Below are 56,000 nucleotides of genomic sequence, written 5' to 3'. Positions count from 1 at the left end.
GGGTTGCTGATGCGGGCTTCAGCTTCCTCGACACGGTCGGCTCGGTCGACCGCAAGGTTGGCGTCGCCATCGAGCGCGGCCTCCACAACACCTTCGGCATCACGCTGCCTGGCGGCGTGATCCGGGGGCCGGACGGCAAGATGCGTATTGGCAGCGCCGCCGAGTTCGACGCAGCCCAAACCGCCCTATCCGCCAGCGTTCGCGGCAGCCTGAAGCAGGCTCTGCCCGAGCCGGTGCGCGGCGGGGCGAAGGTAACGCGCGACATCTCCGAGTTCGCGGCCAACTTCGTGCCGATCATGAAGGCCACCTCGGCCGTCAACAAGCTAGGCACGGTGGCCAAGTGGACCCGCCCCATGCTGGCGTCGGCCGTGGCCTCCTACCAGAAGCTCGACCCGCTCGAAGGCAACCTCGCCAACTTGGCGAAGCAAGCCGGCATCCATGAGAACGAGGTCGCTAAGTTCCTCCACGTCGATGACGTCGTGACGGCCCTGGCCGTCAACGAGACCGACAGCGAGGTGGTCGCCCGCTTCAAGAACGCGGGGGCGGACATCGTCACCGGCATCGCCATGGACGCCGCCTTCACGGGCGTGGTCAAGGCGGCCCGGCTGCTGAAGCAGGCCAAGGTCGAGAAGCTGGAGATGGTGGCCCGCGAGGCTGCCCCGACCCAGCCCGCCGACATCGACCCGGCGACCGTCGCCAAGGCTGTCGATGAACAAGCAGCCGCCGAGGCTGCGCCGACCCTAGCCGCCAAGGCCGACCCCGCGCCCTCCCTTGTTAAAGAGGAAGGTCCGGCGCTCGCCGCCGACGCCCCGCCCGGAGCGCAAGGCGAGCTGTTCGACAACGCCCGCTCGGCGGCCCCTGATGTGCTGGACGAGTTTGAACGCGTCCACCTCGACGTCGCCAACAAGGTCAAAGGCCTATCCGCCCCGGAGCTGAAGCAGCTCGCGGACGACCACGCGGCTGGCAAGGGCTTCACGATGCTGGAGCGGATGGGGGTCAACCCCGCCCGCCTGGACTTCGGCAAGTTCCTCGCCAAGCACGCCGACGAAGCCCAGGCCATGGACGCCCTACACGACTGGGTCGCCCGGATCGCCACGGCGGCCGAGCCCATGTCGCTGCACCTGGGGTCCGCTCCGCGCTCCACCAAGTCCACCCTGATGATGGCCAACATGCTGGGCACCGACACCCAGACCATCGTCAAGACCTTCGGCGAGAAGACCAAGAACCTCGACGTCTACGCCAACGCGGCCTCGGGCCTCATCGGCGGCGAAGCCCAGAAGCTCCTGGTCCTCGCGGAGAAGGCCTCCAAGTTCACCAAGGAGGCCGGCTCCCCTGAGTACATCGCCTTCCTGAAGCAGCTTGAAACCGTCTCGGTTCTCCAGGCCGCCTTCCGTGGCTCCGCGTCCAGCATGGGCCGGGGCCTGCGCTCCCTCCAGAATATCGTCGGGGCTCGCGAAGGTGGCGAGCGGCTGGCTCGGGCACGCAGCGTCTTGGGCAAGGACCCGGCGGACGTCACCCCCAAGGTGCCGAAGTCCTTCGAGGACAAGCTCACCGCGCTGGGTGAGGCCAAGACGCAGTTCCAACGGGACCGCCTCATCGCCTCGATCCTGAAGCACAAGGGCGACCTCGCGAAGGTCATCGGCGCGGCCGACAAGTTCTCGGGCGTCGCTGGCAAGCTCCGCGTCTTTCGCGAGACGGCCGCCTCGCTGTTCTCGCCGGGCACCGCCGCCTTCAACTTCATTGGCGGCGGCTTGATGATCGGCACGCGGGTGGCCACCGGCTACACCGCCAAGGCTGGCCTGATGTTCACCAAGAACCCCGAGTGGGTCGCGGCGGCTGCCAGCCATGACGCCTACGTTGGCACCCTGCTCCCCGCCATGTGGCACGGCGCTACGCGCTCCGTCCAAGTCTTGGCACGGGAGATGATCGGCGAGGCCAAGGCCGCCGCCGAGGGGGCCGGCTCCAGCGCCGCCCTCGGGAAACTCGACGCCGCCTCGGCATGGGTCGAGAGGCAGTTCGGCAAGGTCCCCCTGATGTCGGCCGAAAAGGTCGGCAGCGACGTGGGCAGCACCGCCGGCACTCGCTTTGAGCGTCCCGACGCCCGCAATGAGAAGCTCTGGCACATCGACGCCCAGACCATCGACGCCTGGAAGGACAGCCCGGAACACGGCATCCCGTTCTTCTCGGCCGGCTGGCGGACCCTCACCGGTCTGGCCTTCAACACCTTCGGGGCAACCACGCGCACCGCCCGCCACCTGGCCATCGGTCTGCCTGACGAACTCATCGGGCAGACCATGTTCGACGCCGCTCGCTATTCCGAGGCGGTGCGGACGGCCACCCTGTCCGGCATCGACCTGGGCATGGACGGCGCTGCGCTCAAGGAGTTCGCCGAGCGCCGGGCGCATGAACTGATCGACAACCCGTCGACCCAGTACCTCGACCAGCTCGAAGACCTCATCAGCGCCGGCAGCCAGGACAAGGACCGCATCCGGTTCCTTGCCCAGGAAGCCCTCGACCGTTCCAACGTCGAGACCATGGCCGAGAGCGAGGCCCGCCGGGTCCTGTTCCAGAATAGGCTTGAGGCCCCCGCTCTGCGCGGGCTGGCCAATGCCGTCCAGACCATTGACCCGGCCGGCATCATCGTCCCGTTCGTCCACACGCCCCTAGCGATCATCGAGTCCGCCGCCCGCGACTTCACGCCGGTCGGCCTGCTCTACCGCTCCATGCAGGAGAAGATCCAGGCCGGCGGCCCGGAGGCCACGGAGCTTATCGCTCGGTGGACCCTCGGCACCGCGCTGATCCTGGAAGGCTACGTCGGGGCCGCCAATGGCGATCTCGTCGGCTACGACGGTGGGCCGCAGGCCAGCTCGCGTCTGTCCCGTCCGCAATATGCGTACAAGGGCGTCGAGTACGGCCGGGCCGATCCTGTCGCCCTGCCTCTCGGCCTGGGCGCGGACATCTTCTACTGGCAGCACAAGCTGTCCGAGGAGGACAAGGAGCAGACCGGTAACGATCTCGTCCAGCTCCTCCAGGCTGGCGCGCTCGCCGTGTCGACCAGCGTCCTCTCCAAGTCCTGGCTGAAGTCCCTCCAGAACACTCTGGGCATGGCCGACGCCAAGACGGGCGAGTACAGCCGGGAGCAGTTCCTGGCCGGTCTCGCTCAACGCACCGTGCCGCTCGGGGGCTTCCAGAAGTACCTCGACCAAGCCAGCAACGACGCCATGCGCGCCACCACCACCCTCCGGGAGAAGTGGGAGGCCAGCGTCATCGGGCTGAGCGGCGGGCTCGAAGTCCGCCACGATGCCCTCCTGGGCCTGCCTGTGGAGTTCGACCGGACGCTCGGCGTGAAGCGGAGTGACGGCGACACCACGGCCCTGGTCAAGGAGATGACCCGGCTCAACTTCGACATGCCCCGCGACGTCAAGAAGCTGGGCGGTGTCGAGCTGAAGACTGCCCAGGTCGAACGGCTGAAGGTCATCATGGGCACCGAGGTCCGCCTCGGGGGCACCACGTTGGTCGAGAAGCTCTCTGCTCTCGTCGCGTCGCCTCGGTACGCCTACCTGACCGACTACCAGCGCGAGGCGCTAATCCGCGACACCAGGGCCGACTACCTCGACCTCGCCAAGCGCAAGCTGGCGGACGAGGACAAGACCCTGGCGGACGACATGGCCGCCCAGGACTTCCTCAAGCGTCTCCAGGACAACGGAGCGCCTCCCGAGACCATCCCCGCAGAGATGCGCCGGTTCCGGGAGCAGCTACTAGGCACCACCCCTTAGGAATGACTTGTACCTCACCCACGTAGCCTACACGGCGGCGTCGGGGCAGACTGACTTCGACGTCACGTTTCCCTACATCGACGCCGCCCACGTAGTGGTGACGGTCAACAACGTCCTCGCCCCCCACCAGTGGCTGACCGAGTCTCGTATTCGGCTGGCTTACCCAACGGGGGCGGGGTCGGCTGTTGTCCTCCGTCGCCAGACTCCCCTCGACCACGCCCTGGTCGACTTCCAGAACGGCGCGGTCCTCACCGAGGAAGACCTGAACAAGGCCGTCCGGCAGGTGCTGTACGCCCAGCAGGAAATCCTCGACCTCTACAAGGCCGCTCTCGGTCCAGCCCAGGTACGCCTCGGCGACAACCTCGGGATTGTCACGGACCCCGACAAGGTGATGGACGAGCTGGCGCAGATGGTCCTCGCGGACAAGCTGCTCGCCGACCTCAACCAGCGCATCGCCGACATCGACCTGAACGCCCAGACCGTCATCGAGACGGCCCTGCGCGGTCATGAGTTGAAGGAGGCGATGGAGGCCGTCACCTATCTCGACGGCGTTCCGGTCGGCACCTACGTCCTGACCAAGACCAACGAGCTGAAGACGGCGACCTCGGCCCTGGCCGAGACGTTCACGATCCTCGGGGCCAAGACCGCAGACGGCAAGGCGTTCAACCTGAACGGCCAGCGCGTCAAGGTGGATGGCTTCGCCGTCGCCGAGACCTTCAGCGACCTGTACGCCCAGGCCGGTCAGTCGGCCACAGCGATCACTGAGACCAAGCAGGCGCTGGCTACCCTGGACAGCTCCATGGCGACGACGACGGAGCAGCTCGCTGCGCAGATCGCCGGTAACTCCGCCGCGATCCAGTCGACCGCCACCGCTGCCGCCACGGCCACCGAGGCCGTCGCCCGGAAGTTCGATCTCCTGGCGACCACCACGCCGGACGGCAAGGGCGCGGTCCTCAACGACAACGTCGTGAAGATGACCAACGGCCTGACCCTGGCTCAGACCTTCTCCGGCGTCGTGGCCACCGCCAACGACAACGCCTCGAAGATCGCCACTCAGGCTGCGGTCATCGCCGAGAACAACGCCAAGATCACGGCGGAAGGGATGATTGCGACCAGCACCAATGCGGTGATCGTCCAGTCCGACCAGAAGTACGCCTCGATCACCGCTCTGAACTCGGTGGACACCAAGTACGGCGCGAAGGCGGGCCTCGCCCTGGCCGTCGCCGGCCCCACGGGCCAGCGCTACATCACCGGCTTCGTCCTGAACAACAACGGGATATCCGGGGACATGACCGTGGCGGCCGACAGGTTTGCCATCGTGGACCCCAACGTCGGGAACGCCATCGTCCCATTCGAGGTGTCCGGCGGCTGGGTCCGCGCCCCCAAGATCATCGCCGGGGACATCTTCGCCGACACGATCACCGTGAACCACCTCAAGGTCGGCTCGGTGGACTGGACGAAGATGCAGCCGCAGACCGTCACCCAGACTGTGGCGGTCTTCGCAGACTCGACCATCGGCGTCAGCAGCTCGACGAACGTCACCCTCCTGGGCGGCTCGGTCACCCCGCAGGGCGACGGGGTCGTCCTCGTGACGCTCTATGCCACCGCGATCTTCCCCTCGGTGCGGACCACGGCCTTCCTGGGTCTGTACCGCAACGGCGTCCGCATCGCCCGCACCCGCGCCAGCTTCGACGGTCAGGACAACGTCCCCATGACCATCGTCTTCGGCGACGTCACCCCGCCCATCGGCGTCTCTTGTTACTACGAGATCCGCAAGGAGAGCGGGAACGTCGGCTTTGAGGAGCGCGCCCTAGTCCTCACCAGCGCCAAAAGGTAGCTCCCACATCTCCACTCGTAAGACCTACGCGGTGTACGACGTCGCCACGGGCATGATCCTGCGACGCGTCGGCTGCGTCCCGGCCGACCTCCCCTTCCAGCTCATGGAGGGCGAGGCCGGCACCGAGGCCCCTGAGGACGTCTCCTGCCAGGCGCATCGCGTCCATGGCGGCCGGGTCGTCCCCCAGCCCTGCGTGCTGACGTGACGGACGTCGTCACCAACGCCCAGCTCGCGGCGCGGATCAGCACCAACATCGACATCCAGGAGCTGCGCGACCAGCAGTACCGGGACTGGGTCGGCGGGCCGCCCAACGGCGGCCCCAACAGCGACGGCAAGTGGCCCATCACCGACAAGTTCGGTGTTCTCCATTGGGTTGAGAGCCCGCTCCACGTCTCCTCGACGGTGACCGGTCCCTCTGCCGATGCGACTGCTGCCGCTGCCGCTGCCGCTGTTGCGGCCGGCGCTGCCGCCACTTCCGCGACCACCGCCGAGCAGAAGCGGATCGCCGCCGAAGCTGCCGTAACAGCCGCCCAAGCTGCCCGCGACACCGCCCTGGCCAACCAGCAAGCCGCCAATGCCAGCGCCAACGCCGCCGCCGAGTCTGCTACCGCCGCCGCCGGCTCGATCTCCACGGTGCTTGCCGCCAGGGACGCCGCTGCTGCCTCGAAGACCGCCGCTGAAACCGCCAAGACCGCCGCTGAAACCGCAGCGACGAACGCGGCCGGATCGGCGACCGCCGCGAACACCTCCAAGGTGAACGCCGGCACCTCCGAGGCCAACGCCCTGGCTTCGAAGAACGCCGCCGCCGCCTCGGCCACCGCCGCCGGCACCGCTGAGACGAACGCGCTCGCCCACAAGAACGCCGCCGCCGCCTCGGCGACCGCTGCCGGTACGTCCGCGACCAACGCGGCGACATCGGAGGCGAACGCCCTGGCGTCGAAGAACGCGGCGGCGACGTCCGCGACCAACGCCGGGACCTCCGAGACCAACGCCCTCGCCCACAAGAACGCGGCGGGCACCTCGGCGACCAACGCCGGCAACTCGGCCACCGCCGCTGCTGGTAGCGCGTCCGCCGCCCAGACTGCCCGCCTCGCTGCCGAGGCCGCCCGTGACGCCGCCCAGGCTGTCCTGGGCGTCGATCCTGAAACCCTGGCCTCCAAGGTCTACGCCAAGCGCGTGGCCAAGAAGGCCGCTCTCCTCTTCGGAAGTTAATGGCCACCAAGTCGGGCGCTCTCGCGCTCACCGCCAGCCTCGCCACCGTCGCCCAGTGCGGCGCGGGGGCCGAGGTCGTGGTCTTCGGTCTCGTGTTCGTCAACACGACCGCCGCCACGCGAACGATCACCCTGCGCGTCTATCAAGCCGCCGCCGGCACCCCGGTGGACGTCCCCTTCACCCTCGCCGCCGGCCTGGACAAGACGTGGGGCAAGCCTATCGCCCTCCAGCCGGGCGACTACATCAGCGCCCGAGGCGACGCGGCGGGTGTCACCGTCGTGTTCTCGCTGGACGAGGACACCGGGGCCAACCCCGTGCCCCAGAGCTTCGTGCCGCGTGGCGCGTACTCGGCCCCGGCCACCTACGTCATCAACGACGTCGTGACCGATGGTAGCGCCAGCTATATCTCCCTGGTGAACGCCAACCAGGGCAACACGCCGGCTTCGAGCCCCACCAAGTGGATGCTCCTGGCTGCGAAGGGCGACACCGGCGCGACCGGTAATCCCGGCACCAACGGGACGAACGGCACCACGCTGACCAAGGCCACGGCCACGGACATCTGGACCGGTACGGATGACGCCAAGTACGTCACCTCGAAGCTGCTCTATGACGGCCAGGCGCTCATCACCCTGACCGACGCCGCCACCGTCGCCATCAACCAGAACGCGGGCCTGAACTTCACGCTCACTCTGGCCGGCAACCGGACCCTCGGCGCCCCGAGCAATCTGACCCCCGGTTCCTCGGGCGTCATCCTCGTGAAGCAGGACGCCACCGGCTCCCGCACCCTAGCCTACAACACGGTTTGGAAGTTCGCGGGCGGCGCTCCCTCGCTGACCACGACGGCCAACGCTGTCGATATGATCGCCTACTTCGTGGAGAGCACGTCGCTGATCCGCGCGTCGCTCCAGAAGGGCTTCGCCTAGTGTTTCCCTTTACAACGCCGATGCTGGCCGGAGGCGGACGCCCCCCTGTCGTCCAAGACTACCCAGGGACCGGAACCTTCATCACGGTTTCTCCGGTGGTCGGGGCCTCAAGCTTACTCATCGAGATGCTGAACTCCGGCAGTGGCGGGATGGTCTACGACGAAGAGTCGATCCTCTCGGGTGACGCAGGGTCCTACTGTGACATCCTGATCACCAATGCTGCATACCTGACCAACCCTTGCCGGGTCTTTGCAGGCGCGCTCTCATACCAAACAAGCACGCAGCCTTCCCTCGTCCAGCGCATGGTCGGGGCAACCCCTCTTGACTACCTCCTTCGCGGCCCCGGCTCGCGCGGTGGGAGTGCCACGACCGACGTCCCCAGCACGACACCGCGTACCGTTCACGGTGGAGCTGGGTACTACGTGTACGCCCCCGCGACCATGAACGCGTCGGGCGGCTCGGCCGTATGGCCAGGGACCGGCCCGGGTGTCGCCGGGTCGGGCGGCTCCGCAGGCACGATGGCGGGGAAGAACTACGGAGGCGGCGGCGCTGCGACCGCCAACGGCGTGCAAGATGCTGGCCCCGGCGCACCTGGATATGTCCGCCTCACTTGGTATTTCTAAGGAACCCGTATGCCCTACGCCTTGATCAGTGGTGAGACCGCCACCGAACTCTACGGCCTGCCCTTTGAGGCCGGCGAGGTCCAGTATCCCGGCAACATCATCAACCTCTGGACGCCTGAACAACTCGCCGACATCGGCGTGCTGTCTATCGTCCTCGCCGAGCCCCCGCCGGCTGGCCAAGTAGTCACCGGCCGGACCCTCGAAGTCCGCTCTGGCGTCCCTCACGAGGTCACCACCTTTGGCCCCGCTCCTCCGCCTCCGGTCCCCGACAAGGTCAGCCGGATGCAGGCCAAGCAGGCGCTGCTGCACTTCGGCCTCCTCGACCAGTTCGACGATGCCATTGCGACCAGCGGCGACCGAAGCCTCCAGCTCTACTGGGCGGAGACCTCGGAGTTCCACCGGAACCATTCGAAGGTCTCTCAGCTCGGCGAAAGCCAGGGCCTAACCTCTGCCCAACTCGACGACCTCTTCCGGTTCGCCGCAACGGTCGTCTAGCTGTCCACTTTCACCACCCCGCTCGTCGTGGAAGTCCTCTCTGAGGACCGCGACGGGCGAGGGCTCGGGCGTCTGCTCCTGCCCTTCTCCTACGACGTCGGTCACCTAGGCAGCGGCGACACGGTGACCGTGCCGGCCCTCTACGTCACCGACTTCGGGTCGATCCCCTGGTTCGCCAGATGGCTGATCAACCCCTTCGACCGGGCCGCTAAGGCCTACGTCATCCACGACATTCTCTGCGACGACCGAACGCGCTCTAGGCGCGAGGCCGACCGCATCCTCCGTGAGGCACTTCAGGTTCTCCGCGTACCCTCATGGAAACGCTGGACTATCTGGTCCTCTGTCCGCGCCTACGCGCTTCTCACCGGCCTACGCTAGGCCCACTCTGAGATCCCCTTGAACGACCACGACACGCCCTCGACCGACCTCCTCCTGGGGCGGATCGACGGCAAGCTGACCGCCCTCATTGAAGCCTTCGGGCTGCACCGGGGCGAGACCGAACGCCGCTTCGAGAAGCACGAGACGGTCCACGATGACCATGACGCCCGCCTTGTCGTCCTTGAGAAGTTCAAGTGGCTGGCGGTGGGTATCGCCTCCATCGCCGCCGCCGTGGCCAGCGCCCTCCTCTCGGCCTTCCTCGGGAAGGTCTTCGAGTGACCGGCCGCGCTTCTGAGGCAGCGCTCGACGCGCTCCACGGGCTGCTGTCCGCGATCCTCCAGGAGGAGCTGGTCGCCGCCCGCAAGGCCGCCGCCGAGAGCGGCACCCCCATCAACCCTCAGCTCCTCGACAAGGTCATGAAGTTCCTCGCCCAGAACGGCGTGGACGCCCCGGCAGCCGCGCCCCGTGTGGACTCCCTGGCCCGTGAGCTGGCCGACCTCGACCTCGACGCCGAAGCCCTCGGCGCTCCGCACTAGGACACCATGGACCACCAACTACCCCGCCTGCCGCGTCAAGCGGTGGGCTCGGCCGAAGCCGCCTTCCTCATCGACCCTGAGACCGGCGCTCCGGTCGTCTACTCGACCGTCGTGGCCGGCACCCCTGGAGGTGCAGTCGCCGACATCCTCTTCGACGTCGACCTCTCGGCCGCACAGAGCGCCGTGGTCCAACTGTTCGGCACCTTCGCCGGCACCACACAATTTGAGCAGACCCTGGACGGCGTGAGCTGGTTCAGCGTGATCGGCCTGGCGGTGGGCTCCAAGGCTGCTGGCGTCGTTGCATCGACCGGCGTCGGTGCGTGGTGCTTCCCCGCCATCGGCAAGCGTATGCGCGCCCGCGTCTCGGCCTTCACCTCAGGCTCGATCCAGTCGAACGTCTGCCTGTCGAACGTCCCCGCCGCTGCTCTGGAGAACGGCTCGACGCTGTCGGCCAACATCACGGTGGACGCCCAGGCTAACGCTGGCGGCCTCTCGGTCGCCAAGGTCCGCACCCTGGCCACCACGAACCTGACCCTGGTCGGTACCGGCGCTCGGCGCTGCTACGGTTGGCGTCTGTTCAACAACGCCGCCGCGCCGCGCTACCTGAAGTTCTACAACAAGGCGACCGCGCCCGTCGCGTCGGACGTCCCGATCTTCACCCTGGTCCTCGCACCCGGTGTCGTGTCGGACTTCGAGTCCACCCACGGCATCAGCCTCTCCGCTGGCCTGGGCTACGCCATCACTGGCGGCCTCGCTGACAACGACACCACGGCTACGGCGGTGGATGACGTGGTCGGCATGATCATCTGGAAATAACCAACTCAGAGCGGGCTTCGCTACCACCCTAGCGGAGCCCCTCGCTTCGCCCGTCCTGACCCCCTCCAGGAGTCTCCACGGGCCACCTCAAGGCACACCTGACCCTCTCTTCGCCATCCTCGCGAGAGCTACTGCAGGGTGACTTCCTCAAGTTCTGCTGGTTCGTCTGGACGCGGGTTCTCTCGCTCCCCGTCCCCACCCGCGTTCAACTTGACGTCGCCCGCTTCCTCGCGACCGGCCCCCGACGCCGCTTCATCCAAGCGTTCCGGGGTGTCGGCAAGTCCTTCCTGACATGCGCCTACGTCGTCTGGCGACTGTGGAAGGACCCCAACCTCAAGGTCGTCATCGTCTCGGCCAACGAGACCCTCGCCACCGAGTGCGCGACCCTCATCAAGCAGATCATCGACCACCCCGCCGGAGACGGCCTGTGGGATGAGCTGCGCTCCAAGCCCGGCCAGCGGACCTCGACCCTGGCCTTCGACGTCGGCGCTGCCGTGCCCGACAAGTCGCCCTCCGTGAAGGTGGTCGGCATCTTCGGCCAGCTCACCGGCTCTCGTGGTGACCTCGTGATCTCCGACGACGTCGAGGTCCCGAAGAACGCCGAGACCGAGGGGATGCGGGAGAAGCTCGAAGCCCGCACCAAGGAATACGCGGCTATCCTGAAGCCCGGCGGCGACATCATCTGGCTGGGCACGCCCCAGACCCAGGAGTCGATCTACCGCAAGCTGGCCGAGAAGGGTTACGCTGTCCGCATCTGGACGGCCCGGTACCCGACCCAGGCCCGCCTGTCGTTCTACCGCGAGCATCTCGCCCCGCTGCTCCTGGCCGACATGGAGCGCGACCCGTCGCTCTGCGTCCCTCGTGGGACCACCCTCGGCGGCGCGTCGACCGACACGGCCCGCTTCTCGGATCTCGATCTCCTAGAGCGCGAGACCGAATACGGCCCGGCCGGCTTCCTGCTCCAGTTCCAGCTCGACACCTCGCTGTCGGACGGGGACAAGTACCCGCTCAAGACGCGGGACCTCATCGTCACCTCGGTCAACCCGAGGATCGCCCCGGTTCGCCTGGCGTGGGCTTCGAGCCCCGACCTGATCCTGAAGGACTACGCCAACGTCGGGTTCGACGGGGACCGGTTCTTCCGGCCCATGTACGCCAGCCCGGACTTCGCCGACTTCACCGGCAGCGTCATGCACATCGACCCCTCGGGCCGAGGCAAGGACGAGACCGGCTACGTCGTGACCAAGTTCCTCAACGGGATGGTCTTCGTGCGGCGCTGGGGTGGCTTCCAGGACGGCTTCTGCGATGAGACCCTCGAAGCCCTCGCGACCGTCGCGGCGGAGGAAGAGGTCAACCTCATCGTGGCCGAAGACAACTTCGGTGACGGCATGTTCCGCCGGCTGTTCGAACCGGTCCTCGCCCGCAAGCGCGTCTGCGCCCTGGAGGGCATCAAGAGTACCGGCCAGAAGGAAGCGCGCATGATCTCGTTCATCGAGCCCGTGCTGCGCCAGCACCGTCTGGTGGTCGACGAGGACGTGATCCGCCGCGACCTCGCACACCCCGACCCCGTCCGCCGGGGCCTCTACCAGCTCACCCACCTGACCTCTCAGCGCGGCTCGCTGAAGCATGACGACCGCTTGGACGTCCTCGCCCTGGCGCTCCAGTACTGGTCCCAGTACCTGAACGCGGACACGCTGAAGGCCGAGGCCGACTACCGGCGCAAGGCTGACGCCGCCTTCGAGAGGGAGTTCTTCGCCGGCACCATCGTCGGAGCCATCGTGTCCCAGCCCAAGGGCGGGATGGCACGGGGCAGAGGTAGGCCGGTCAGGAGGTAGCTTCAGGTGACTAGGGGTTAAGTCTTAGACTACGACCTACCTATTACCTGTCTATCTCTCTCTAAGTAATCTCTAAGTTCTTACGTAGAAACCTAGAGCCCACCTTCAAGACCCCCTCGGAGAATTATCTCCGGGGGTGGTCTCCCCTCCCCTGATCTTCCGGTAGACCTGATGTGGTCTTGAGGAACGGCCCGCCGTGACTCAGGAAGGGGTCCTGGAGGGGCGGGACAGGGTCCTGGGCTACGGATGTGCCCTGAGAGGTCTTCGAGTCCTCCTGGGGCTTCCTGGAGAGTCCGATGGTTTTGGGGTCAAATTCACGAACCCCCAGACGTAGGGACAGCCGCGCCGCTTTCCCCCCGTAGGGGGTAGGCCCGGAGAGGCCCTCCGGTCACCCCGAGGCCTGCGCCCGGCACACCTGCACGGCACACCCTATGGGCAAGATATTGATTGGGCTCACTTTTGATGGCCCCTGTAGAGCCATAGGGCCTCATTCGGCCTGCTCTGGGCCACATCGAGCGACGACAGCCAGGCCGCAAGGCCTCAATCGCTGGCGCGCTCACCCTTGAGCCGCCCTGCTTTTTTCGCCCGGAGCCACCAAGAGCCCGCCATAAGCGCCCAGAGGCCGAACACGGCCCAGCCCGGTGCAGCGCCCGGAGCAACCTCGCGCCCCTCAAGCCAACCTGCCACCCGCCAAAGGACGTCCGCCACCAGCGCTGCCGGGATGGCCCAGAGGATCACCGCCAGGGCCGTTCCCGACCTAGCCGTCCAGTGTGTCCGCATGACCGCTTCCCGCCCTCTCCTGGCCCGCCTGGAGCCGTCCTGAGGCCTCTTCTAGCCCGCCTGCGCCGTTCCGGGAAGGTTCTCTATGTCCGCGCGCCGCCCGCGTAGAGAGGGCTCCTGGCGACCATTCGCCGCGGCTGAAATTATCTCAATGATTTCATGAAGATGTGAGAAAGTTACGGACTACGAGCATTTTCTGGATTGCCAACTCAGAGCGGAGAACGCTATCAGTTGGACATCGAGACGGGGCGGCCAACGGGGCCACAACGGAGCGGTACGGCGAGAGGGCCGCCAAGCATATGGCCCCTCCTCTGACTGGTAGTCGGGGACCACGGCGCAAGGCCAGGGCGGGGTACGGACCCCGTCATCGTCAAGCGCTCTGAGGTCTCAGGCTGGTCTCGGCAGGGAACGTGTCGAGGGCTGATCCGCCCTCCTGATGACGGCTCAAGGAGGGCCGAAACACATGCAAGTCTACCAAGTGTTCGACTGCACCCGCCCTCACGGCGTGGCCTGCGTCGTCCGCCACCTCTGGGCCGCTCGGGCCTGGGCTTGGGGCCTCACAAAGATCACCGGCCGCTGCTTCGACTACAGCCCGGCGACGCTGCGCCCCTTCCCGGCCGCCGCCACCATAATAAGCCGGGCCGCCTAGGCCCGATACCCAACTCAGAGCGGCCTCCGCGTCAAACCGGGGGCTGGCGTCCGGCGCTGATCCTGCGCCGCTGATGATGGCCTTGGAGGGCCGAAACGCCATGACCGACAACGTGGCCATCCTGGCCGGGTTCACCTCGGAAATCGAAGCTTGCAACGACATCGGGCAGTGCCTCGCCCTGCTAGTCGAGCCCGGCACCGACTATGACGCGACCTTCAAGGCGTGGGACATGGACGGGCAACAGTTCATCCGGCTCAACGGGTGGCTATGGACTGTCGAGGCGGTCGCCGATCACCGCAAAGTGGAGTTGGCGATCCAGTGCGTCCCGCCGGGCGGTGACGCCCCGGCAACCTTCCTCTTTCGCCGGAACGTCGGGCGGCCAGTCCGCGAGGGCGAGCTTGTGTCCCCGACCTATTCTAGCCTCGCGGACCTCCACCCCTGGGCTGTCGCCAATGGTTGGGCCGCCGTGCCCGGCTCGTGGGAATACCGCCACATAGCCGCCTGATGATGACCCCTTGAGACAGGGTCGAAACCGCCTGCTGGGCGGTCGCGGCGTCTCATACGTCCGCCCGATGGCCGACCGGTCGTCGGCCTACCACGGAGGGCAAAGCAATGCTTCGGTTGCGCTTTGGGGTCCGCTGGAAAAGCAAAAGGATCAGGTGGGTCGTCCGCCTGATCCTCCGGTTGCTCTAGCCAGCTACCCGGTCCTCGGCGCTCCAACGCCGGGGGCCACCTCCGAACCCTAACCCCAACAACCCCAGAAGAACAAGAGGACAGCGCCTAGCCGCGCTGGTGGGAAGTCATGCTCGATAAGCCGAACATCTACGACCAACACGCCTCCGCCTTCCGCAGCGTGTCCGCCTTCGTCGTCCTTGACGACCAGGGCGAGCGGGTCGCCACGGTGGCCCTGAAGTTCCCCAAGAAGGGCGAGGGGCGGCTCTGTGCCTTCGTCCACATCCTGGGCCTCCAGATGATCAAGGGCTGGGCCTCGGGCTACGGCTACGACAAGCGCTCGGCCGCCGTGGAGAACGCCGTGAGCCGCATCAAGATCAGCGTGGAAGGCCTGGACCCGGCTCTGGCCCGCAACATAACCGCCTTCCGCCTGGCCGCAGCCGCCATGGGCAGTAGGGACTGGGTCAACACGCTGGAGGCGCAAGGCTTCCGGGTGCTCCAAGCGGTCTAATCCCCAACTCAAAGCGGCCTCCGCGAAAGCGCGGGGGCCTCCTGTCCAAGCCGCTGGATGGTCCGGCGGCTTCGCTTGGAGGCCTGTTCTTGGACATCCGTTGCGTACCGGCCAGCGCGGCCGACGCTCTCCGCACCCTCGTAGCCGACCATGGACTGGCGAACGTCACCGAGGCCTTGGCCGCCCAGCAATGGGCGCAAGGCGGCATCGTGGCCCAGCGCTGCGCCGGTCACCTCATTCAGGCCGCCCACGGCGTCCGAGACACCCTCGCGGAGGGTCGCTGATGATGGCTGACAAACCGCTCAAGGTTCTCGTCGCCTGCGAGTTCTCGGGCACCGTCCGCAACGCCTTCAACGCTCTGGGTCACGACGCGTGGTCCTGCGACATCCTCCCGGCCGAGGACGGTAGCAACCGCCACATCGTTGGCGACGCCCGCGACCTCCTCAACGATGGCTGGGACCTGCTGATGGTCGCCCATCCGCCCTGCACCCGGCTCTGCCTGTCGGGCCTGCGCTGGCTCCACACGCCGCCGCCGGGCCGCACACTGGAGAGCATGTGGGCCGAGTTGGACGAAGGGGCCGAGCTGTTCTCGGCGTTCTGGAACGCGCCCATCGAACGGGTGTGCGTCGAGAACCCGAAGATGCACCGGCATGCCAAGGCCCGCATACGCAACTATCAGGAGCCGACCCAGTTCGTGCAGCCCTGGTGGTTCGGCGAGCCGGTCTTCAAGGCGACGGGGCTTTATCTCCGAGGCCTGCCGGCGCTGACGCCGGTCGACCCGCTGACCCCGCCCGTCCAGAAGTCCGAGGAGGGCAAGGCGTGGTCCAAGATCCACCGGGCGTCCGGCTGGAACAAGGACCGCTGGCGCGAGCGCGTCAGGTTCTTCCCCGGCATCGCCAACGCCATGGCCGCCCAGTGGGGCGGGCTGGTGGACGACAGCCTGCCGATGGCCGCCTGATGGACCTCGCTACAACCGTCACCTCCCTGGTCGCCCAGGCGCAGGCCCTGCCCGACCCGAAGCGAGCCGCTGTTCTCTTGGAGAAGCGCGCCCGCCTACTCGAAGGCACTCCGGTTTCCCGCTGGCCCACTGGCGTCACTGCCGCCGCGCTTAACGTCGCCATCGCCGACCTGTTTAGCGCCGCGCGCCGACTTCGAGCTGGGGCCACCAGCCGCGCAGCTCGACATGGGGCCTAGCGCCCAGTGACGCTCTAGGGCGACTGCGGCTTCCTGCCCGTATTTCTCGGCGTAGTCCGCGAGCTTCTCGCGGTTCAGCCGGTCGTAGAAGTCCTCAATTGAGGCCCGAACGGACACCCTCGTGTCGTAGCCGGCCGCCCGACACGCCGGACAGTAGAGCCGCCGGCCAGCCTGAACATACGTCGTGTCGGCTCCAAGCCGCTCGATGGCCTCCTGAGGGCTCCACATCACTGGCCTCGGCCGGGAGCACCTCAGGTTCTCGCACCAAATCTCCAGCCGCTGTTCAGCAGCGACGAGTTCGCCAATTCGCGGAGGGTCGTGGGTCATGCCCGCACCCTCCATGAACAGAAGAAGAACATCAAGAGCGGCTCAGCCGCCTTCCTCGCATCAACCCCAAACGCAGAACGGTCCCTGAACCGATGTTCGAAGTCCACATGAACGGCCGACGCACCGGCCTGTCCTACACCAAGCGCCGCCTCGCCTCCGCCGTGGCTGCCGACTTGGGTGCGCTGTTCCCCTCCGACCACTTCTATGTCGAGGAGTTCGGCGCGCGGTAGGCGAAAGCGGCCTCAACCGTTAACGGCGACGTCCGAAAATGACGTGGAACAATGGGAGAACAAACCCCGAGGGCAGGCTTGTACACGGGGGTGTGGCAGATTGACGCGGTAGGGCGCGAATCACGCGCGTTGACACTTTTGACGCGAGCCCTAGAACCGCCACAGAAATTAACGTTTCCGAATCTCCACCACGACTTTTCCCAGTAATCGCCGCCTCAGAGCGGCCTACGTATTGACACGGAGGCCATCCTCAGTTGTGAGAGGACTTGGTCCCCCGTGCCCGAATAACCCTAGCGGAGCATTGATGAGGACTACGGAGCAACAACATGAGCGCATCGACTTCGCAGCAAAAGCTGCATCCTCGTTCCGCGAACGAGTTAGAGCGTTTCGCCAGTCTTCTGGCGGGCGTGACTTCGATCACACCACCGAGAACGTCGGCCCGCCAGATCATGGCGTTCTGCATGGTGGCGATGCACCACATTCGGAACCAGTCGATCACGCTGGCTGAACTAACCCAGATGGGCGGCGAGGACATGCGCGGCTCGCCGATCCTGGGCCGCTCCCTAGAGCGCACCTTCGGCCTCTTCATGGAGCCGAACCGCGTCCACCCTGATGCCCTCTCCTGGATCACCCAGGAGATCGACCCCGATGACCGCCGCCGGAAATACCTGCGCCTGTCGGCGCTGGGCGTGGAGGCGGTCGCCAAGATCCTTGGAGATGCCTGATGAAACTCCCCATCAGCCAGAAGCCTAGCGGCATCTGGTTCGTCGACTTCGACGATGAGACTGGCAAACGCCGCCGCGTCTCCCTAGGGACGCGCGACAAGGCCGAGGCCAGCAAGCTCGCTCGTGACCTCATCTTGGGCAAGATCGAGCCGCCCGCCGCGCAGACCACGGGTCAGCCGGCTCGCACCAAGGTCGGCGGCCTGACGATGGCCGCGCTGTTCGACCTCCTCCTGAAGGACGAGTGGTCGGCTGCCCGGACCAAGTCCCAGCGCACCGTCATGTCGAACATCAAGATCCTGTCGTCGTTCATCGGCGACAAGCTGGTCAAGGATGTCGACGACGAGACCTTGGTCGACCTGAAGACCGCCCTTGAGGACAAGGGGTACGCCCCGGCCACCGTGAAGCGGAAGATGGACACCGTGGGTCGCGCCCTGACCGGGGCCAAGAAGCGCAAGCTCATCGACGCCCGCCCGACCATGCCGGTCATCGTCGTGAAGAACGAGAAGGATCGCGTCGTCTCCCCCGAGGAGGAGGCCCTGATCTTCCAGGCGGTCGACGCTCGCATGGCCCGTGAGCCTATGCGCCAGTGGAAACGCTTTCGCGCCCTCCTCCGCTGGCTCATCGACGGCGGCTTCCGGCTCAGTGAGCCGCTCCAGGCCAAGCCGAGCTGGATCATCGAGCATAAGGGCCGGCCGACGCTGTCGCTGCCGCCTGAAGCGACTAAGTCCGGCAAGGCTCGCCCAGTGCCGCTCTCAAAGGCCATCATGGAGACCGTCCCGTATCTCCAGGCCATCATGACGGATGACCGGCTGTTCCCTATGACGCCGGCCACCGCGTGGTACATGTGGGACACGATCCGCGAGGACATCCGCCTCGGCGGTGAGGGCAACATCGACGACGTGAACCTTCACACGTTCCGTCACACCTGCCTGACCCGACTGATCCAGGCCGGGATGCCGCTGCACTTCGTGAGCCGCTGGGCTGGACACGCGAACACCGTTATCACTGAACAGCGCTACCTGCGGACCAACGCTGGTGACCTCTGGGACGCCTTCGAATCGGTCGAATAACCAACTGATGACGGATAACCTGCCATCAGGGTGTCCAACTCAGAGCGTGTTACCTGCGCCAAACACGTCACCGCGGGCGCGGCTAAGTGCTTGTTTTTATTGAGAGTAAATGGCGGAGACGGAGGGATTCGAACCCTCGATACCCTTTTGAGGTATGCCGCTTTAGCAAAGCGGTGCCTTCAGCCTCTCGGCCACGTCTCCTCCTGAGAGGGAGCGGTCAGATAGCCTGTTCGCCCGGACATGACAACGGCGCTTTTGCGGAAAATCGCGATGTTAACGGGGTGCTCAGACGCCACCGTTAGGTTGAACGCAGGTTTTCAAAGACGAGCGTCATGCGTCCACTGCCCTCGCCTGCTTCCAACGCCCCGTCCGGTTCGGCCTTCTCGGCCTCCGGGGAGATCACGCAGCGCGTCGTGCAGGGCGCCGGCGGCGATCCGGGACGCGCCCGACGCGGACCGTTCCGGCCGGGCCAGCTGGTGCCGTCGCGGGCGCGTCTGGAGGCCCGGCTGCTCGCGCGGACGTTCCGCGTGGTCGACATGCTGGCTGCGGCCGGCTTCGCCCTGGCCCTGGCGCTGCAAGGCCACGTGATGGCCGGCGTGCTGTGGGCTGTGGTCATCACCGCGGGCCTGCGCCTGACCGGCGGCTACGCCTTCCCGCGCAAGCAAGGCCTGCCCAATCATCTCGGCGCCGTCGTCGTCGCCCTCACGGCCGCCGTCGGCGCCACGTCGCTGCCAGTTCTCGGCGCGCACCGAAGCGACGCCCTCGTCGCAGGGACGCTGGCGGGCGCCGTCGTCGCCTTCATGGCCTTGCACGCCGCCTGGTGGACGATCATCGCCCGCGGCCGCGCCAAGGGCAGCCTGACGCCGAACGTCGTTGTGGTCGGCGCCACCGCCAACGCCCAGCGCCTGATCGAGTCGGCCATGCGGACGGGCGAAGTCAATGTGCTGGGCGTGTTCGACGACCGCCTGGACCGCGCGCCGGAGAACATCATGGGCGTGCCGGTGCTGGGCGACACCACCGCCCTGCTCGACCATCGCATCATGCCCTATGTCGACCGCGTGGTGATCGCCGTCGCCTCGACTGCCCAGGCCCGTGTGCGCCAGTTGGTCGAGAAGCTGGACGTGCTGCCCAACCCGCTGAACCTGTTCATCGACGTGGGCGGTCCGGCCGAGGACGACCAGGCCCTGGCCCGCATCGCGGCCGGCCACGAGAGCGACCTGACCGGCGCCAAGGCCGGCTCCAAGCGCCGCGCCCTGGCCAAGCGCGCTCAGGACGTGGTCGTCGCCGGCCTCGGCCTGCTGGTCGCCGGCCCGGTCATGCTGCTGGTCGCCCTGGCCGTGAAGCTGGACAGCCCCGGCCCGATCTTCTTCCGCCAGCGCCGTCACGGCTTCAACAACGAGGCGATCCTGGTCTGGAAGTTCCGCTCGATGCGCCACGAGATGGCCGACGCCAGCGCCGCGCGCCAGATCAGCGCCAATGACGACCGCGTCACCAAGGTCGGCAAGTTCATCCGCAAGACCAGCCTCGACGAGCTGCCGCAGCTGTTCAACGTGCTGACCGGCGAGATGTCGATCGTCGGTCCCCGCCCCCACGCCATCGGCATGAAGACCGGTGGCGTCGAGTCGGCCAAGCTGGTGGCCCAATACGCCCATCGCCACCGCATGAAGCCCGGCCTGACCGGCTGGGCCGCCATCAAGGGCTCGCGCGGTCCGGTCGACACCCCCGAGAGCGTCCGCGTCCGCGTCGCCCTCGACGTCGAATATATCGAGCGCCAGTCTTTCTGGCTGGACCTCTATGTCATCGCCATGACCATTCCCTGCCTGCTCGGGGATCGGTCGGCGGTGCGCTAGGCGCAGACATGTTCTGGCGCGGCGTCCTCGGCTATCTGCCGGTCAATATCGTTCAGGGCGTGGTGGGCCTGCTCACCATCGTCCTGTTCACGCGCGTGCTGGATCCGGCCCAGTACGGGGCCTATGCCCTGGCCTTCTCGGTCGGCAGTCTGATCCACACCTGCCTGCTGAACTGGATCGAGGCCGCCATGGCCCGGTTTCTGGCGACCCGCGAGGGCGACGGCCGGCTGGCCGATCACTTCACCACCCTCTACCGGTTGTGGCTGGGTGCGGCGGTCCTGATCCCCGCGGCCTGCGTCATCGCCCTGCTGCTGCCGCTGAACCAACCCCTGAAGATCGCCATCGCCGCGGCCCTGGCCTCGACCCTGGTCAACAGCCTGATGAAGATGGCCCAGGAACGTCGCCGCTCGGCCGGCGAGGTTTCGGGCGCGGCGCTGCTGGGCATGGCTCAGACGGCCGGCGGCTTCGCGGTCGGCCTGGCCCTGGCCTTCGCCGGCCTGGGCGGCGCGGCCCCGGTGCTGGGCGTCGGCGTCATCTCCGCGATCTGCGTGGCCGTGGTGCTGCCGGGCGAGCTGAAGCGCATGGCCGGCGGAAAGTTCGACAAGAGCCTCGCCCGGACCTACGCCGCCTATGGCCTGCCGCTGTCGCTGTCGCTGATCCTGGCCCTGGTGCTGGCCAGCACCGATCGCCTGCTGCTGGGCGCGTTCCTCGACGAGGCGACGGTCGGCGTCTACCACGCCGGCTATTCGCTGGGCAGCCGCACCCTGGACGTGGTGTTCATCTGGCTGGGCATGGCCGGGATGCCGGCGCTGATCTCGGCGCTGGAGCGCGGCGGTCAGACCGCCCTGAGCGAGGCCGCCCGCGAGCTGGCCAGCTTCATGATCCTGCTGACCCTGCCCGCCGCTGTCGGCCTGGCCCTGGTCGCTCGCCCCCTGGCCGACCTGATGGTGGGCGAGGCCCTGCGCGACGGCGCCAGCCACGTCACGCCCTGGATCGCCGCCAGCGGCTGGCTGTCGGGCGTGACGGCCTACTACTTGGTCGAGGGTTTCCTGCTGGCTCGCCGCACGTCGCTGCTGCTGGTCAGCATGACCATCCCGGCGGTCGTCAACGCGATCCTCAACCTAGTCCTGATCCCGCGCATGGGTCTGGACGGCGCCCTCTGGGCCACGACGATCAGCTACGGCCTGGGCGCCGTGGTCGCCTGGGGCCTGAGCCGCCGCACCTGTCCGCTGCCGATCCCGTGGGGCGTGCTGGCCAAGGCCGGCGCCGCCTGTACCGCCATGGCCGCCTGTGTGTCGCTCGTGCCCGCGTTCGGCGGTATCGTGGAATTGACGCTGAAGGCCGGTGTCGGCGCCGCCGTCTACGGCGTGATCGTGCTGGGCCTCGATGTCGGCGGTCTGCGCGCCAAGCTTTCTGTCCTTATTCGTCGGAGGGCCCCCGCCCTATGACCGTCCCCATCACTGAAATCCGCCTCGAGAACGCCGCCTGGGCCAGCGCCCAGCCGCGCCTGTCTGTCCTGATCCCGACCTTCCGCGACGATCCCAGCGCCCTGCTCAAGGCCCTGGACGATCCCAGCGTCGAGGCCGAGATCGTGGTGCTGGACGACGGCGGCGGCGATGACGCCCTGGCCGAGCGCATCACCCGACGGATCCAGAAGATGCGCGTGCCGGCCCGTTTCGTGCGGCTGTCCAGCAACGAGGGCCGCGCCAAGGGCCGCAACCGCCTGGCCAGCCACGCCCGCGGCGGCCACTTCCTGTTCCTGGACAGCGACATGCTTCCCGATACGCCCGACTTCCTGTCGCGCTGGTCCGCCGTGGCCCAGGGCGACGCGCCGGTGGCGTTCGGCGGCTTCACCCTGGACCAGACGCCCCAGCGGCCCGAACACGCCCTGCACCGCGCCATGGCGCTGAAGAGCGACTGCACACCCGCGCCCGAGCGCGCCAAGGCCCCGGAGAAGCACGTCTTCACGTCCAACCTGCTGGTCCGCCGCGACGTCTTCGAGACCATCGGCTTCGACGAGGGCTTCGCCGGCTGGGGCTGGGAGGACGTCGAGTGGGCGATGCGGGTCGTGCGCCAACATCCGATCCTGCACATCGACAACACCGCCACCCACCTGGGCCTGGATCCCGCCCCGGCCATGGCCGCCAAGTACGAGCAGTCGGCGGCCAACTTCGCCCGCGTGGTGGCCACGCACCGCGACATCGTCAGCGCCTATCCCAGCTACAAGGTCGCCAGCGCGCTGAAGAGCGTCCCGCTGCGCGACGTGTGGCGGCCGATGCTGAAGCGCGTCGCCCTGGCCGAGGCCGCTCCCGTTTCCTTGCGCGCATTCGCCATGCGGCTGTACCGTGCGTCTCTCTACATCGAGGCCGTCTGATGCAGGTCGAGTTCGAGAAGGTCGACGCCTACGAGCCCGACCGCACCCTGAAGGGCAAGCTGCGCCGCCGCCTGATCCGCCTAGCCCACCGCCGGCCGGCCAAGGTAGCGCTGGAACGGCCGATGGTGTCGTTCAGCTTCGACGACGCCCCGGCCACCGCCTGCGAGGCCGGCGCCAAGGCGCTGGAAACCCGCGGCCTGCGCGGCACCTACTACTTCGCCGCCGGTCTGACCGGGCGCGACGGTCCGATGGGCCGCTTCGCCACCGGCGCCGACGCCCGCCGCCTGCACGACGCGGGGCACGAGATCGCCTGCCACACCTTCTCGCACCTGGACTGCGGCCAGTCGTCCAAGGCGACCACCCTGGCCGATGTCGACCAGAACGCCGCCAGCTTGGCGCAATGGGGCACGGGCGATCCGGTCAGCTTCGCCTATCCTTACGGCGATGTCGGCGCGCCGGCCAAGGCGGCGCTGGCGGGCCGCTTCAAGACCCTGCGCGCCTTGCACCACGGCCTGATCGCCGACGGCGCGGACCTGAACCAGGCGCCGGCCGTGGGCATCGAGGGCGCAGACGGCGAGGCCGTCGCCAACAGCTGGCTGGACAAGGCCAAGACCCGCAAGGCCTGGCTGATCCTCTACACGCACGATGTGGCCGAAGCGCCCTCGCAGTGGGGCTGCACGACGGGCGCGCTGGAGCGGCTGATCGACCGGGCGGTGGCGGAAGGCTTCGACGTGGTGACCGTGGCCGAAGGCGCGCGGCGGATCGGCCTCTAGCCGTCCCAGACGCGGTCCGAGAAGGCCAGCTTGCCGGCCGCGGCGACGAACACCACCCAGCGCAGATCGTTGTCGGCCATGGCGACGCTCTCGGTCAGGCTGACCAGGGTGAAGGCCGCCAGCACCGGAAAGGCCAGCAGCGCGCCGCTGTCACGAAACGCCGCAATCACGGCCAAGGCCAGGGCCTGCAGGTAGAACAGCCCCCACGCCATCAGGCCGAACAGACCCACGCCCAGCCACAGCTCGATCCAGGCGTTGCGGACGCTCTGGCCGGCCGATGCGCCATAGCCGTAGCCCAGCCAGGGCCGCTGCTCGATCTGGCTGAGCGCCGTCGCCCAGAGCGGCGTGCGGCCCGTCACCACGGCCTCCTTCCCCAACAGCGTGCTGGCCGCCAGCAGCATGAAGAGCACCAACAGCAGGACGCCGACCACGGTCGCCCCGCGGGTCGCGCCACGCCGACAGGCCCAGACGAAGCTCAAAGCCGTCAGCCCGACCGCCAACGCGGCCAGTCCCGCGCCGGATCGCGACATCAAAACAAGACCGGCGGCCAGGCCGGCGAAGGCCAGCCACAGCTTACGAAGGTCGGCGTCCATCAGCGCCGTGGCGGACAGGACGCAGCAGCCCAGCGCCATCAGCCCGCCTAGCGTGCCCGGCGCCATCCAGAGACCGCGCCAACCGCCGGGCAAGGTCTCGCTCACCACCGCGATCGAGGGCGCGGCCAGGCAGACGCCATAGCTGGCGACCACCAGCACGGCGAAGACGATGCCCAGCAGCCGCGAAAGATCAATCCAACGGAAGCCCGCCGCCAGGGCCAGGCCCGCGATCGTCGTGCAGGCGGCGGCGAAGCCGTGGCGGATCGAGGCGTTCGGTGCGACGGACCAGGCGATGGACGCCACGACGATGCCCATCAGCAGGAGCAGGAACGGCTGCCGCGCCGCCACGCGCGCCGTGTTCCAAGGCCGCGCCAGGATCAGCAGGAAGGCCAGGGCATAGGCCGGCAGATAGGCGGTGCGCGCCAGGCCCGCGGCGGCCGGGTCGGGCTTGTCGCCGAACAGCGGCAGCTGCCAGGCGGCGCTGTAGATCAGCAGCATGACCACGGCGGCGATCATCGCCAGCGCCGTATTCCAGATCCGCGGCGGCGCTTCCGCCTCCGCGGCGTCCCAGGTCACGGCAGGATGGCCTTCAGGAACCCTGGCGGCTCGACCGAGACCTTGTTGAAGAACATGCCCGCGCAACGGCCGCCGGCGGCGGTGACGGCATCACGCAGCATGGCCGGGCGGCGCACGTCGGGCTGGTCGGCCGACACCACAAGGACGGTCTGGTCCATGTGCTCGGCGATCGTCACACCGGCCTGCGAGCGGTCCAGCGACGGGCTGTCGACGACGATCAACTCGGCGTGCTTGGACAGCGCCCGCCAATAGTCGGCCGACGGAATGATGTGAGCCTGCTGACGACCGCGCAGGGCCTCGCGGTTGAAGCGGGCGACCCACAGGCGCGGACCGCCGACGCTGTGGCCGGTCAGGAACTTGGCGTCCGGCCAGACCCCGCCCTCGGCGCGCGGCGCGGGCGGTTGGACGGTGAAGAAGACGGAGCCGTCTGGCGAGGCCTCCACCGCCGGCCCGATCGGGCCATAGCGAGCGGGGTCGCCGGCCAGTTCGCGAAACTGGCTGGGGCTGGAAAGGTCCAGGTCGATCAGCCAGGTCTTACGACCGGCGCGACGCGCGGCGAAACGCGCGAACTCGCGGGCAACGGTCGAGGTCCCCTCGCCCCGCCGCGCGGAGATGAACTGGATGACATGCGGACGGCCAGCCGCGGGCGCACCCAGGGCGCTCCACAGTTCGGTCATCTCGACGTTCAAATCCACCATCTACCGAATCGCCGCGTAGTCAGGACGTCGCAAGTTGCGATACTAACCTTGTCGGCGAAAGGCGACGAAAGCACTCACCGCTTGACCCCGGCCGTAGCCAGGACGGGCATGCCCAGGGTGCGCGAGGCGGAGGCCGGCGTCTGCAGCCCCGGACGCAGAAACATGCGGATCAGGCCGACGCACAGGGCGGTGAAGCCCGCGAACATGACGGCCAGCAGCAGCACGGGCTTCTTGAGGCTCTTGCCCGTCGAAGGCGCCACGGCGCGCTGGACGATGCGGATGTTGTCGCTGGTCTCGGCCGACATCTGGCGCTGGGCCTCGTCCTGCTGTTCGCGGACGGTGAAGTCGCGGACGTTCGAGGACAGGACGTCGCGGTCGCGCGACAGCTCGTTGAACTGCGGCTCCAGCTGGGCCAGGCGCAGCAGGCGCTCATTCACGCTCTGGGACTGCTGGGCGTAGGCGGTCAGCGACTGCTGCAGCGCCGCCACCTCGGCCCGCAGGTCGTTGCGGGTGCTGGCCAGCGTCTGCCAGATCGGGTTGGGACCGCTGCGACGCGCGCCTTCGCCGCCCGTGCGACCGGCGGCCAGGCCGCGCTCCAGCTGGGCGATCTGGGCGTTGATGTCCTGCACCGGCTGGGCGCCGGGCGTGTAGCGGGCCAGCAGGCCTTCGCGGTCCAGCTTCAGCTGGGCCAGCTTCACCGAGGCCGACATGTCGACGTCGCGATAGATGATCGACTCGGTCGGGGTCTTGGCCAGCTCGGCCTCGACCACGGCCAGACGACCGCTGCGATCCTGCAGCTGGGCTTCCACCGAGTAGCGCTGCTGCTCGACGCTGGCCTGCAGCTGGGTCAGCGAGGTCTTCTGGGCGGTGAAGTCGCCGATGTCGTTGCTGGTCAGGAAGTCCTGATAGGCGGCGTCGGCCTGCCCCAGCTTCTGCGAGAAAATGTCGCGCTGACGCTGCAGCACGGTGTTGTCGCCGCCGATCAGCAGGCTGCGGCGGTAGACCAGATATTCCTCGAGCAAAGTGTTGAGCACCTTCTCGGCCATTTCCGGATCGTCGTTCTGATAGGACAGGCGGATGATCGAGTTGTCCGGCGCGGTCTCGATCTTCAGGCTCTTGCCGATGGCGTCGCGCCCCTCGGCGATCAGGACGCGCTTTCCCTCGGGCGTGGCGCCGGCGTACTTGCCCGCCAGCTGCGGAAAGATCTTGGCGAAGCCGATCTTGCGGATCACCCGCTCGCGCAGCGCGCCGCTGCCCAGGATTTCGGCTTCGGACTGGATGACCTCGTCGGTGGTCGGCACCGCGCCGCGGCCCGCATCGCCGGCGCGCGGCTCGTAGACATATTCCTGGCCCAGGCGGACGAACAGGCTGGACTGGGCCGTGTAGCTCTTCTTCAGCGTGGTCGCGAACGCGAAGCCCAGGGCGACGATGATCACGAATACGAGCAGCATCAGGAAACGCTCGCGCCACAACAGGGTGACGAAGTCGGTCGGCGCATAGCGCGGACGCGCGGCGGGGCCGCTCGCCGCCATGCGAGGCGGCGAGTCATGCGGCACGCTGGTCCAGGCGCTCGTCGACATGCGAATCCAATTGATCCAAACTTGCTCGCACCGTGGGGCGACCAGCCTTAAGGGTTCGTTACCCATTCCTGTTAAGACTTGTCGCATGCAGAGCCGCACGCACCTCTCGACGGCCTTAGCCGTGATCCTGCTGGCGGGCGGAGTGTCCGCCTGCGGCCATATGGACGTCGAACCGGTCACCCCGGGTCCCAGACCTACCGCCAACTTCTCTAATATCGGTTACGCCGACTGGACCGAGGACGAGCCGTCGTATCGGTTCTATCCGGGCGATGAGGTCGATGTGGCGGTGCCCTCGGCTCCTGAACTCAACAAGACGGCCATCGTGCAGCCCGACGGGCGCATCGCCTTGCCGCTGATCAATCCGGTGATGGCGGCCGACCGTACGATCGAGGAACTGCAGGGCTCGATCAGCCAGGCCTATGCCGGCCAGCTGTTGCGGCCCCAGGTGCAGGTTTCGGTGAAGTCGACGACGCCGCTGAAGGTGTTCGTGGGCGGCGAGGTCGGCACGCCCGGCGTGTTCGACATGGCCGGCGACGGCGACGCCTTGCGCGCCATCATTCAGGCGGGCGGCTTCAAGACCAGCGCCAAGCGCAATCAGGTTGTGATCATTCGTCGCGGCCCCGACGGCCGGGCGATGATGCGGACGGCGGACCTGCTACGCGGTCTGACCAGCCCCGGCGGCGCGGATCTCGTTCCCCTGCGCCGCTTCGATATCGTCTACGTGCCCCGCAGCGGCGTGGCCGAGACGGGTCTGTTCATGCAGCAGTACTTCCGTGACCTACTGCCGGTCAGCTTCAGCTACGCGGTCAACGGCAACATCCGCTGAGGGTAGCCTGAACCCGGGAGACCGGGTTCAGCCGTGGGCGAGCCATTCGCGAGCCTGACGCTGGGCTTCAGCGACGTCTTCGCTGGCCATCTCTTGCGACAGTTCCTTGCGATAGACCTTGGCTTCGATCGAACCGCGCATGGCGGCCAGATTGAACAGCATGTGGGCCGAGACGTAGTCCAGCGGGGCGCCGCCCTGGCCGGTCGAATACAGCAGGCCCATGCGAAACAGTTCGTCACCGGTCGACTCGACGGTCGGCAGCGGCAGCATGGCGACGACGGCCGGCGGTTCATTCATCATCATCATTGGCTCATCTCCTCTCTCAAGCTCGCCCCGGCGTCTTGCCGGTTCTGAACTTGAGGGAAGAGAAGTCCCCCGCCACTGAACATATAGTTAAGCGCGTGGAGAGCATAAATGCCGCAGTCGGTTACTGTTTGTTGACCGTGATTACTGGGTGTAAATCACAGTAATCAGAGCCTTAACGGGCGCGCTGGCCAAACAGGACTCTGCGGGCCTCTTCGGCCGCTTTCCCTGAAGATTGCAGGCCTCCGGAGCGCAGTTCAGCCCCGAGCTTAAAGCCTTTCTGCACGTTTTCCCGCGCTCCGACCCGCTCGAACCACGTCCTCAAATTGGGGAACTCATCCAGAATGATGCCCTGGTTCTTCCAGGGAACGATCCACGGCCAGATCATGAAGTCGGCGATGGACAATTGGCCGCATACGAAATCACGGCCCTCCAGCTGCTTTTCCAGCACGCCATACAGACGGTGGGTCTCGTTGGTGTAGCGGATGGCGCCGTAGGCGATCTGGCGCTGGTCGGCGATGATCGCCGGGGCGTACTGGCGGAAGTGGTGGGTCTGGCCGGCCATCGGCCCCAGCCCGCCCATCTGCCACATGACCCACTGGTCGATCTCGACCCGGTCGCGCTCGGTCTCGCCGTAGAACTGGCCGGTCTTGCGGGCCAGATACTGCAGGATGGCCCCGGATTCGAACACCGAGATCGGCTGACCGTCCGGACCGTCCGGGTCGACGATCGCCGGCATGCGGTTGTTGGGGCTGATGGCCAGGAACTCGGGCTTGAACTGCTCGCCCGCCCCGATGTTCACCGGGATCATCTCATAGGGCAGCCCCATCTCCTCCAGGGCGATGGAGACCTTCCAGCCGTTCGGCGTGGGCCAGTAATGCAGTTCGATCGGACGGCTCATCGGGCTTCTTCCCTTGGTTCTCTTTCGCTGCCCGAGAACATGGCGGCGAGCGCCCTCCCCGCCAAGGCTTCGCCACGCAAATCATGCCTGACGGCGCCGTTCAGATGCGGTTCAGCCGAAGAGCGTCATCGTGCGTTTCAAGGTCGAGGGAAGTTTTTCGGCGGTGCCTCTCGAGGATCCGCCCGACCATCAGGAGATGACGACATGAAACGTCTGATGCTCACCATCGCCGCCGTGGCCGCCGTGGCCGGGCCGATGGCTATGTCGGCCAGCCAGGCGTCCGCCCAGGACCGCGGTCGCTGGGACCATCATGACCGCGGCGGTCGCGACTGGGATCGCGGAGATCGGGGTCGTGATCGCGGTCATTGGGACCGGGGTCGTGATGACCGTCGCTGGGACCGCGGCGACCGTTGGGATCGTGGCCGTCACAACGGCTACTATTACAACAATCGCTGGTCCTACGGCCCGCCGCCGCCCGCCTATTACGGCCGTCCGGGCTATCGCCCCGGTTACACCGCCTGGCGTCGCGGCGCTTATCTGCCGCAATACTATCGCGGCGACTATTACCGGATGAACGATTACGGCCGTTACGGCCTGCGCGCTCCGCCGCGCGGCTACTATTGGTACCGTAGCGGCAATGACTACATCCTGGCCGCGATCGCCACAGGCCTGATCTTCGACGTGATCGCCAACCGCTAGACCTGAACTGGTCCTGCGAAACCCAGAACGGCGTCCTGAGTATTCCTCAGGGCGCCGTTTTGCGGTCACGAGCGCCGCAACCTCGCCGCGTATGGGGCTGCAAAGCCCCATTGCGAAGTCATTTCGACCGCATTGCGCCGTCAGCGTTTGTCCTGCGTCACACTCCGACGTTGCAGCAACACGGTTCCGCCCGATGAAGACCCTGCGCATCTCCGCCGCCGCCCTGTCGCTGGCCGCCGCCGCTTTCGCCGGTTCGGCCTTCGCCCAGTCGACCCTGCCGCAGACCACTCCGGCCGATCCCCAGTCGAGCGTGACGACGCCCGCCCCGACCAACGACGCCCTGCCGCCCGCCGACAGCGCCACCACCCTGCCGTCGACCGAAGCCGCCCCGCCGGCCAGCAGCGCCACCGACCTGGGCAGCCCGACCGCGGCCACCGCGCCGGCCGCTGAAGAGCAAGCCGCCCCGGCCGACGACGCCAAGGCCGCCAAGAAGTCCAAGAAGCACAAGGGTCACGCCGAAGAGCCGGCCTCGCCCAACTAAGAAAGCCTCGCATCAACGAAGAAGGGCCCGCAGCTCACGCTGCGGGCCCTCGTCATGTCAGGCTGCCTGCAAAGGCTACTCGGCGACGCCCAGCTTCTTGCGCAGCAGCTCGTTGACCGTGCCCGGATTGGCCTTGCCGCCGGTGGCCTTCATGACCTGGCCGACGAACCAGCCCAGGGCCTGCGGCTTGTCCTTCACAGCCTCGGCCTTGTCGGGATTGCCGGCGATCAGGTCGTCGATGGCCTTCTCGATGGCGCCGGTATCGTTGATCTGCACGAGGCCGCGCTTCTCGACGATCTCGGCGGGACGGCCTTCGCCGGCCCACATGTGTTCGAAGACCTCCTTGGCGATCTTCGAGCTGATGGTGCCGTTCTCGATCAGCTCGACCAGCTGGGCGATGTCCGACGACGGCAGCGGCGAGGCGGCGATCTCGTGACCGCCGGCCGACAGCTTCGACAGCAGTTCGTTGGTCACCCAGTTCGACACCAGCTTGGCGTCGCGGCCCTTGGCGGCGGCTTCGAAGTAGTCGGCGCGGTCGCTCTCGATGATCAGCACGCCGGCGTCATAGGCCGACAGGCCGTACTGGCTCTGCAGGCGCGCCTTCTTGGCGTCCGGCAGTTCCGGCAGGGTCTGTTCCAGTTCCTTGACCCAGGCCGCGTCCAGGACCAGCGGCAGCAGATCCGGATCGGGGAAGTAGCGGTAGTCGTGCGCCTCTTCCTTGCTCCGCATCGAGCGGGTTTCGCCCTTGGTCGGGTCGAACAGGCGGGTTTCCTGGTCGATCACGCCGCCGTCTTCCAGGATCTCGATCTGGCGACGAGCTTCGTACTCGATGGCTTGCTGGATGTAGCGGTACGAGTTGACGTTCTTGATCTCGCAGCGCGTGCCCAGATGCTTGAAGCTGCCGGTCTCGCGGAACTTCTCGTAGTCGCCGGGACGGCAGACCGAGACGTTGACGTCGGCGCGCAGGTTGCCCTTCTCCATGTCACCGTCGCAGGTGCCCAGGTAGACGAGGATCGTGCGCAGCTTCTTGACGTAGGCGGCCGCCTCTTCCGAGGTGCGCATGTCGGGCTTGGAGACGATCTCCATCAGCGCCGTGCCCGCGCGGTTCAGGTCCACGTAGGTGGCGTTCGGATCCTGGTCGTGCAGCGACTTGCCCGCGTCCTGTTCCAGGTGCAAGCGCTCGATGCGCACGTCGAAGGTCGTGCCGTCATCGCGCTCGACGGTGACGACGCCCTCGCCGACGATCGGCTGGTCGAACTGGCTGATCTGATAGCCCTGCGGCAGGTCCGGATAGAAGTAGTTCTTCCGGTCGAAGCGGCTCTTCAGGTTGATCTGGGCCTTCAGGCCCAGGCCCGTCTTCACGGCCTGCTCGACGCAGAAGCCGTTCAGCACCGGCAGCATGCCCGGCATGGCCGCGTCCACGAGGCTGACCTGCTCGTTCGGACCCGCGCCGAAGCCGACGGCAGCGCCGGAGAACAGCTTGGACTTGCTGGCGACCTGGGCGTGGACCTCGAGGCCGAGGACGATTTCCCAGGGGCCGGTGCGACCTTGGATCGTTTTGGAATCTTGCGTCATGGCCGTCTCTCTACATCAAGCGGGCCGGGCCGGAAAAGCTCTCGGACGCCGCCATGATCATCTTCTCAGTTCCAGGCCTGGCAAGGCTTTGACATCGCCAGGCGCAAGCAGAACCGTTCGTTTTTGAACTTCCTTGAATAAGGCGGGATTGAGTCAAAACCGGCGCCATTGCGGGGCAAGGGAACCGCTTAGTTATCACCTCCGTTCATCTTCCGAACTGCTCACCTACGGAGGTAGAAATGCCCACCGCCCGACCCACTCTTAATTTTGATGCTCCGGAACCGGTCGTGACGACTGACCCCAATGCTTCGGCGCTGTTTCCGACCCAGCCGGTCTATGCTCGCACGCCGAAGAAAAAGGCGTCCGGTAACCTGCCGCTTCTGGTCGGCGTGCCCGTCGTGGCCGTCGCCGCCGGCGCCATGATCTGGGCCATGACGGCCAATCGCGCCGAGGCCCCGACGGATGCGCAGTCGATGCAGACCGCGGTCGCCGACACCCCGACCACGGCCCCGGTCTCGCCGGCCGCCGCTGCGCCGACCCCGATCCCGCAGCCGACTGAAGTGGCGGTAAACGAGCCCACTCCGGCCCCGGCGCCGGTCGCTCGCTCGGCCAAGCCGCGCGCCGCCGCTCCGGCCCGCGCCGCCCGCCGCGCCGCCCCGGTCGCGGAAGAGACCGCGCCGTCGGCCGAGGCCGCCTCGGCTAATGTCAGCGCCAACGTTCCGGCCGCCCCGCCGACCGTGAGCGCTGCGCCGGCCGCCCCGGCCATCGCCGAACCGCCGCCGCTGGTCATTCCGGCTCCGGCTGCTCCCGCGCCGGTCACGCCGGTCAACCCGATGTAATCAGGGTCCCACACCCCAGAACGAAGAAGGGCGGCTCCACCGGAGCCGCCCTTTTTGCTTTACCACCACTTCTCGGCCTTGGCCGTGAAGCCCGCGGCCTTTTCGACCGCGCCGGCGACCGAGAACACCGTCCCCTCGTCGAGGGGCTTGCCGATGATCTGCAGACCCAGTGGCAGACCGTTGGCGTCGAGACCGGCGGGCAGGCTCAGGCCCGGCAGGCCCGCCAGGTTGGTCGTCACCGTGAAGACGTCGTTCAGGTACATGGCGACCGGGTCATCGCTGTTCTCGCCCAGGCCGAACGCCGCAGACGGCGCGGTCGGGGTAAGGATCGCGTCGCACTTCTGCCAGGCGTTGTCGAAGTCCTCGGCGATGCGGCGACGCACCTTCAGGGCCTTCAGGTAATATGCGTCGTAATAGCCGGCCGACAGCACATAGGTGCCGATCATGATGCGGCGCTTGACCTCGTCGCCGAAGCCCGCGGCGCGGGTCTTCTCGTAGATCTCGGTCAGGTTGGCGCCGTCCTCGCGCAGGCCGTAGCGCATGCCGTCATAGCGGGCCAGGTTCGAGGACGCCTCGGCCGGGGCCACGATGTAATAGGCCGGCAGGGCGTACTTGGTGTGCGGCAGGCTGATGTCGACGATCTCGCAGCCGGCGTCCTTCAGCCAGGCGATGCCATCCTGCCAGAGCTTTTCGATCTCGGCCGGCATGTTGTCGACGCGGTATTCCTTGGGAATGCCGATCTTCAGGCCCTTCACCGACTTGCCCACGAACTGGGTGAAGTCCGGCACCGGGATATCCAGGCTGGTCGAGTCCTTGGCGTCATGGCCCGACATCGAGTTCAGCAGCAGGGCCGCGTCCTCGACGGTCTTGGCGATGGGCCCAGCCTGGTCCAGCGAGCTGGCGAAAGCGACGACGCCCCAGCGCGAGCAGCGGCCATAGGTCGGCTTGATGCCGACTGTGCCGGTAAAGGCGGCCGGCTGGCGGATCGAGCCGCCGGTGTCGGTGGCCGTGGCGCCCAGGCACAGGTCGGCGGCGACGGCGGCGGCCGAGCCACCCGACGAACCGCCCGGGGTCAGGGCCTTGTCCGAACCCTTGGCGCGCCAGGGATTGGTCACGGGGCCGAAGTAGCTGGTCTCGTTCGACGAGCCCATGGCGAACTGATCGAGGTTCAGCTTGCCCAGCATGACCGCGCCGTCGCGCCACAGCTGGCTGGTCACCGTCGACTCGTAGGTCGGGATGAAGCTTTGCAGGATCTTCGAGCAGGCCGTGGTGCGCACGCCCTCGGTGCAGAAGAGGTCCTTGACGCCCAGCGGCGCGCCTTCCAGCGGGCCGGCCTCGCCCAGCGCCCGGCGGGCGTCGGACTTGGCGGCCATGTCGAGGGCCTTTTCCGGAGTCTCAAGAATGAAGGCGTTCAGGCCGCGCGCGGCCTCGACGGCGTCGATATGCGCTTGCGTCAGCTCGACCGAGGTGAACTCGCCCTTGGCCAGGCCGTCGACGGCGGCCGTCAGGGTCAGTTTCGTGAGGGCGCTCATTATTCGACCACCTTCGGCACGACGAAGAAATTGTTCACGGACTTGGGCGCGTTGCTGGTCACGCGGGCCGGATCGCCGCCCATGGTGACGACATCGTCGCGCAGCGGCAGGCCGGCGGCCACGACGCTGGTCAGCGGCTCGCAGCCGTCGGTGTCGACCTCGGCCAGCTGCTCGATCCAGGTCATGATGCCGTTCAGCTCCTGGGCCAGCGGCTCCAGTCGCTCTTCGGGCGTCGCGATGCGGGCAAGCCGGGCGACCTTCCGCACGGTGGCGGCGTCAATGGCCATGGGGATCTCCTGAAATTCGAGTGCGTGGGTTAGCGGTCCAGAGACGAGGTTTCAAGCGCGCCGGCTCCTGATAAGGAGAGCCATGCCCGTTCTCGACATCGAAGACTTCGCCGCCGCCCTGCCCCAGTATGCTCCGATCGTGGGCCTGGACCCGGGCGAGAAGACCATTGGGGTGGCCGTCTCGGACGTCACCCGCACGGTCGCCAGCCCCCTGGCCCTGATCGAAAAGACCAAGTTCAGCAAGGACGCCGAGACGCTGTTCAAGCTGATGGACGGCCGTGGGGCGATCGGCATCGTGGTCGGCCTGCCGATGAACATGGACGGCACCGAAGGCGTCCGCTGCCAATCCAACCGGGCGCTGGCCCGCAATCTGCTGCGCCTCAAACCTGACCTGCCCATCACCTTCTGGGACGAGCGCCTGTCGACGGCGGCGGTGACGCGCGTGCTGATCGACGAGCATGACATCTCGCGCAAGCGCCGCGACGAGGTCGTGGACAAGATGGCGGCCGGCTGGATCCTGCAGGGCGCGCTGGAGCGACTACGGGGGCTCTAGCCCTCGGCGACCACCACCTCGGCGTGGGAGAAGGCCTCCTGGAACGGCGCGCTCAGCGGCGCGTCGGTGACCAGCACGTCGACATCCTTGAGCGACGCAGTGTGGACCAGGCCGATGCGGCCGAACTTGCCCTGGTCCACGGCCAGCAGCACGCGGCTGGCCGTGGAATAAGCGATGCGGCTCATGATCGCCTCGCTTGGCGAGTGGTCCATCAGGCCGTGCTCCAGGCTGACGGCGCCGACGGTCAGGACCGACAGGCTGGGCCGGAAGCCGGCCAGGAACTCCTGGGCGTGACGGTCGGAAAACGCCTGATAGGCCGCGTTCAGCTCGCCGCCCGCCAGGAACAGCGTGTGGCCGCGGTCCTTGCGCACCGTCTGGGCCACGGCCAGCGAGTTGGTGATGATCTTCAGCTGGCGATGCTCGCCCAGCGCCTTGGCCACGAAGCAGGAGGTCGAGCCGCTATCCAGGAACAGGGTGTCGCCGTCGGCGATGAACTTGACCACCGCCTCGGCGATGCGGGTCTTGCCGGCGACGTTCTTCTGCATGCGCAGGTCGAACGGACCTTCGATCTCCTGGGGCGGCAGGCGGACCGCGCCGTGCAGGCGCACGATGGTCCCCGCCTCCTCCATCACCCGCAGCTCGCGCCGGATCGTCTCCTCCGACACCGACAGCGCTTTGGCGATGTCGGCGATGGCGCGGGTCTGGTTGGGTTCGAGCAGGTTCAGGATATCGCGCTGACGATCGTATCGCTTGAGCATCTGTAAGTCCGTCTCCGTCGGCCGTGAGTCGCCGACCAAGGCTTTCGGAACACTAACGCTTGCGTCCCGGTGCAAGAAAGAGCGTCCCCGGCCGGCCAAGAGGGGGAGGACCGGCCGGGGACGGGCGCCATCGCCTAGAAGGCGACGCGCAACTGGATCCGCACATAACGCGGCGTCTGGTATTCGACCGGCTTGCGGAAGTTCTTGTCCTCCACCCCGCTGCCGCCGATGTCGCCGGACTCGTGGTAAGCGGTCACGGCGTGGCTGTTGAACAGGTTGAAGACGTCCAGGCGCACGGTGGTGTCCACCCAGTCGCCCGGCGTTGGCAGGGTCACCACCGCTGAAGCGTTGAATTGGGTCACCCAGTCACCGTCGAAGGCCGAACCGCGGTCGACCACCTTGCCCTGGCAGTAGAAGCCATAGCCCTGGTAGCCGTTGGCGGTCGCGTCGCGCTCTTTCGGCACGATGCCCATGCAGCTGTGCTTGCGCGGCGACTGGATCTGGCCGTTGCCGCCCAGGGTCAGCCACTTGTTGACCTGATAGCTGCCGTAGGCCTTGAGCGTGTGGCGGCGATGGTTGGCCAGGTAGCCGTAGGCGCCGTCCAGGAAGCCCGGCGAGTCGAAGTCAGCCGTGGTGTTGATGGCCATCTGACCATTCTCCGAGCGCACGCCGCCCTCGTAGTTCCCCTTCAGGTCGGCCCAGGTGTAGTTGCCCGACAGCGACCACTTGCCGTCGAACGCGCGGTCGAAGGTGAAGGTCACGGCGCTGTAGTTACGCTTGGGCTCCGGATAGGTCAGGTCCGCCGCCGACAGGGTGACGACGGGCTTGGAGCCGTCCGGCAGGCTGTTGAGGCGAATGGTGGCGTCCTTGCCCGGGTTTACGATCACCCACTGGCGACCGCCGCCGAAGCTGGACTGGCACTGGGCGGCGGTGAAGCCGGACCGCACGCAGTAGGCCCGCGCGCCGGTGTCGATGGCCACGTCCTCGATGATGTTGTTCAGCGTGCGGTGGGTGACGTAGGCGCCGACCTTCATCAGGTCGCCGAACCGACGCTCGTAGCCCACCACGAACTCGTCGCCCGACTGGGGCTTGAGGTTGTGAGCGATACTCTCGGCGGTGTCGGCCACCAGGCCCGAAGCGCCGATCACGCAGTTGGCGATCTTGGTGTCCGGGCAGACACCGACATTGTTGGCCGTGGTGATCGCCGCGCCGATGGTCGGCGCGCCGTTGGCGCCGACGCCGTTCAGCAGGTTGTAGCGGGTGATGGTCAGCAGCGAGCCGGCGAACTTCAGGGACAGGTCGCTGGGCAGCGGCAGGTAGTAGCGACCGAAGAAGCCGTAGACCTTCGAGCGGCCGTCGCCGGTGGGATCGGCCGAGATCGACAGGCGCGGCGCCCACTGGTTGCCCGGATCATAGAAGGTCGAGCCGTCGGCGTTGCGGTTGTCGAAGCGGTCGTTGCGCACGCCGGCCTCGACCTGCACGCGGTCATTGAACAGCGACCAGCGATCCTGGATGTAGAACGCCTGGTTGACCGTGCCGAAGCTGCCGCTGTTGCGATAGACGCGGGTGGTCACATAGTCGACGCCGGCCGGCAGGTTGCTCTGATCCTTGCCGTTCGAGCGATAGTACTTGAAGGCGCCCTGGCCGATCGTTTCGAACGACTGGGTGGCGGTGTTCTCTTCGTGGTCGTAGCCGATCCGCAGGTGGTGGGCGCCGAACAGGTCGAAGTTGAAGTCCGCATCGGCGCGATAGAACGTGCGCTTGTCGTCGTTGAACGACACCGCGTCGGTCACCTTGTTCAGGCCGATATCGACCCCGGCGTCATTCGTCCGATAGTCGACGATGCGCTCGTTGGTGATGTCCAGCGGCAGCTGGCCGTCGCGGAACTTGTTGACGCCATAGGCCGCCGACAGCGTGAACCAGGGCGTGAACGAGCCGGTGTAACGCGCGACATAGTTCTCGCCGCCCGAGCGCTGGTTGGTGCCGCCCGTCTCGGCCCCGACCGTCTTGGTGGTTGGGTCGTAGTTCAGGCTGCGGTTCCGCACATCCTTGGTGCTGTCGAAATAGGTGAACTCCAGGTGCTGGCGGCTGGTGACGTAGCCGTCCAGCTTGACGCCCCAGAACGGTGCGTCGTCGGTGACGCGCGTGGCGTTGGAGCCGTTGGCCTGGGGGGTGAAAGTCTTCAGCTTGCGCTGGTTGTAGAGGCCGTAGAAGAACAGTCGGTCCTTGAGGATCGGGCCGCCCAGTTCGGCCACCCACTCCTCGCGCTCAGCCGTGGCGTCCTCGTAGTTGTTACGGAAGGTGTTGGGCGCGTTGCCGCGCAGGTCGCCCGGCTCCCAGGTCGCCGTCACGCCGCCATGGAACTGGTTGCTGCCCGACTTGGTGATGGCGTTGACGAAGCCGCCGGTCGCGCGACCGAACTCGGCCGCATAGCCGCCGGTCTTCACTTCCACCGACTTGTAGAAGTCGAACGGCACTTCCACGGGCAGCATGCCCATGCGGAAGTTGGTGATGTTCAGGCCGTTCACGAAGAACGCGTTCTCGTTGAAGCTGGCGCCCGAGATCGAGATCTGGTTGGCGAAGCCGCCGTTCGATGCCGAAGACCCCTGGACGACGCCCGGCGCCATCAGGGCGATGTCGCGCAGCGAACGGCCGACCGGCACGCGTTCCACCAGCTCGCCGATGTCGATGGCTGCGCCCGTGGTGGTGATCTCGAAGTCCGGCGTGCGCATGCGGCCGGCCTTGACGACGATCTCCTCGACCGAGCCCACCGGGGCCAGGGTGAAGAGGTTCGAGGAACCCGAGCGGCTGATGGCGACGCCCGTCTCGCTATAGGCGTCGTAACCGTCGGCCGAGACCGAGACGGTATAGAGACCCGAGGCCAGCTGCGGGATCACATAGGCGCCGGTGGCGCTGGTGGTCGCCGAGCGCTTCACGCCCAGGGCTTCGGAGGTGAGCTGCACCACCGCGCCGGCGATCGGCTTGCCGTCGGCGGCCTGCACGCGGCCCGAGGCCTGCACGTTCGTATAGTCTTCGGCGAAGGCCGGCGCCGTCGTCAGCGCGATGGCCGGAATGCTCGCGCCGACCAGGGCCAGCGCCCGCAAAGCCATGACGCCGCGCAGGCGACCGGCTCGAGATGGATGCCTCACCACGACTCTCCCAGAGAAAAATTTGTGCCCCAGCGCGGGGTGCGCCGCCCTTGCGGTCGCGACCTCCTCGCCGAGGCGTCTCTTAGGCGCGATTTGTGGATGTGATGTGACATTTGTTGATTTCATGTTCATGTCACGAGAGTTTCGCTTGCGCTTCCAGACCCCCACCATCACAAAACACGCGAAATTCACACACTGACGCTCAGATAGCGGTCATTTCCGCCACCTACGCAGCGTCATCGGGATGTGTCAGACGCCCTTCAAAGGAAGGGGGTCATGCTGCGAAGGACGCCAAAGTGAAGAAGACTTCCCTGTCGACGGCCCTGCTGTGGGCCGCGATCGCCAGCGCCGCTGCGCCGACCTTGGCCGCCGCCGCGGACACGCCGTACTTCGCCGGGATCGACGTTCGCCGCGATGCGCCCGCCTCGAGCAAGACCATCGGCGGCGTGGTGTTCGAGGACGCCGACCGCGACGGTCGCCTGGGCGCGGGCGAGCGCGGCGTGCCGGGGGTCAAGGTCTCGAACGGCCGCGACGTCGCGGTGACCGACGCGCAGGGGCGTTACGCCCTGCCCGCCCGCAAGGACATGGCCCTCTTCGTGATCCAGCCCAGCGGCTGGCGGGTGCCGACCGATCAGCGCTGGATCCCGCAGTTCGCCTATCAGCACAAACCGGCGGGATCGCCCAAGGCGCTGCGCTATGGCGGCCTGCCGTCGACCGGTCCCCTGCCCTCGGCTGTGAACTTCCCGATCATTCCCTCAGAAACCGGTCAGCGCTTCGACTGTGCGGTGCTGGGCGACACCCAGCCGGCGTCCAATATTGAGGTCGGCTATGTGCGCGACTCGATGGTCCGCGACCTGCTGAACGCCCCGAAGAAGCCGGCCTGCCTGCTGGCCTTGGGCGACATCGTCAGCGACGACCTGCACCTGCTGCCGCGCACCGCCGAGGTGATGGGCGTGATCGGCGTTCCGCAATGGTGGGTACAGGGCAATCACGACTACGACCACGACGCCGACCACGACATCGACAGCTCCGACACCTGGCGGCGGCTGTATGGCCCCAACAACTACGCCTTCGAAATGGGCCAGGCGGTCTTCATCGTGCTGGACAATGTCTCGTTCCCCTGCGGCGAGGATCCGCGCGAGGCCCGCGAGCGACCGTTCTGCAAGCAGTACTGGAAGACCTACAACGGCCGCCTGCTGCCCGATCAGATGACCTTCATCGCCAATGTGCTGAAGGCGACCGACCCGAAGAAGCTGGTGGTGTTCGCCGCCCACATTCCGTTCGTGGGCTTCGACAACGCCGAGTCCCAGCCGCACCAGACCGACAATCTCGACGAGCTGTACGCCCTGGTGAAGGACCGCCCGGCCCTCTCGCTGACCGGCCACAGCCACACGCTGGAGAACCTGGCGGCCGGCGACTCGATGGCGGGCTGGAAGGCCACGACCGGCGTCTCAACCATCCCCTTCCGTCACCTGGTGGCCGGCGCGGTGGCCGGCGATTGGTGGGGCGGCGACTACGACGTCGATGGCACGCCGATGAGCCTGCAGGGCGACGGCTCGCCACGCGGCTATGTCGACTTCGCCGTCGACGGGACCGACTACACGCTGGACTACCGCGCCAGCGGCCTATCGCGCGACCGGGCCATGTGGCTGTCGGTCAGCACGCCGCGCTTCCGGACCTGGGCCGACCAGATCTTCGCCTGGCGCGACCAGCCCGAGGACAAGCGCGATCCGGTCCCGCCGTTCAGCGTGCAGGACCTGTACGACGCCAAGCTGCTGAACAAGGCCGACCTGGCCGGCCAGAGCTGGCTGACCGCCGACGTCTGGATGGGCGACTCGACCAGCCAGGTGATGATCTCGATCGACGGCGCCGCGCCGGTCCCGATGACCCGCACCCAGGAGATGAAGGGCGAAGCCGTGCGCATCGGCTCGGCCTATTCGGATCCGTTCGCCCTGCAGCGCCAGCTGACCATGGCCCGCGCCGCCATCCAGAGCCGGTCGGGCGATCCGGAGACGCAAGGCTATGTCCAGGGCCGCCAGAAGCGCCTGCCGCCCATGCCGCCGCAACCGCGCGGCTCGCGCGCCGACCACTCGCCGCACATCTGGCGTCATGACCTGCCCGCCGACCTGGCCGAGGGAATGCACACGGCGGTCGTCACCGTCACCCGCGCCCAGGGTGAGCCTGCCCGCGACACCCTGGTGTTCGAGGTCCGCCACGCGCCGCTGAAGCCGACCTTCGACTTCGAGCACTGGGACAGGTTCAAGAACCAGTAGCCGCAAAGCGCGCCGCGCGACCTGTTTCGCGCAGCCCTGCTTGCAAACCATGCATCGCAGCGTCCGGCTCTCGCCGGGCGTTGCGATCGCTTGCGTCCACACCCCTTGCATTGAGATAGTTTTTATTATCGTAATGTGGACGACCGGTCGGAGTACTGGATTTAGGGGAGTGAGTTATGAAGGCGCCTATGTTCATGGGCTGCGCCTTGCTGGCGCTGTCGTCCGGTTTCGCCGCGGCTCAGACCGTATCGCCGCCGGCGCCCGATAACACCGCGATCGCAGAGATCGTCGTCACCGCCCAGAAGCGCGCCGAGAACCTGCAGGACGTGCCGGTGTCGGTGACCGCTCTGACCAGCGAGACCCTGGCCGCGCGCGGCGTCACCAACGTCCTGGCCCTGAACAACATGGCCCCCGGCATGCGCATCAGCGCCAATGACGCGGCCGCCAATCCCAAGATCTACATCCGTGGCGTCGGTCTCAGCGACTTCAACCCCAACGCCTCCAGCGGCGTCGGCGTCTATGTCGACGGGGTCTATATCGGCTCGCCCCTGGCCCAGATGGCCGGCTTCTTCGACCTGGCCCAGGTGGAAGTGCTGCGCGGCCCGCAAGGCACGCTGTATGGCCGTAACACCAACGGCGGCGCGATCAACATCACGACCAAGCGGCCGACCCAGACCTTCACGGCCGACGCCTCGCTGGAGTACGCCACCTTCAACGCCGTGCGCGCCGAGGCGGCCGTCGGCGGTCCGATCATCGCCGACAAGCTGGCCTTCCGCGCCGCGGCCCAGCTAACCCGCGACGACGGCTACACCCACAACCGCGTGACCGGCAACGACCTGAACGCCGCCGACAACTGGGCCGGCCGCCTGTCGCTGCTGTACACGCCTAGCGACGACTTCGAGGTGCTGGCCCAGGTCAATCGCTACGTGAACCGCGGCGACGCCATCACTCCGCAACACCGCGCCTTGTTCCCCAGCGACGCCGCCTCGACCGGGCCGGACGGTCTGTGCCTGGCCAGCGCCTATGCCAGTGGGGCCTGCGGCGACCTGATGGGCTATGCCGACACCGACAAGAACGACCGCGCCGTCGATGCCAACCTGGAAGGCAAGGACAAGATCGACCTGTTCGGGGCCTCGGCCCAGGCGACCTGGTCGTTCAACAAGCTGCAGCTGGTGTCGGTCACCGCCTGGCAGTGGGCGCACCGCAACGACGTCGAGAACACCGACGGCGGGCCGCTGCAGATGCTGGAGATCAACTACCGCTCCCGCCACCAGCAATTCACCCAGGAGCTGCGCCTGCAGTCCGACAATCCGGACTCGCCCCTTTCCTGGGTGCTGGGCGGCTACTTCATGGACGAGCGGGTCGAGGACAACACCCGCCAGGACACCTTGCGCGACTTCCGCCCGTTCTTCGTCACGCCTGACAACCCCACGGGCGTCAGCCCCGCCGACAGCGTGGCGGTGTTCGGCTGGCCCTATGTGCAGAAGACCAAGGGCTACGCCGTATTCGGTCAGGCCGACTACAAGATCAGCGACCGCCTGACCGGCACGGTCGGCCTGCGCTGGTCGGCCGACAAGAAGCACATGAACTATCGCAGCCAGATCGAGGACGGCGCCTTCATCCTGCTGGAGTCCGACCAGAAGAAGACCTTCTCGGCCTTCTCCGGCCGCCTGGGCCTGCGCTACGAGCTGACGCCCGACACCAACGTCTATGCGACCTACAACCGGGGCTACAAGGCGGGCGGCTTCTTCGGCGGCCTGGCCACCTCGCCCGAAGAGGTCGAGCCCTACGACAACGAGACGCTGGACGCCTACGAAGTGGGCATGAAGTCCGAGTTCTTCGGCCGCCGGGTGCGTCTGAACGTGTCGGGCTTCTACTACGACTACAAGAACCAGCAGGTCTTCGCCCAGGCGCTGCGCAACGGCCTGACCGTGCTGGTCCTGGACAACGCCGCCAACTCCAAGGTCTACGGCGGCGAGGCCGAGATCACCGCCCGGCCGATCCAGCCCCTGACCCTGACGGCCGGCATTTCGCTGCTGCACGCCAAGTTCGGTGAGTACTTCAGCGAGGGCCAGGACTTCACCGGCAACTGGCTGCCGCAGTCGCCCAAGGTCACCTTCAACGTGGCGGCAAACTATGTCGCGCCGCTGGCCTCGGGCGCGTCGATCGTCGCCAATGTCGACGCCAACTATGGCTCCAAGGTCTATTTCGAGAACTCCAACGCCCCGCGCCTGTCGCAGGACGCGGTGTGGGTGGCCGGCGCCCAGCTCAGCTGGCGCTCGCCCAATGGCGGGATCGAGGCCGGGGCCTTCGCCCGCAACCTGTTCGACAAGTCCTATGTCGTGTCGATCTCCAACATCGACAGCCTGGGCGAGGACCTGCTGACCATGAACCGCCCCCGCAGCCTGGGGCTGTTCCTGCGCTATCACTACTAGGTCCAAACTTGCTATCAGGGGCGCATGGCAAGAAGCACCGCCACAAAGACTGCGCCCCCTTCCCTCGACACCAAGTCGCGCCCCTCGCGGCGGCGCGGCAAGGACACGTTCGAGGTCATCCTGACGACGGCGGGCGAGCTGCTGGCCGAAGTCGGCTTCGAACGGCTGACCACCAACCTGGTCTGCCAACGGGCCGGCCTGACGCCGCCGGCCCTCTATCGCTATTTCCCCAACAAGTACGCCCTGCTCAAGGAACTGGCCCATCGGCTGATGGACGCTCAGGACAAGGCCGTGCTGGCCTGGATTGAGGCTGGCGGGACCCAAGCCTCGACGCTCGAAGAGTCGGTCGCCAAGAACCGCGACCTGCAAAAGCAGATCAACGCCATCACCCGCGCCTTCCCGGGCGGCGACTGGATTCTGCGCGCCCTACGCGCCCTGCCGATGCTGCAGGAGGTGCAGACCACCTCGCGCGACAGCATCGCCGCGACGCTGTTCGAGATGCTGAGGACCGAGCACCCCGGCATCGACGAGAACCGGCTGCGCACGGCCACGCGCCTGACGACCCAGATGGCCTACGCCGCCACCGAAATGGTGCTGGAAGAGCCGGACCAGGACGAGGACCAGATCAACGAAGAGATTTGCTGGATGGTGGCGCTGTACTACGACCACCTCACCCAGGGCGCGTCCGCGTCCCGAAAAGGCTGATCAGCACCAGCGACACCGCCAGGCACCCCGCCGACATCAGTAAGGCCCTGCCCACCGGTCCATCGCCGACCAGCAGCGACGCGGCCAGCGGGCCGGCGCTGCTGCCCAGCAGCTGAGCCGCGCCTAGCTGCATCGAGGCGCGGCGCGTGGGATCGATGCGGATCAGCAGCAGGGTCTGGAACGGCAGGGCGAACAGCCACAGGAAGCCGAACACCGCCACGCAGACCACGAACACCGCCCGCCCCGGCCCGCTCCACAGCGTCGCCAGGATCAGGGCGTTGATGACGCCGACGCCCAACAGCATCCGGGCTGGCGGCACGCGATCGCCGACGAAGGTCGCGGCCGCGCCGCCCAGCACCTGCAGGCCCAGCGCCAGGGCGACGGCCAAGCCGGCCTCGCGCGGCATCAGACCGGCCAGCGCCGCCAGCGGCTCCAGATAGACCCACAGCGCCACGATGAAGGCCATCCACAGGAAGACCGCCGCCAGTCCGCCCAGCGAGCGGGCGTCCAGCCGTCCGCCGCCTTCCGGCTTGGGCAGTGGGGCGAAGCGATCGGGGCCAGCCAGGGCAGCCAAGGCGGCCAGCAGCGAGATCACCGCCAGGCAGGTCAGGGCGCCGTTGACGCCCCACTGCGGCATCACCGTCGCCGGCAGGGCGGCGGCCAGCACCAGTTGGGCGAAGGTCTGGACAGTGACGAACACGCCCGAGGCGCGCTCGGGCCGCGATGAGCGCGCGATGACGCCGATGGCCAGCCACAGCATGACGCCAGCGCAGGCCCCGGCCAAGCCACGCGTGGCGATCACGCCTGCGCCGCTGGTCAGGGTGGTGCTCCACATGACGGCGGCGTGCAGCAGACAGGCCACGAGCATCTTCAGCCGGATGTTGACCGGCTTGAGGAACGCGGCCGCCAGGCCGCAGGCTACGCCGATGGCCATCAGTTCGACGGTGGCCGCCAGGCCGATCTCGGCGGTGCTGAGCCGGTGCTCTCGCTCCAGCGCGCCCAGGATGACCGGCTGCAACCCGGCGATCAGCAGGGCCACGACCCCGACACCTTGGCTGATCACCGCCTCGCGGCGGGGCGGCGAGACGACTTGGGCTTCCATCAGCGCTGACCGTACGATTTGAAGCGTTGCAGGATGTGGTTCATTTCGGCGTCGGCCAGCAGGGTCGGGCCGCCGATGGCCAGGGTTCCCCAATAGACCGCCGCCTGCTCCTCGATCTCCTCGGCGATGGCCAGGGCGTAGTCGAGATTGGGCGCGGCGACGATCTGGCCGTGATTGGCCATCAGGGTGGCGTATCGGCCGTCCAGCGCCTCGACCACCACCTCGGCCAACTCCGGCGAGCCGAAGGTGGCGTAGGGCGCGACCGGCACGCTGGTCCCGCCGCTGACGGCGACCATGTAGTGCACGGCCGGGATCGGCTTGTTGGCGCAGGCCAGGATCGTTGCGTGACGCGAATGGCAGTGGACCACCGCCCCGACATCGGGCCGACGATCCAGGATCCCCTGGTGCATCCGCCATTCGCTGGACGGCTTCAGCGAACCTTCGGCCGTGGATCCATCGCTCTGGATCAGCACCATGTGCTCGGGCTGCAGCCGGCCGGCAGGGATGCCGCTGGGCGTCACAAGCATGCCTTCGCCGCAGCGGGCCGAGACGTTGCCCGAGGTGCCACGATTGAGACCGCGCTCGTCCATGGCTTGCATGACCTCGACCATGCGGCGGCGCAGGGCGTTTTCATCCATGGCCATCAGGCGGCCTCGTTCAGGTTCATGGACCGCATGGCCGCCTCAGTGGCCTCGAAGCTCTCCAGCTTGCCCAGCGTGGCCAGGCCTTGGGCGACGAGGGCGGCGGTGGCCGTGGCGAAGCGCGCGGCTTCCAGCGGCGGCCAGTCCCGGTTCAGCGCGGCAATGAAGCCCGCGCAATAGCTGTCGCCGCAGCTGGTCGTGTCGATCGGCTTGATCGCATAGGCCGGCAAGGTGGAGCGGACGCCGTCCAGCACCACGACCGAGCCCTTGCCGCCGTTCTTGATCAGGCAGTTCTTGGCCCCCAGGCCGATGAAGACCTCGGCGGCGGCGAACAGGTCGTCCTGGCCGGTCAGCATCTGGGCCTCGGCGGCGCTGGGCAGGAAGTAGTCGACGTAGGGCAGAAGACGCTTCAGCTCGTCCAGGGCCGAGGCCTGGGGCGAGATCAGGTCGCAGGTGACGATGACGCCGGCCTCCGAGGCCGCCTTGACCAGCTCGGCCCCGGCCCCGCCGTCCAGGCGCGGCCCGCCGATGCCGGCATAGTGTAGGAACCGCGCGGAGGTCGCGACCGCCAGAGCCTCAGGCGTCGCCGCCGCCAGCATCCCTGCGCCCAGGGCATGGAAGTTGGGCCGACGTCCCGCAGAGTCGACCGCCAGCACCGTCGTGGAGCTGGGCAGGCCGGGCATGGTGTCCAGCGCCGTCAGGTTCACCCCAGCTTCGTCTAGCGCCATGCGGATGAAGCGGCCAACCAGATCATCGCCGACCGCCGAGGCCAGGCTGACCGGCACGCCCAGCTTGGCCGCGACCAGCGCCGCGCCCGCCGCCGTGCCGGCCGGGGCGCAGGCGATGCCCTCGATCAGCGTCGTCCCCTCGCCTTCCGGCAAGGCGTCGATGGCCCTCGCCACGACGTCCAAGGTCGTCAAACCAATGCAAGCCAGACCGGTCTTCATGCCGTCTCTCCCCCATACATTGACACGCACTATGCCTCAGCCATTATGATAGTCAAAACTATCTTATGGGCGGGACCGAATATGACCTGGACCAACAGCAAGGACACCGCGCTGCGCGAGCGCGCCATGGCCGTCATCCCCAACGGCATGTACGGCCACCAGTCGGTCATGCTGCTGCCTGACGACTATCCGCAGTTCTTCGAGCGAGCGGAAGGCGCCTATCTCTGGGATGTCGACGGCAACCGCTACACCGACTTCCTCTGCGGCTACGGCCCCAACCTGTTCGGCTACGCCCATGCGGGCATCGACGCGGCCTATGTCGAGCAGATGAAGCGCGGCGACACCATGACCGGCCCGGGCGCGGCCATGGTCGAGTTGGCCGAGGCCCTGACCGCCCAGGTCAGCCACGCCGACTGGGCGATGTTCTGCAAGAACGGCACAGACGCCACGACCATGGCGATGATGATCGCCCGCAACTTCACCCAGAAGAAGACCATCGTCCTGGCCAAGGGCGCCTATCACGGAGCCGCGCCCTGGTGCACGCCGCTGAAGAACGGCACCACCCCGGCCGACCGCGCCAACCAGGTGTTCTACGAATACAACGACGTCGAGAGCCTGGAGGCCGCCGTGCGCGAGGCCGGCTCGGACCTGGCGGCGATCTTCGCCTCGCCGATCAAGCACGACACCTTCATCGACCAGGAGCTGCCGAACCCAGAGTACGCCCGCCGCGCCCGCGAGCTGTGCGACGAGCACGGCGCCCTGCTGATCGTCGACGACGTGCGCGCCGGCTTCCGCCTGGCTCGCGACTGCAGCTGGTCACTGGTCAACGTGAAGCCGGACCTGTCGACCTGGGGCAAGGCCATCGCCAACGGCCACCCGATCTCCGCCCTGCTGGGCGCCGACATCGCCCGCTTCGCCGCCGCCACCATCTACGCCACCGGCTCGTACTGGTTCTCGGCCGCGCCGATGGCCGCCTCGATCGCGACCCTGAAGCTGATCCGCGAGAGCGACTATCTGGAGCGCACCATCGCGCTCGGGGAACGCCTGCGCGCGGGTCTGGACGAGACCGCCACCCGCCACGGCTTCGGCCTGCGCCAGACAGGCCCCGCCCAGCTGCCGCTGATCATGGTCGACGACGACCCGACCGGGGCCAAGGGCTATTTCTGGAACAACGCCCTGCTCAAGCGCGGCGTCTACTTCCACCCCTGGCACAACATGTTCATCAGCGCCGCCATGACCGAAGCCGACATCGACCACGCGGTCGAGGCGGCCGACGATTCGTTCAAGCTGCTGAAGGCCGCCGGCCCGCTGGAACCGGTCGCCAAACTGGCCTTCATGCACTCGCTGGTGGACTGAGCCGGGATCGCGGGAGTGTCTCGAACGCTCCCGCTCAACCCCAGCATGACAAATCAGCGACAAGTTCGCCAAGCAGTCGCAGCCGCTTGCTGGTCGACCGTTTGAGATGAACAGGTTGGATATGCGTGTAAACTCACCCATGACTTGAGCAGAGAGCGACTAGACCAGCCCAAAACTCATTTCAGGGCGCCACACAACCCAATCCGGGGACAAAAGTCGCGGAATTCTCCCCACTGGGGAATTTTCGCGACAACACTGCTTCATCTTTGCTTATTGTTAAGGATGAGGGCCGGACGCCGCGTTCGCCCCATGGCTACACACGCTCGAACAACGGGTGCGCGAGGGGGTCTCGGATGATGCAGAAAGTGTTGGTCGGGGCGATGACGATCATCGTCGCCGGTATGTCGTTCGGCGCGGCCGTCGCCGGCGATCGCCGCTACACCCCGCCCCCGCCGCCGTCGTATGGCGCGGGCTATCCGCCGCCGCCTGCCTACCCGCAACAGGGCGCCTATTCGCACCCCGGCCTGCCGCCGGTTGACTGCCTGTGCACCCGCACCGTGTCGTTCTACGGCGTGACCCCGGGCTATGGCGACATCCGCGTCAACGCCCCGGGCGTGCGCGTCTACGGCGAGCCTGTGGTGATCCCGTCGGGCCGCATCGATATCCAGGGCCCGCCGGTCTATGTCGAAGCCCCGCCGGTCCGCGTCGCCGCCCCGCAGATCTACCTGCACCGCCCGGAAGTGATTGTGCGCCCGTCGGCCGTCACGGTCGAGGCCCCAGAAATCCACTACGGCGCCTGCGCCGAAGGTTCGCGCTGCGAGCCCGCGCCATCGCGCCGCTAGGCCTTCAGGCGTCAAGCCAGACACGACGAGAGGGGGAAGGCTTCAGAGCCTTCTCCCTCTTTTCGTTTTAGGGCGCGCAGAACGCCCGGGCTTCGCGCGCCAGCGGCAGGTCGCCGCCCTCCAGCGCCATCTTGATCGCCTCGTCGCAGCGCTGTTCGCTGAGCAAGGTGGTGACCTTCCCCCGCAGCGTGACGGCGTCGCGCAGCAGCCGCGCCTCGGTGCGCTCACCCGGCAGGCAGGGCGAATACCACTTGGCGTCGGCGCAGCGGGCGATCAGCCGGGTCTGGCGCGCGTGTTCGGCCGCGTCGTCGTAAGCTGGAGCGGCGGCGGGCGGCTCGACCGGCAGCGGCGTCATGGGCAGGGTCGGGCTGGCGGTGACGCTGTGGGCCGCGTCCGACGCTTCCAGCGGCCGCACGATCGTCGTCGACGGGATCTGGTAGTGGCAGACCCAACCCTTTTCGCCCATCTGGCACGACTGCAGCGTGGCCTTGGCCTCCTCGGGCGGGGCGGCCTGCAACAGGGCGAGCAACAGCAACAACATGGCCAACCCCGATCCTGGCGACTTTAACCAACCTAGCCGCCTCTGGCCCCTGGCAACAAGCCGGCGGTGTCCCCGGTAAGAGGTTCAGGCCGTCCGCCGGCGCGAAATATTCCAGGGGACGAAAGGCCTGCCGCCCGCCGCGCGCCTTCCCTTCCCCGCCAAAGCCGCCTAAGACGCGGGCTCATGACGGCTCCAGCCCATGACCCCGCCCGCGCGGCGATCGAAACGATCCGCGCCCGCGTTTTCGCCTTTCCCAAGCGCCATTTCCTGTCCGCTGGCGACCTGAACGCGCCGCAAGCCGCGGACCTGCTGGACCTGGCCGACGCCTTCGTCGCCTTCAACCGGCAGACGTCCAAGAGCCTGGACCTGCTGCACGGCCGGACGCTGATGAACCTGTTCTTCGAGAACAGCACGCGGACCCAGAGCTCGTTCGAGCTGGCCGGCAAGCGCCTGGGCGCCGACGTCGTCAACATGAACCCCAAGACCTCGTCGGTGGCCAAGGGCGAGACCCTGATCGACACCGCCGTGACGCTGAACGCCATGCGCCCCGACCTGCTGGTCGTGCGCCACGCCTCGTCGGGCGCGGCCAGCCTGCTCTCGCAGAAGGTCAGCGGTCACGTCGTCAATGCCGGCGACGGCCAGCATGAGCACCCGACCCAGGCCCTGCTGGACGCTTTGTCGATCCGCCGCGCCTTTGGCCGCGTCTCGGGCCTGACCGTGGCGATCTGCGGCGACGTGCTGCACAGCCGCGTGGCGCGCTCGAACGTCGCCCTGCTGCACACCCTGGGCGCCAGTGTGCGCCTGGTCGGCCCGCCCACCCTGATGCCGGCCCAGGCCGAGCGCTGGGGCGTCACCGTCCACCACGACATGAAGTCGGGCCTGGCCGGCGCCGACGTCGTGATGATGCTGCGCCTGCAGCTGGAGCGGATGCAGGGCGCCTTCGTGCCCTCGACCCGCGAATATTTCCGCTTCTACGGCCTGGACCGCGAGAAGCTGGCCCGCGCCGCGCCGGGGGCCAAGGTCATGCACCCGGGTCCGATGAACCGAGGCGTCGAGATCGACAGCGATGTCGCCGACGATCCGGCCGTGAGCCTGATCCAGGACCAGGTCGAGATGGGCGTCGCCGCCCGCATGGCCGTGCTCACCAGTTTGGCCGCGCGTATCGAGGCAGCCCAATGACGTCCGCCCAACCCCTCGCCCTCGTCAACGCCCGCCTGGTCGATCCGGAAAGCGGCTATGACGGCCCCGGCGGCGTCATCGTCTCGGAAGGCGTCATCAGCGACGTCGCCAAGGGCCGCGAGTTCGGCAAGCTGTCCAAGGCCGTGCGGGTTATTGATTGCGGTGGGGCGCTGCTAGCGCCCGGCCTGATCGATCTGCGGGTGCGCACCGGCGAGCCCGGGGCCGAGACCAAGGAAACCCTGGCCTCGGCGGCGCGCGCCGCGGCGGCCGGCGGCGTCACCTCGATGGTGGTCCAGCCCGACACCAGCCCGGCGATCGACGATCCCTCGATGGTCGATTTCATCCTGCGCCGGGCGCGCGACATCGACAGCGCCCGCATCCTGGTGGCCGGCGCGGCGACCAAGGGCCTGTCGGGCGAGCAGATGGCCGAGATCGGCCTGATGCGCGAGGCCGGCTGCGTCTACATCACCGATGCGGGCAAGCCGATCGTCGACAGCAAGGTCATGCAGCGCGTGCTGACCTATGCGAAGGGCTTCGACGCCCTGCTGGCCCACCGTCCGATGGATCCGTGGCTGGCCAAGGGCGGCGCGGCGACCGGCGGCGAGTTCGCCGGCCGCATGGGCCTGCCCTCGATCTCGCCGATGGCCGAGCGGATCATGCTGGAGCGCGACGTCGCCCTGCTGGAAGCCACCGGCGGCAAGCTGCTGGTCGACCAGATCACCTCGGCCCAAGCCCTGGAAACGCTGGAGCGCGCCAAGAAGAAGGGCCTGCGGATCAGCGCCTCGGTGTCGATCAATCACCTGTCCTTCAACGAGCTGGACATCGGCGACTACCGCACCTTCGCCAAGCTGAACCCGCCCCTGCGCGGCGAAGACGACCGCCAGGCGCTGATCGAGGCGCTGGCCAACGGTCTGATCGACGTCGTCGTCTCGGCGCACAATCCGGCCCCGGCCGAGGACAAGCGCCTGCCGTTCGACGAGGCCGCCCCCGGCGCTGTGGGCCTGGAAACTCTGCTGCCGGCCCTGCTGTCGCTGTATCACGACGAGCGTATCGCCCTCGTGGACCTGATCCGCGCCGTCACCCTGGCCCCCGCCGAACTGCTGGGCCTGCGCGGCGGCCGCATCGCCCCCGGCGCCCCGGCCGACGTGGTGCTGTGCGACATCGACGCCCCGCTGATCATCGACGCGGCCCGCCTGCTGTCGAAGTCCAAAAACTCGCCGTTCGATGGGCGCAGGCTGCAGGGTCAGGTGCTGATGACGGTGGTGGACGGCCGGGTGGTGCACCGCGCGGAGGGGTAAGGCCCTTAACTCGCCCCCACCTGACCGCTTCGCGGTCGTCCGCCCCCGGAGGGGGCAGACGGGGGTACTGCTGGCCGTCTTCCCCCTCCGGGGGAGGAGCGCGTCAGCGCGGAGGGGGCGAGTATGGCCCCCGCCTCGCTTCTGCACTACACCATAGACATACAACTCTCGCTTGCGCAGCGGTTGAATTCGCGCGCAACTCGCCTTAGGGTCGAAACGTGCAAGATCTCGCCGCCGCCACCTACGTCACGCTCGCGATCACCCTCGTCGGCGGCTACCTGCTCGGGTCGATCCCGTTCGGGCTGATCGCCACGCGCCTGGGCGGGGCCGGCGACATCCGGCAGATCGGGTCGGGCAATATCGGCGCGACCAATGTGCTGCGTTCGGGCCGCAAGGACCTGGCGGCCATCACCCTGCTGGGCGACGCCGGCAAGGGCGTGCTGGCGGTGATCCTGGCCCGCGTGCTTACCCATGACACCGCGCTGGTCGTCGCCCTGGCCGGCGGCGCGGCGTTCCTGGGCCACCTATTCCCCGTCTGGCTGAAGTTCAAGGGCGGCAAGGGCGTGGCCACCTTCTACGGCGTGCTGCTGGCCGCCTGCTGGCCGGTGGGCGTACTGGCCGCCATCACCTGGCTGGCCATGGCCGTGTTCTTCCGCATCAGCTCGCTGGCCGCCCTGACCGCCGCCGCCCTGGCCGCGCCGTTCGCCCTGGCCACCGACCAGCCCTATCCAATGCTGGCCCTGGCCCTGTTCATGGCCGTGCTGATCTTCATCCGCCACCGCGAGAACATCGCCCGCCTGCTGAAGGGCGAGGAGCCCAAGATCGGCAAGAAGAAGGACGCGGCGCCGCCCGTTACGGACGCTCCGTGACGCCGGGCCGGCTCTCGGACATCCAGCGCTTCGCCTGGCTGCGCCTGGCGCGCACCGAGACCGTCGGCCCCGTCGCTTTCGACCATCTGCTGACCCGCTACGGCACGCCCGAGCGAGCCCTGTCTGCCCTGCCCGACCTGTCCCGCCGCGGCGGCCGCGCCGTGCCCCTGTCCCTGCCGCCGCGCGAGGCGATCGAGCGCGAGCTCGAGGCCGGCGAGCGGCTGGGCGCCCGCCTGCTTTGCGGCTGCGAGCCTGACTTTCCGCCGAACCTGGCGGCGCTGGATCCGCCGCCGCCGGTGCTGTGGGCGCTGGGCCGCGCGGAGCTGCTGTCCCAGCCCAGCCTGGCCATCGTCGGGGCCCGCATCGCCTCGGCCGCCGGCCAGCGCTTCGCTCGCCAGCTGGCCACCGACCTGGGGGTCGCCGGCTATGTCATCGTCTCGGGCATGGCGCGCGGCGTCGACGGGGCGGCGCATGAAGGCTCCCTGACCACCGGCTCGGTCGCCGTGCTGGGCGGCGGGATCGGCGACGTCTATCCGCCCGAGCACGACAAGCTGCACGCCCGTCTGGCCGCCGAGGGCTGCGTCGTCTCCGAAAGCGCCCCCGACCGCCGCGCCCAGGCCAAGGACTTCCCGCGCCGCAACCGCATCATCTCGGGCCTGTCGCTGGGCGTGATCGTCGTCGAGGCCGAGCTGAAGTCCGGCTCGCTGATCACCGCACGCCTCGCCGCCGAGCAGGGCCGCGACGTCTTCGCCGTACCCGGCTCGCCGCTGGACCCACGCTCGAAGGGCACGAACGACCTGATCCGCCAGGGCGCGATCCTGTGCGAAGGCGCCGAGGACGTGTTGCGCGCCCTGTCGGGTCACATCCATCTGCGCGAGCGCGACCGCCCCTACGAGGCCCAGCCGGACCTGGAGATCGACCACGACGCCCTGCGCGAGAAGGTCGCCGCCCTGCTCTCTCCCACGCCCATCGCCCGCAACGACCTGGTCCGCGCCGCCGCCGCCCCGGCTTCGGTGGTCATGGCGGCGCTGGTCGAGCTGAGCCTGGCGGGCCGTGCGGAGTTGCTGGACGGCGGACTGGTGGCGGGGGTCTAAGTCTCGCAGTCGCGCCTTTCGCGAGTCGCCGACGAGAGGGACTGAAGATGGACAGCCAGGCCATAGAAGACATGCTCGCCATCGCCGTGGCGGCCGGGGCCCAGGGCCGGCTGGACGACGCCGAGGCCGCATTCCGCGCTGTGCTGGTCATGAAGCCCGATCACGATGAGGCCCTGTTCGGCCTGGGCCTGAACCTGCTGATCGCGCGGCGCTTTCAGGAAGCCGTCGAGCCTTTGACCTGGGCCGTCCATGCGCCGAACGCCGAACCGGTGCGCCGGCAATGCCTGGCGCACGCCCTGTTCCTGACCGGCGACTTTGCCCGCGCCGCCGACACCTTCGCGACCGCCAACGGGGTCGAGCCCCTGCCCGAGGGCGCGCGGGTGACGTGGGCCCGCGCCGCCGCCTACAACGCGCTCGAAGGGGGCGACGCCCAGGCCGCGCTGGACCTCTACGCCATGATCGCAGGCCCCCTGGCCGAGGATCTGGAGACCGTCGCGCGCGAGGGCTTCGGCATCCTCGTGGCCTTCGACAGCCTCGATGCGGCCCGCACCCTCGGCGCCTGGCTGGCGGCGCACAATCCGGCGGACCTCATCCGGGCGCACGAGCTGCGCGTCCTGACGGATCCGCGCTTCGACCGGGCGCCGCCCGCCTATGTCGAAGCTCTGTTCGACGATCTCGCCCAGCGTTTCGATCGCCAGTTGGTCGAGATGCTGGACTATCGCGCGCCCGAGCTGCTGGCCAATCTCGTGGCCGGCCGGTACGCGCGGTTCGCGCGGATCCTGGACCTGGGCTGCGGCACGGGCCTGGCCGCGCCGTTCCTGGGAGGGTTCGGCGCCCAGCTGACCGGGGTCGATCTGTCGTCGGCCATGCTGGCCAAGGCGGCCGAGCGCGGCGGGTACGACCACTTGGTCCAGGCCGAGGCGGTCACGTTTCTGCAGAGCCAACCCAGCGCGTTCGACCTGATCTTCGCCGCCGATGTCCTGATCTATTTCGGTGATCTGGCGCCGCTGCTGACCGCCGCCGCCGAGGCCCTCGCCCACGGCGGCGTGCTGGCCTTCAGCGTCGAACGGGGCGAAGCCGGCTGGCGACTACTGCCCACCGCCCGCTACGCCCATGGCGACGACTATGTCCGCCAGGTGGCTGCGCCGGGCTTCCGGATCGCCGATCACGAAGACATCGTGCTGCGTCGCGAGGCGACGGGCGTCACACAGGGCCGCCTGTACCTTCTGGAAAAGCTCTAGCCGCTCCTTCGCGCGCCCTTGGCGAACAGCAGGTCCGACCAGCGCCAGGAGCCTCCGCCCAGGGCGAAGCGGGCCGCGCCGGGGCCGTCGTTCAGCGAGATCAGCACCAGGCCGCGCATCGGCTCGGCGCGGCAGGCCGCCGGGGCGAAGGCGACCTCCATCATGATCATCTCGCGCAGGCCGGCCAGGCCCTCGCCTTCCTCGCCAGTGGTGCGTGACCACGAGCCGTTCCAGACCAGCACCGCACGGCCGGCGCCGATGGTCTCGCCATGGGCGCGCATCAGGGCGGCGCGGGCGCGAGGGTTCTTGCGCAGGCCCTCCTGCAGCAGCCGGACCATGTCGCAGCCGTCGCCACCACCGCCACCGCCGCGACCCGAGCCGGCGGTCGCCGCGCCTTGTAGATCCGAGTCGCCCAGGCCCAGCACCGGGCTGGGCGCGGGCTTGGTCGAGGCCGGCCGCGGGGTGCCGTTCTTGGGGATGGGGG

The 56,000-nt window shown here is 67.8% G+C and carries 53 protein-coding genes, 1 tRNA gene and 1 pseudogene (1 of these 55 running past the window's edge); 38 read left to right on the top strand and 17 right to left on the bottom strand.

Features of this window, described 5'->3' with window-relative positions; translation table 11 throughout:
• The 16 genes from ABDW31_RS11675 to ABDW31_RS11600 form a co-directional block, all read left to right on the top strand.
• Window positions 1-3,776, top strand: the 3' portion of a protein-coding gene (locus ABDW31_RS11675; RefSeq protein WP_343698845.1) for a hypothetical protein. It extends 193 nt beyond the left edge of the window; 3,776 of the gene's 3,969 nt are visible here — the last part of the coding sequence; its start codon lies off the left edge, out of view; the stop codon is at window positions 3,774-3,776.
• Between the two features lie 7 nt (window positions 3,777-3,783).
• Window positions 3,784-5,613: a phage tail fiber protein gene (locus tag ABDW31_RS11670; protein ID WP_343698844.1), complete on the top strand. Its 1,830-nt coding sequence runs from the start codon at window positions 3,784-3,786 to the stop codon at window positions 5,611-5,613.
• Between the two features lie 52 nt (window positions 5,614-5,665).
• On the top strand, window positions 5,666-5,818 hold the full coding sequence (locus tag ABDW31_RS11665; RefSeq protein WP_343698843.1) for a hypothetical protein: 153 nt from the start codon (window positions 5,666-5,668) through the stop codon (window positions 5,816-5,818).
• Window positions 5,815-6,825 carry a hypothetical protein gene (locus ABDW31_RS11660; protein WP_343698842.1) on the top strand — a complete coding sequence of 337 codons (1,011 nt, stop codon included), beginning with the start codon at window positions 5,815-5,817 and terminating at the stop codon, window positions 6,823-6,825. The genes ABDW31_RS11665 and ABDW31_RS11660 overlap by 4 nt, the downstream gene beginning before the upstream one ends.
• Entirely contained in the window at window positions 6,825-7,748 is a 924-nt protein-coding gene (locus ABDW31_RS11655) for a hypothetical protein (RefSeq protein ID WP_343698841.1), read from the top strand. The genes ABDW31_RS11660 and ABDW31_RS11655 overlap by 1 nt, the downstream gene beginning before the upstream one ends.
• Before the next feature lie 632 nt (window positions 7,749-8,380).
• Entirely contained in the window at window positions 8,381-8,866 is a 486-nt protein-coding gene (locus tag ABDW31_RS11650; RefSeq protein WP_343698840.1) for a hypothetical protein, read from the top strand.
• Window positions 8,867-8,893: 27 nt separating this feature from the next.
• On the top strand, window positions 8,894-9,244 hold the full coding sequence (locus tag ABDW31_RS11645; protein ID WP_343698839.1) for a DUF1353 domain-containing protein: 351 nt from the start codon (window positions 8,894-8,896) through the stop codon (window positions 9,242-9,244).
• Between the two features lie 18 nt (window positions 9,245-9,262).
• Window positions 9,263-9,523, top strand: coding sequence for a hypothetical protein (locus ABDW31_RS11640; RefSeq protein ID WP_343698838.1), 261 nt, complete (start codon window positions 9,263-9,265; stop codon window positions 9,521-9,523).
• Complete coding sequence (locus tag ABDW31_RS11635; RefSeq protein WP_343698837.1) at window positions 9,520-9,780, top strand: hypothetical protein; 261 nt, start codon at window positions 9,520-9,522, stop codon at window positions 9,778-9,780. The genes ABDW31_RS11640 and ABDW31_RS11635 overlap by 4 nt, the downstream gene beginning before the upstream one ends.
• Window positions 9,781-9,786: 6 nt before the next feature.
• Window positions 9,787-10,596: a hypothetical protein gene (locus ABDW31_RS11630; protein ID WP_343698836.1), complete on the top strand. Its 810-nt coding sequence runs from the start codon at window positions 9,787-9,789 to the stop codon at window positions 10,594-10,596.
• Between the two features lie 98 nt (window positions 10,597-10,694).
• Window positions 10,695-12,428, top strand: a complete 1,734-nt coding sequence (gene terL / locus ABDW31_RS11625) for a phage terminase large subunit (protein WP_343698935.1) — start codon at window positions 10,695-10,697, stop codon at window positions 12,426-12,428.
• 1,243 nt (window positions 12,429-13,671) lie between these two features.
• Window positions 13,672-13,857 carry a hypothetical protein gene (locus ABDW31_RS11620; protein WP_343698835.1) on the top strand — a complete coding sequence of 62 codons (186 nt, stop codon included), beginning with the start codon at window positions 13,672-13,674 and terminating at the stop codon, window positions 13,855-13,857.
• 100 nt (window positions 13,858-13,957) lie between these two features.
• Window positions 13,958-14,362, top strand: a complete 405-nt coding sequence (locus ABDW31_RS11615; protein WP_343698834.1) for a hypothetical protein — start codon at window positions 13,958-13,960, stop codon at window positions 14,360-14,362.
• Window positions 14,363-14,659: 297 nt separating this feature from the next.
• Entirely contained in the window at window positions 14,660-15,040 is a 381-nt protein-coding gene (locus ABDW31_RS11610; protein WP_343698833.1) for a hypothetical protein, read from the top strand.
• Between the two features lie 89 nt (window positions 15,041-15,129).
• On the top strand, window positions 15,130-15,324 hold the full coding sequence (locus ABDW31_RS11605; protein ID WP_343698832.1) for a hypothetical protein: 195 nt from the start codon (window positions 15,130-15,132) through the stop codon (window positions 15,322-15,324).
• Window positions 15,324-15,998, top strand: coding sequence for a hypothetical protein (locus ABDW31_RS11600; protein WP_343698831.1), 675 nt, complete (start codon window positions 15,324-15,326; stop codon window positions 15,996-15,998). Before ABDW31_RS11605 ends, ABDW31_RS11600 begins: the two co-directional genes overlap by 1 nt.
• A 95-nt stretch (window positions 15,999-16,093) precedes the next feature.
• Here ABDW31_RS11600 and ABDW31_RS11595 read toward each other — a convergent pair whose 3' ends face one another.
• Window positions 16,094-16,561, bottom strand: a complete 468-nt coding sequence (locus ABDW31_RS11595; protein WP_343698830.1) for a hypothetical protein — start codon at window positions 16,559-16,561, stop codon at window positions 16,094-16,096.
• Between the two features lie 107 nt (window positions 16,562-16,668).
• On the opposite strand from ABDW31_RS11595, the gene ABDW31_RS11590 reads away from it, so the two are divergent.
• From ABDW31_RS11590 to ABDW31_RS11580, 3 genes are all read left to right on the top strand, one after another.
• On the top strand, window positions 16,669-16,791 hold the full coding sequence (locus ABDW31_RS11590) for a hypothetical protein (RefSeq protein ID WP_343698829.1): 123 nt from the start codon (window positions 16,669-16,671) through the stop codon (window positions 16,789-16,791).
• A 326-nt stretch (window positions 16,792-17,117) separates the two neighbouring features.
• Window positions 17,118-17,516 carry a hypothetical protein gene (locus ABDW31_RS11585; RefSeq protein ID WP_343698828.1) on the top strand — a complete coding sequence of 133 codons (399 nt, stop codon included), beginning with the start codon at window positions 17,118-17,120 and terminating at the stop codon, window positions 17,514-17,516.
• Window positions 17,516-18,586, top strand: a complete 1,071-nt coding sequence (locus tag ABDW31_RS11580) for a tyrosine-type recombinase/integrase (RefSeq protein ID WP_343698827.1) — start codon at window positions 17,516-17,518, stop codon at window positions 18,584-18,586. The genes ABDW31_RS11585 and ABDW31_RS11580 overlap by 1 nt, the downstream gene beginning before the upstream one ends.
• A gap of 110 nt (window positions 18,587-18,696) precedes the next feature.
• Here ABDW31_RS11580 and ABDW31_RS11575 read toward each other — a convergent pair.
• Window positions 18,697-18,787: transfer RNA gene (locus ABDW31_RS11575), tRNA-Ser, on the bottom strand.
• Between the two features lie 131 nt (window positions 18,788-18,918).
• Between ABDW31_RS11575 and ABDW31_RS11570 the strand changes: the two genes are divergently transcribed.
• Genes ABDW31_RS11570 through ABDW31_RS11555 form a run of 4 tightly spaced genes read left to right on the top strand, consistent with a single transcriptional unit; the run spans window position 18,919 to window position 23,583 of the window.
• Complete coding sequence (locus tag ABDW31_RS11570) at window positions 18,919-20,436, top strand: exopolysaccharide biosynthesis polyprenyl glycosylphosphotransferase (protein WP_184718497.1); 1,518 nt, start codon at window positions 18,919-18,921, stop codon at window positions 20,434-20,436.
• A gap of 8 nt (window positions 20,437-20,444) precedes the next feature.
• Window positions 20,445-21,884 carry a lipopolysaccharide biosynthesis protein gene (locus ABDW31_RS11565; protein ID WP_184718490.1) on the top strand — a complete coding sequence of 480 codons (1,440 nt, stop codon included), beginning with the start codon at window positions 20,445-20,447 and terminating at the stop codon, window positions 21,882-21,884.
• A complete protein-coding gene (locus ABDW31_RS11560; RefSeq protein ID WP_184718488.1) occupies window positions 21,881-22,810 on the top strand; it encodes a glycosyltransferase family A protein in 930 nt (309 codons plus the stop codon). Before ABDW31_RS11565 ends, ABDW31_RS11560 begins: the two co-directional genes overlap by 4 nt.
• Window positions 22,810-23,583, top strand: coding sequence for a polysaccharide deacetylase family protein (locus tag ABDW31_RS11555; RefSeq protein WP_184718486.1), 774 nt, complete (start codon window positions 22,810-22,812; stop codon window positions 23,581-23,583). Before ABDW31_RS11560 ends, ABDW31_RS11555 begins: the two co-directional genes overlap by 1 nt.
• Here ABDW31_RS11555 and ABDW31_RS11550 read toward each other — a convergent pair.
• The 3 genes from ABDW31_RS11550 to ABDW31_RS11540 form a co-directional block, all read right to left on the bottom strand.
• A complete protein-coding gene (locus tag ABDW31_RS11550; RefSeq protein WP_343698826.1) occupies window positions 23,580-24,752 on the bottom strand; it encodes an O-antigen ligase family protein in 1,173 nt (390 codons plus the stop codon). The two genes, ABDW31_RS11555 and ABDW31_RS11550, sit on opposite strands and share 4 nt — an antisense overlap.
• Window positions 24,749-25,450 (bottom strand): sugar kinase, encoded by a 702-nt coding sequence (locus ABDW31_RS11545; protein WP_184718484.1) that lies wholly within the window; start codon window positions 25,448-25,450, stop codon window positions 24,749-24,751. Before ABDW31_RS11545 ends, ABDW31_RS11550 begins: the two co-directional genes overlap by 4 nt.
• Before the next feature lie 74 nt (window positions 25,451-25,524).
• Complete coding sequence (locus tag ABDW31_RS11540; RefSeq protein WP_184718482.1) at window positions 25,525-27,030, bottom strand: GumC family protein; 1,506 nt, start codon at window positions 27,028-27,030, stop codon at window positions 25,525-25,527.
• 85 nt (window positions 27,031-27,115) lie between these two features.
• On the opposite strand from ABDW31_RS11540, the gene ABDW31_RS11535 reads away from it, so the two are divergent.
• Window positions 27,116-27,856, top strand: a complete 741-nt coding sequence (locus tag ABDW31_RS11535; protein WP_184718480.1) for a polysaccharide biosynthesis/export family protein — start codon at window positions 27,116-27,118, stop codon at window positions 27,854-27,856.
• 27 nt (window positions 27,857-27,883) lie between these two features.
• On the opposite strand, the gene ABDW31_RS11530 is transcribed toward ABDW31_RS11535, so the two are convergent.
• Together ABDW31_RS11530 and ABDW31_RS11525 are read right to left on the bottom strand one after the other, a co-directional pair.
• Window positions 27,884-28,162: a sel1 repeat family protein gene (locus tag ABDW31_RS11530; protein WP_184718478.1), complete on the bottom strand. Its 279-nt coding sequence runs from the start codon at window positions 28,160-28,162 to the stop codon at window positions 27,884-27,886.
• A gap of 172 nt (window positions 28,163-28,334) precedes the next feature.
• On the bottom strand, window positions 28,335-29,060 hold the full coding sequence (locus ABDW31_RS11525; RefSeq protein ID WP_184718476.1) for a glutathione S-transferase N-terminal domain-containing protein: 726 nt from the start codon (window positions 29,058-29,060) through the stop codon (window positions 28,335-28,337).
• 204 nt (window positions 29,061-29,264) lie between these two features.
• On the opposite strand from ABDW31_RS11525, the gene ABDW31_RS11520 reads away from it, so the two are divergent.
• On the top strand, window positions 29,265-29,759 hold the full coding sequence (locus ABDW31_RS11520; protein ID WP_184718474.1) for an RcnB family protein: 495 nt from the start codon (window positions 29,265-29,267) through the stop codon (window positions 29,757-29,759).
• Between the two features lie 193 nt (window positions 29,760-29,952).
• Complete coding sequence (locus tag ABDW31_RS11515) at window positions 29,953-30,300, top strand: proteophosphoglycan 5 (protein WP_184718472.1); 348 nt, start codon at window positions 29,953-29,955, stop codon at window positions 30,298-30,300.
• 75 nt (window positions 30,301-30,375) lie between these two features.
• Here ABDW31_RS11515 and gatB read toward each other — a convergent pair whose 3' ends face one another.
• Complete coding sequence (gene gatB / locus ABDW31_RS11510; protein WP_184718470.1) at window positions 30,376-31,875, bottom strand: Asp-tRNA(Asn)/Glu-tRNA(Gln) amidotransferase subunit GatB; 1,500 nt, start codon at window positions 31,873-31,875, stop codon at window positions 30,376-30,378.
• 287 nt (window positions 31,876-32,162) lie between these two features.
• Here gatB and ABDW31_RS11505 point away from each other — a divergent pair, with 287 nt between their 5' ends.
• Window positions 32,163-32,714: a hypothetical protein gene (locus ABDW31_RS11505; protein ID WP_343698825.1), complete on the top strand. Its 552-nt coding sequence runs from the start codon at window positions 32,163-32,165 to the stop codon at window positions 32,712-32,714.
• 59 nt (window positions 32,715-32,773) lie between these two features.
• On the opposite strand, the gene gatA is transcribed toward ABDW31_RS11505, so the two are convergent.
• Both gatA and gatC read right to left on the bottom strand, forming a co-directional pair.
• Window positions 32,774-34,246, bottom strand: coding sequence for an Asp-tRNA(Asn)/Glu-tRNA(Gln) amidotransferase subunit GatA (gene gatA, locus ABDW31_RS11500; protein WP_184718466.1), 1,473 nt, complete (start codon window positions 34,244-34,246; stop codon window positions 32,774-32,776).
• Entirely contained in the window at window positions 34,246-34,533 is a 288-nt protein-coding gene (gatC, locus tag ABDW31_RS11495) for an Asp-tRNA(Asn)/Glu-tRNA(Gln) amidotransferase subunit GatC (protein WP_184718464.1), read from the bottom strand. The genes gatA and gatC overlap by 1 nt, the downstream gene beginning before the upstream one ends.
• A gap of 82 nt (window positions 34,534-34,615) precedes the next feature.
• Here gatC and ruvX point away from each other — a divergent pair, with 82 nt between their 5' ends.
• A complete protein-coding gene (gene ruvX, locus ABDW31_RS11490) occupies window positions 34,616-35,086 on the top strand; it encodes a Holliday junction resolvase RuvX (protein ID WP_184718462.1) in 471 nt (156 codons plus the stop codon).
• Here the strand turns inward: ruvX and ABDW31_RS11485 are convergent.
• Window positions 35,083-35,844 (bottom strand): DeoR/GlpR family DNA-binding transcription regulator, encoded by a 762-nt coding sequence (locus ABDW31_RS11485; protein WP_184718460.1) that lies wholly within the window; start codon window positions 35,842-35,844, stop codon window positions 35,083-35,085. The genes ruvX and ABDW31_RS11485 overlap by 4 nt on opposite strands.
• 134 nt (window positions 35,845-35,978) lie before the next feature.
• Window positions 35,979-38,993, bottom strand: a complete 3,015-nt coding sequence (locus ABDW31_RS11480; RefSeq protein WP_343698824.1) for a TonB-dependent receptor — start codon at window positions 38,991-38,993, stop codon at window positions 35,979-35,981.
• Window positions 38,994-39,289: 296 nt separating this feature from the next.
• Between ABDW31_RS11480 and ABDW31_RS11475 the strand changes: the two genes are divergently transcribed.
• The 3 genes from ABDW31_RS11475 to ABDW31_RS11465 all read left to right on the top strand — a co-directional run bounded on the left by ABDW31_RS11475 (window position 39,290) and on the right by ABDW31_RS11465 (window position 44,406).
• Window positions 39,290-41,266: a calcineurin-like phosphoesterase C-terminal domain-containing protein gene (locus ABDW31_RS11475; protein WP_184718458.1), complete on the top strand. Its 1,977-nt coding sequence runs from the start codon at window positions 39,290-39,292 to the stop codon at window positions 41,264-41,266.
• A gap of 176 nt (window positions 41,267-41,442) precedes the next feature.
• Entirely contained in the window at window positions 41,443-43,701 is a 2,259-nt protein-coding gene (locus ABDW31_RS11470; RefSeq protein WP_184718456.1) for a TonB-dependent receptor, read from the top strand.
• A 24-nt stretch (window positions 43,702-43,725) separates the two neighbouring features.
• A complete protein-coding gene (locus ABDW31_RS11465) occupies window positions 43,726-44,406 on the top strand; it encodes a TetR/AcrR family transcriptional regulator (RefSeq protein WP_184718454.1) in 681 nt (226 codons plus the stop codon).
• Here the strand turns inward: ABDW31_RS11465 and ABDW31_RS11460 are convergent.
• Genes ABDW31_RS11460 through ABDW31_RS11450 form a run of 3 tightly spaced genes read right to left on the bottom strand, consistent with a single transcriptional unit; the run spans window position 44,372 to window position 47,096 of the window.
• The gene (locus tag ABDW31_RS11460; protein WP_184718452.1) at window positions 44,372-45,508 is read right to left on the bottom strand and encodes an MFS transporter; all 1,137 of its coding nucleotides are present in this window, start codon (window positions 45,506-45,508) and stop codon (window positions 44,372-44,374) included. The genes ABDW31_RS11465 and ABDW31_RS11460 overlap by 35 nt on opposite strands.
• Window positions 45,508-46,152: a class II aldolase/adducin family protein gene (locus ABDW31_RS11455; protein ID WP_184718449.1), complete on the bottom strand. Its 645-nt coding sequence runs from the start codon at window positions 46,150-46,152 to the stop codon at window positions 45,508-45,510. The genes ABDW31_RS11460 and ABDW31_RS11455 overlap by 1 nt, the downstream gene beginning before the upstream one ends.
• The gene (locus ABDW31_RS11450; RefSeq protein WP_184718447.1) at window positions 46,152-47,096 is read right to left on the bottom strand and encodes a PfkB family carbohydrate kinase; all 945 of its coding nucleotides are present in this window, start codon (window positions 47,094-47,096) and stop codon (window positions 46,152-46,154) included. The genes ABDW31_RS11455 and ABDW31_RS11450 overlap by 1 nt, the downstream gene beginning before the upstream one ends.
• Before the next feature lie 81 nt (window positions 47,097-47,177).
• Between ABDW31_RS11450 and ABDW31_RS11445 the strand changes: the two genes are divergently transcribed.
• Window positions 47,178-48,452: an aminotransferase class III-fold pyridoxal phosphate-dependent enzyme gene (locus tag ABDW31_RS11445; protein WP_184718445.1), complete on the top strand. Its 1,275-nt coding sequence runs from the start codon at window positions 47,178-47,180 to the stop codon at window positions 48,450-48,452.
• Between the two features lie 353 nt (window positions 48,453-48,805).
• Window positions 48,806-49,294, top strand: coding sequence for a hypothetical protein (locus ABDW31_RS11440; protein ID WP_184718443.1), 489 nt, complete (start codon window positions 48,806-48,808; stop codon window positions 49,292-49,294).
• 67 nt (window positions 49,295-49,361) lie between these two features.
• Here ABDW31_RS11440 and ABDW31_RS11435 read toward each other — a convergent pair whose 3' ends face one another.
• Window positions 49,362-49,835 carry a hypothetical protein gene (locus ABDW31_RS11435; RefSeq protein WP_184718441.1) on the bottom strand — a complete coding sequence of 158 codons (474 nt, stop codon included), beginning with the start codon at window positions 49,833-49,835 and terminating at the stop codon, window positions 49,362-49,364.
• A gap of 183 nt (window positions 49,836-50,018) precedes the next feature.
• On the opposite strand from ABDW31_RS11435, the gene ABDW31_RS11430 reads away from it, so the two are divergent.
• The 5 genes from ABDW31_RS11430 (at window position 50,019) to ABDW31_RS11410 (ending at window position 55,516) form a co-directional block, all read left to right on the top strand.
• Window positions 50,019-51,014 (top strand): aspartate carbamoyltransferase catalytic subunit, encoded by a 996-nt coding sequence (locus ABDW31_RS11430; RefSeq protein WP_184718439.1) that lies wholly within the window; start codon window positions 50,019-50,021, stop codon window positions 51,012-51,014.
• A complete protein-coding gene (pyrC, locus tag ABDW31_RS11425; protein ID WP_184718437.1) occupies window positions 51,011-52,312 on the top strand; it encodes a dihydroorotase in 1,302 nt (433 codons plus the stop codon). Before ABDW31_RS11430 ends, pyrC begins: the two co-directional genes overlap by 4 nt.
• A gap of 218 nt (window positions 52,313-52,530) precedes the next feature.
• Window positions 52,531-53,181 carry a glycerol-3-phosphate 1-O-acyltransferase PlsY gene (gene plsY / locus ABDW31_RS11420; RefSeq protein WP_184718435.1) on the top strand — a complete coding sequence of 217 codons (651 nt, stop codon included), beginning with the start codon at window positions 52,531-52,533 and terminating at the stop codon, window positions 53,179-53,181.
• Complete coding sequence (gene dprA / locus ABDW31_RS11415) at window positions 53,178-54,275, top strand: DNA-processing protein DprA (RefSeq protein WP_184718433.1); 1,098 nt, start codon at window positions 53,178-53,180, stop codon at window positions 54,273-54,275. The genes plsY and dprA overlap by 4 nt, the downstream gene beginning before the upstream one ends.
• 47 nt (window positions 54,276-54,322) lie before the next feature.
• Entirely contained in the window at window positions 54,323-55,516 is a 1,194-nt protein-coding gene (locus ABDW31_RS11410; RefSeq protein ID WP_184718431.1) for a methyltransferase, read from the top strand.
• Here ABDW31_RS11410 and ABDW31_RS11405 read toward each other — a convergent pair.
• Window positions 55,513-56,000, bottom strand: a pseudogene (locus ABDW31_RS11405) (hypothetical protein); the annotation flags it as partial. The gene ABDW31_RS11410 and the pseudogene ABDW31_RS11405 overlap by 4 nt on opposite strands.

It is taken from the genome of Caulobacter sp., from assembly GCF_039596335.1.
In the GTDB taxonomy this organism is placed as follows: domain Bacteria; phylum Pseudomonadota; class Alphaproteobacteria; order Caulobacterales; family Caulobacteraceae; genus Caulobacter.
The sequence above is the reverse complement of the archived record's forward strand: the minus strand, read 5'-3'. Positions and strand labels throughout refer to the sequence as shown.

What these genes read in the sequence shown, in the direction of transcription:
- ABDW31_RS11445 (WP_184718445.1), top strand. Translation starts at nt 47,178, where the DNA reads ATGACCTGGACCAACAGCAAGGACACCGCGCTGCGCGAGCGCGCCATG.
- ABDW31_RS11650 (WP_343698840.1), top strand. Translation starts at nt 8,381, where the DNA reads ATGCCCTACGCCTTGATCAGTGGTGAGACCGCCACCGAACTCTACGGC.
- ABDW31_RS11535 (WP_184718480.1), top strand. Translation starts at nt 27,116, where the DNA reads ATGCAGAGCCGCACGCACCTCTCGACGGCCTTAGCCGTGATCCTGCTG.
- ABDW31_RS11585 (WP_343698828.1), top strand. Translation starts at nt 17,118, where the DNA reads ATGAGCGCATCGACTTCGCAGCAAAAGCTGCATCCTCGTTCCGCGAAC.
- ABDW31_RS11450 (WP_184718447.1), bottom strand. Translation starts at nt 47,096, where the DNA reads ATGAAGACCGGTCTGGCTTGCATTGGTTTGACGACCTTGGACGTCGTG.
- ABDW31_RS11630 (WP_343698836.1), top strand. Translation starts at nt 9,787, where the DNA reads ATGGACCACCAACTACCCCGCCTGCCGCGTCAAGCGGTGGGCTCGGCC.
- ABDW31_RS11520 (WP_184718474.1), top strand. Translation starts at nt 29,265, where the DNA reads ATGAAACGTCTGATGCTCACCATCGCCGCCGTGGCCGCCGTGGCCGGG.
- ABDW31_RS11460 (WP_184718452.1), bottom strand. Translation starts at nt 45,508, where the DNA reads ATGGAAGCCCAAGTCGTCTCGCCGCCCCGCCGCGAGGCGGTGATCAGC.
- ABDW31_RS11455 (WP_184718449.1), bottom strand. Translation starts at nt 46,152, where the DNA reads ATGGCCATGGATGAAAACGCCCTGCGCCGCCGCATGGTCGAGGTCATG.
- ABDW31_RS11465 (WP_184718454.1), top strand. Translation starts at nt 43,726, where the DNA reads ATGGCAAGAAGCACCGCCACAAAGACTGCGCCCCCTTCCCTCGACACC.
- ABDW31_RS11615 (WP_343698834.1), top strand. Translation starts at nt 13,958, where the DNA reads ATGACCGACAACGTGGCCATCCTGGCCGGGTTCACCTCGGAAATCGAA.
- ABDW31_RS11655 (WP_343698841.1), top strand. Translation starts at nt 6,825, where the DNA reads ATGGCCACCAAGTCGGGCGCTCTCGCGCTCACCGCCAGCCTCGCCACC.
- ABDW31_RS11595 (WP_343698830.1), bottom strand. Translation starts at nt 16,561, where the DNA reads ATGACCCACGACCCTCCGCGAATTGGCGAACTCGTCGCTGCTGAACAG.
- pyrC (WP_184718437.1), top strand. Translation starts at nt 51,011, where the DNA reads ATGACGTCCGCCCAACCCCTCGCCCTCGTCAACGCCCGCCTGGTCGAT.
- ruvX (WP_184718462.1), top strand. Translation starts at nt 34,616, where the DNA reads ATGCCCGTTCTCGACATCGAAGACTTCGCCGCCGCCCTGCCCCAGTAT.
- ABDW31_RS11515 (WP_184718472.1), top strand. Translation starts at nt 29,953, where the DNA reads ATGAAGACCCTGCGCATCTCCGCCGCCGCCCTGTCGCTGGCCGCCGCC.
- ABDW31_RS11410 (WP_184718431.1), top strand. Translation starts at nt 54,323, where the DNA reads ATGGACAGCCAGGCCATAGAAGACATGCTCGCCATCGCCGTGGCGGCC.
- ABDW31_RS11580 (WP_343698827.1), top strand. Translation starts at nt 17,516, where the DNA reads ATGAAACTCCCCATCAGCCAGAAGCCTAGCGGCATCTGGTTCGTCGAC.
- gatA (WP_184718466.1), bottom strand. Translation starts at nt 34,246, where the DNA reads ATGAGCGCCCTCACGAAACTGACCCTGACGGCCGCCGTCGACGGCCTG.
- ABDW31_RS11540 (WP_184718482.1), bottom strand. Translation starts at nt 27,030, where the DNA reads ATGTCGACGAGCGCCTGGACCAGCGTGCCGCATGACTCGCCGCCTCGC.
- gatC (WP_184718464.1), bottom strand. Translation starts at nt 34,533, where the DNA reads ATGGCCATTGACGCCGCCACCGTGCGGAAGGTCGCCCGGCTTGCCCGC.
- ABDW31_RS11470 (WP_184718456.1), top strand. Translation starts at nt 41,443, where the DNA reads ATGAAGGCGCCTATGTTCATGGGCTGCGCCTTGCTGGCGCTGTCGTCC.
- ABDW31_RS11565 (WP_184718490.1), top strand. Translation starts at nt 20,445, where the DNA reads ATGTTCTGGCGCGGCGTCCTCGGCTATCTGCCGGTCAATATCGTTCAG.
- ABDW31_RS11620 (WP_343698835.1), top strand. Translation starts at nt 13,672, where the DNA reads ATGCAAGTCTACCAAGTGTTCGACTGCACCCGCCCTCACGGCGTGGCC.
- ABDW31_RS11435 (WP_184718441.1), bottom strand. Translation starts at nt 49,835, where the DNA reads ATGTTGTTGCTGTTGCTCGCCCTGTTGCAGGCCGCCCCGCCCGAGGAG.
- ABDW31_RS11530 (WP_184718478.1), bottom strand. Translation starts at nt 28,162, where the DNA reads ATGATGATGATGAATGAACCGCCGGCCGTCGTCGCCATGCTGCCGCTG.
- gatB (WP_184718470.1), bottom strand. Translation starts at nt 31,875, where the DNA reads ATGACGCAAGATTCCAAAACGATCCAAGGTCGCACCGGCCCCTGGGAA.
- ABDW31_RS11570 (WP_184718497.1), top strand. Translation starts at nt 18,919, where the DNA reads ATGCGTCCACTGCCCTCGCCTGCTTCCAACGCCCCGTCCGGTTCGGCC.
- ABDW31_RS11600 (WP_343698831.1), top strand. Translation starts at nt 15,324, where the DNA reads ATGATGGCTGACAAACCGCTCAAGGTTCTCGTCGCCTGCGAGTTCTCG.
- ABDW31_RS11555 (WP_184718486.1), top strand. Translation starts at nt 22,810, where the DNA reads ATGCAGGTCGAGTTCGAGAAGGTCGACGCCTACGAGCCCGACCGCACC.
- ABDW31_RS11485 (WP_184718460.1), bottom strand. Translation starts at nt 35,844, where the DNA reads ATGCTCAAGCGATACGATCGTCAGCGCGATATCCTGAACCTGCTCGAA.
- ABDW31_RS11590 (WP_343698829.1), top strand. Translation starts at nt 16,669, where the DNA reads ATGAACGGCCGACGCACCGGCCTGTCCTACACCAAGCGCCGCCTCGCC.
- ABDW31_RS11545 (WP_184718484.1), bottom strand. Translation starts at nt 25,450, where the DNA reads ATGGTGGATTTGAACGTCGAGATGACCGAACTGTGGAGCGCCCTGGGT.
- ABDW31_RS11560 (WP_184718488.1), top strand. Translation starts at nt 21,881, where the DNA reads ATGACCGTCCCCATCACTGAAATCCGCCTCGAGAACGCCGCCTGGGCC.
- ABDW31_RS11665 (WP_343698843.1), top strand. Translation starts at nt 5,666, where the DNA reads ATGATCCTGCGACGCGTCGGCTGCGTCCCGGCCGACCTCCCCTTCCAG.
- ABDW31_RS11610 (WP_343698833.1), top strand. Translation starts at nt 14,660, where the DNA reads ATGCTCGATAAGCCGAACATCTACGACCAACACGCCTCCGCCTTCCGC.
- ABDW31_RS11440 (WP_184718443.1), top strand. Translation starts at nt 48,806, where the DNA reads ATGATGCAGAAAGTGTTGGTCGGGGCGATGACGATCATCGTCGCCGGT.
- ABDW31_RS11430 (WP_184718439.1), top strand. Translation starts at nt 50,019, where the DNA reads ATGACGGCTCCAGCCCATGACCCCGCCCGCGCGGCGATCGAAACGATC.
- ABDW31_RS11525 (WP_184718476.1), bottom strand. Translation starts at nt 29,060, where the DNA reads ATGAGCCGTCCGATCGAACTGCATTACTGGCCCACGCCGAACGGCTGG.